This is a genomic window from Arthrobacter crystallopoietes, from assembly GCF_002849715.1.
Lineage (GTDB): Bacteria > Actinomycetota > Actinomycetes > Actinomycetales > Micrococcaceae > Crystallibacter > Crystallibacter crystallopoietes.
Map to the genome: position 1 here is coordinate 4380926 of NZ_CP018863.1, position 57671 is coordinate 4438596.

The window sequence follows — 57671 nt, forward strand, 5'->3', positions numbered from 1 at the left end:
CAGCGGCCTGCATGCCTCCATCGACCCGGACACCAGGGTGCCGGGAGCGTACATCCTGAGTATCGGCGGAGCCGAACAGTCACATGTCGATCTGAAGCACCCGGAGCATGTCTTCTACGAGTATCTGCGCCGGATTGCCAACGTTGTGGATCTTGCCGGCGAACCAGGGCAGCCTCTGCGCTCCTTGCATCTGGGCGCCGGCGCACTCACGCTGGCGCGCTACCTCCAGGCCACCAGGCCGGGCTCCGAGCAGCATGCCGTGGAATTGGAACGGGAGCTGCTGGACTACGTCATCGACCAACTGCCGCTGCCCGAGGGAACCGATCTGACAGTTTATATCGGGGATGCCCGCCAGGAACTGACCTTCGGCGATATCGACGGCGAGTTCGACGTCGTTGTTCTCGATGTCTTCGCCGGCGAAGATGCCCCGGAGCATTTGGCCACGGGCGGTTTCTACAGCGAGCTGCTCAAACTGCTGGCGCCCGGCGGAGTGCTGCTGGTCAACGTGGGTGACGACCCTCCGCTGACCTTTGCCAAGCGTCAGATCAAGGAGCTATCGGACTGTACGCCGGCGGTGGCAGTGCTGGGCGAAGCGGGCATGTTCACGAGCCGCTATGCCGGCAACCTGGTGCTCGCTGCGAGACTGGATCCGTGGCCGGAGGACTGGACGCAGTCCCTGCTGGCCGCCGGTCCACATCCTGCGCGGGTGCTCACAGGCGCCGAGCTGGAGTCATTCGTGCTGGCTTAGGACCGGTTCCGCGAACCACAACTGCGTCTCACCGTATTTGCGGCCGGAAAAACACTCCAGCCCGGCCGGCCAACATGGTTCCGGCGAACGTGAGGAGCGTTCGACGACGACCACCGACCCCTCGGCCAGGAACGGCTCCAGCAGGGCCAGGATCTCCGCCAGCTTGTCTTCGGCGAGCGGATACGGCGGATCGATCAGCACCAGGTTGTAATGCCGGCCCTCCTGCAGCCGGGCGAGGTACCCCTCGGCACCGGTGCGGTGGACCTGCACCACGGCGCGGCGCAGCACGGAATTGATCATCTCGGCGTTGCGCCGGCACACGGCCGCGGCCTTCTCCGCCAGCTCGACCAGCTCAACGCGGGCTGCTCCCCTGCTGGCGCATTCGGCCCCCAAGGCACCCGACCCCGCAAAGAGGTCCAGAACGACGGCGTCATGGATGACGTCGTACGACTCGAGCCGTGAGAACAAGGCTTCCTTGACCCGATCCGTCGTCGGCCTCGTGGCGGTGCCCGGCACATTGGCCAGCGTCATGCCGCCGGCGGCCCCGGCCACCACCCGGCTCACTGTTTACCCCCGCTCAAGGAATGCCTCTTTCTCCGGGTTGAGATACAGCTCGATGGCCTGGGCCAACTCCGGGTAGTCCCCCAGCTGCGCGTCGTGTTCGATAATCGCCGCGGCGTCGTTGCGGGCCTGTTCGATCACGGCTTCGTCCTTGATGACGCGCAGCAGCTTCAGCGTGGACTTGCCACCGGACTGGGAGGATCCCAGAATGTCGCCTTCGCGCCGCAGTTTCAGGTCGTCCTGGGCCAGCCGGAATCCGTCAGTGGTCGCTTCCACTGCTTGCAGCCGCTCCCGGCTGGGGTGGCCCGGCTCCAGGCTTGTGACCAGCAGGCATGTGCCCAGCAGCGAGCCGCGGCCCACCCGTCCCCGCAGCTGGTGAAGCTGGGAAATGCCGAACCGGTCTGCATCAAGGATCACCATCATCGTGGCATTCGGCACGTCCACACCGACTTCGATGACGGTGGTAGACACGAGGAGGTCCAGCTGCCCCTCGGTGAAAGCGGCCATGGTGGCATTCTTTTCCGTCGAGTCCAGCCTGCCGTGAAGCACACCTATGCGCACTCCGGACAAGACCGGCAGCTCCCCGAGGAACTCGGCAATCCGTTGGACGGAAGCCAGCGGACGGCTTTCCTCTCCGGCATCGGCAGTCGGCTCAAAACTCGCCGGATCCTCGCCTTCGTCGTCACCGATCTTGGGACAGACCACGTACACCTGCCTGCCGGCGTCGACCTCTTCGCGCGCCCTGGCCCAGATCCGTTCCGCCCACCCAGGGTTCTCCACCAGTCCCACGAGATGGGTACGGATCGGGGCGCGTCCGGCCGGCAGTTCCCGCAGTACCGATGTTTCCAAATCGCCGAAAACGGTCATGGCTACGGTGCGCGGGATCGGTGTGGCGGTCATGACCAGCAGGTGCGGCGGCTTGATGGCCTGTGCACGCAACTGGTCGCGCTGCTCGACGCCGAAGCGGTGCTGCTCATCCACGACGATCAGGCCCAGATCGTAATACTCAACCTCTTTCGAAAGCAGGGCGTGGGTGCCGATGACGATGCCAGCCTCGTTGCTGTTGATATCCCGCAGGACGCTGCGGCGGGCGGCTCCTACCACGGAACCAGTCAACAGCACGACCCTAGTGCCGTTTTCATCGCCGCCAAGCATGCCGCCCTCGGCCAGCGGCCCCAGCATCCGCCGGATCGATTCGTAGTGCTGGCCTGCCAGCACCTCCGTTGGCGCCATCAGGACGGCTTGGCCGCCGGCGTCGATGACCTGGAGCATGGCACGCAGGGCAACGAGTGTCTTGCCGGATCCCACTTCGCCCTGCAGCAGCCGGTTCATCGGGTGGTTCTCCGCGAGCTCCGCGGCAATGGTGGCTCCGACTTCCTGCTGGCCTCCGGTGAGAGTGAAGGGCAGCGAAGCGTCGAAACGCTCCAGCAAGCCAGCCCGGCGGTGCGGCCTGGCTGTTGCTTCCTCGGCGGCCGCTTGTGCCCTGCGCCGGGCAAGCGCGGTCTGCAGGATCAGCGCTTCCTGGTACCTGAACCTCTCGTGGGCTTTGGCCACCGATTCCATGTCCTGGGGGCGGTGGATCTGCTGGTAGGCGTCCTCCAGCGAATACAGCCGGTCGCGGATGGCGATATCGGCCGGCACCGGGTCCTCGATCCGGCTGAAGTCCACGATGTCGAGCAGAGCTTCGACGGCGGCCTTGATCCGCCAGCTGCTCAGCTTGGCCGTGGCGGGATACAGCGGGACGGGCCGCCGGGCTTCCTCTGCGTCAAAGCCGCTCTCGTCCTCAAGCAGCACGTAGTCCGGATTGGTCAGCGTCAGCTGGCTTTGGTACGTGGTGACCTTGCCGGCAAACATGGCCAGTGTGCCCGGCAGCAGTTCCTTGTCCGCACGGTAGGCGTTGAAGAAGGTCAGATGCACCTGGTTCAATCCGCGGACGGAATCATCGCTGACGACGACGTCGGTCAGGGTACCTTTGCGTGCACGCATCCGGCGCGTCGTGCAGCTGACAACGCGGGCCACCAACGTCACGTTTTCATCCCGCGGGAGCTCGGCAATACTGGTCAGCTCACCGCGCTTGAGGTAGCGGCGCGGGAAGTAATTCAGCAGTTCCCCGACCGTGGTCAGGCCCAGGTGCTTCTCCAGCGCCGAAGCGCTGCGCTGGCCCAGCCGCCGCTTCAGTTCGAATTCCACTTCTGCCGGCAGATTTTCAGTCATGGGCCTCGTACACCGGGGCGGAAAGATCGGTCACGGACAGATTGGACGGTTCAGCGAACGCCCGGATCGCGGCCAAGGCGGGCTCCGCTTCCGGGACATGGGCGTGGACCCGCCAGCGGTAGCCGACCTCCGACTCGGTCACCGCACTCAGGATCACGGAATCGCCCAGCTCGTCCAGCTGCAGGCGCAGGGTGGCGGCATCCAGTGGACTCAAGTTGATGGTGCACATGACTTCCACTCCTTCGTGTGCCTGGTCGAGATGGATATGCGGATCCTGCAGGTTGTAACCGTGCAACCCGTCCAGCAGTTCCGGCTGCAGTTCCACGCCAAGGGCACTGGAGCGCAACGTGTCCATGATCAACAGGAAGCCGACGGCTCCAGCGTCCACCACCTGCGCGGCAGCCAGCGCACCGAGTTGGTCTTCGGTCTGCACAACGGCGTCGACGGCGGCCTCAACCACTGCTTCCAGAGTGACTGCCAGACCGTGGTTCGAATCGTCGCCGTTGTGGGCGGCGCCCTGGGAATTAGCGGCCCGTGAGACTGCTTCCATGGCGGAGAGCATGGTCCCGGGCACCGGATCGCTCAACGCGGACCAGCAGCGGATCTCTGCCCGCTGGAGCGCCGCGGCCAACAACGGTCCGGTCATCCTGGTGGTGCCTTTCAGCGGTTCCGCCATCGCCGAGAGGAAGACCGCGAACAAGGTGCCGGAGTTTCCGCGAGCTTCCTCCATGGCGGCCTGACCGCTGGCCGCCAGCAGTTCGCCGACATCCGTGGTGTCCGTCTCGGCGGCAGCCAGGGAGGCTGACCTCACCGTCAGATACAGGTTGGTGCCCGTGTCCCCGTCCGCAACCGGGAAGATGTTGATGGCATTGAGCCGGTCGCTGTGGTTGCCAAGCACCTCTTCCGCTTTCGCCAGCCAGCGCTTGAGCGCCTGTGTATTCGCGGCTATCTTTGCGTGCAAGGTGTTCCAATCCCGCTGCCGCCGGCACAAAAAAGGCCAACGGACTCTTTCAGTTCTCCGGCGTTAACCGAGCCTACCGTAGCCGGAGCCTGACCGTGCGTAACGTTTTGGGCATGGCTGCAAATCAGGTGCAGTTCCCCGAGCCTCTAGCTGGCGGAAGCGAGATAATCGGCCATCGACCCATTGCTCATTGCCTCGGATATTTCGGCGATGGCCGCTTCGTCCTTGAGCACAATGGACTGGCCGTCGGCAGACATCCCGGTACCCAGTGACGGAAGCGTAAACATCTCGATGTCGTTACCGCGCACCTTCCACAGACTGGCGCCAAGGAAGGCGGCCGCCGGGCCGCTGAATTCCGAATCAACGCTGATATAAGGCGAGAATTCGGAGACGACTCCGCTCATCCGCAGCGGATTGGCCAGGGTGGTCGGTGAAAGGATTTCGGACACCAGTGCTTTGACGAACAACTGCTGGTTGGCCACTCGCTGGTAGTCGCCGTTGGTGAACGACTTGCGCTCCCGGACGAAATTCAGGGCGGACTCGCCGTCGAGGGTCTGCACACCTTCGGGGAAGGATTCGCCGTTTCCGCCGGTGATCTGGAAGGCGGCAGGATTATCGATCTCCACCCCGCCAAGGGCGTCAGTCAGCGACCGGAAGCCGGCAAAATCAACGGAGGCCACATGGTCGATGCGCGCGTTGAACAATGTCTCTATCGTTTCGACCACCAACGGGGTGCCGCCGAACGCCATGGCGGAGTTGATCTTGTGCTCTCCATAACCGGGGATCGTGGTCCAGGTGTCGCGCATGATCGACATGACGTAGACCTTGTCGCGGTTTTCCGGTACATGCACGAGCATCATCGTGTCCGTCCGGCCGCCGTTGGGAACTCCGGCCAGGTTTTCACCCTCGCCGCTTCCGCCGTCAGCGTCAGTTCCCATCAGCAAAATGTTCTTGGAGCCATCACCGGCTACCTTGCTGACACGGTTCTCCGGGAACGCATTCTCAATTTTCTGCGAATTGTTGTCGAAGACGTTTGCCAGGTAAAAGACATAGCTGCCGCCGATAACGATGGCCACGGCCAGCAAGGCCGCCAGCACGGCGAGCACCTTGCGCACGGGCCGGCGCTTGCGGCGGCGGGGAGGGGCGTAGTCATAGTCGTAGTCAGACGTCATTCATTCACTTTCTTGAAACGGGCCACGGACGAGCATAGTGGCCGAAACTGGACGATTCCTGCAAGGCCCTGCCGTTCAACGGCGAGCACGGGGTCTCAACGGCGTCCCCCGTTACGGTCCGTCCCAGCAAACGGATAGGCTGGATCTATGTCCCGGATGAACGCCCTGAGCCGAAACCTGCCTGCCTTGTTACTGGGGGCAGGCATAGTTTTCACAGCAACGGCCTGCTCTCCCATCGTGCAGGTTGATGGCGCCGAAGACGCCGCCAATCCCGCCTGTGCCCCGATGATGGTGATCCTGCCGGAGTTCGTTGCTGACGCTGAGCGCCGCGAGACCTCCAGCCAGGCCACCGCTGCCTGGGGCGACCCGTCCAAGGTCATCCTGCGCTGCGGCGTCCCGGTCCCCGGACCGACCACGGACCGGTGTGTCACGGTCAACGGCATCGATTGGGTCCTGCACGAGGGCGAAGAGACCTGGACTGCCACTACCTACGGCCGCGAGCCGGCAACGGAACTTATTTTCAATCCTGACGAGGTGGCCGAGTCCACCATTCTGGTGGATCTGGCCGACGCGGCCGCGGAGATTCCGCAGACGAACAAGTGCATCAACCCGACGGATACGCTCGACGCCTCGTAGCCACGGGACGCCGAGCGGGAGCCGCACCTGAGGGAAGTGCGTCCGTTCCAGCGGTTAGCGCAGTCCGGTCTTGCGGTTCAGGGCGAGATAGATCAGTTCGTCGATGAGTTCGGTGTAGGGCAGGCCTGACTTGGCCCACATTTGCGGGTACATGCTGATCGGGGTGAACCCAGGCATGGTGTTGATCTCGTTGATGATGAGATGGCCGTCCGGCGTGTAGAAGAAGTCCACCCGGGAAAGGCCCTCTCCCGCGACCGCGTCGAACGCCTTGCCTGCGAGTTCGCGGACCCGGTCGGTGGCTTCCGACGGCAGGTCCGCCGGGCAGCTGAGTGCCGCAGCCGCACCGTCTACGTACTTGGCCTCGAAATCGTAGAAGTCGTGGACACCCGGCTGCACCGCGATCTCGCCCGGGAGGCTGGTGCGCGGGTCATCGCAGCCGCGTCCCTGCAGGACGGCCACCTCGATTTCACGGCCGACAATTCCCGCTTCGACGACGATCTTCGGATCGTGCTCCCGTGCGGCTTCGATGGCGGAGCGCAGTTCGGCTGCGTCGGAAACCTTGCTGATGCCCATCGAGGAACCGGCGCGGGCCGGCTTCACGAAGACCGGGAAGCCCAGTCCCGCCACACGCGCCAGGGCCGAATCCGGATCCTGCTGCCACTGACGGTCCGTAATGACCTCGTAGGGTCCGACTTCGAGCCCGGCGGCTTCGAAGACCACCTTCATGTAGTGCTTGTCCATCCCGACGGCGGATGCCAGGACGCCGGCGCCCACATAGCGCACGTCGGCCATTTCCAGCAGGCCCTGCAGGGTGCCGTCTTCCCCGAAAGGCCCATGCAGCAGCGGCAGCACCACGTCGACCTGTCCGAGGCTCCGGATGGCTTCGGAGGCAGAACGGACCACCAGTTCGGTGCCGGAATTCCCCGCGGTCAACAGCAAAGATTCCGCCGCGGGGGCGACCTCGGGCCGGGTCTCCGCGGTCAGGGACCAGCGGGCGGGATCCTCGGAGACCAAGGTCCACTGGCCGTTGGGAGCAATGCCGATCGGAACGACGTCGTACTTTTCCTGGTCAATGGCCGCCAGCACGCCTGCAGCCGTCACACAGCTGACCGAGTGCTCGCTGGAACGGCCGCCGAAGAGGACGGCGACACGCGGTTTGCGCGCATTTGCCGCGGCATTCGGGCTGTTCGGTTCTTTGTTCACTGTTCCTGTTCGCCTTCGGATTTGAGCTCACGGGTGAGCAGTCGCGGGGCCAGGTCCTCGACGGAAATCTCTCCTTCGAGGACGGCGACCACGCTTTCGGTAATCGGCATTTCCACGCCTACCTGGGTGGCCAGGTCCAGCACCGCGCGCCCGGACTTGATGCCCTCCGCGGTCTGGGTCATGCGCTGGTTGACTTCGTCCAGCGTCAGGCCTTCGCCCAGCAGGCGGCCTGCCGTGTGGTTGCGCGAGAGCGGGGACGAGCATGTCGCCACCAGATCCCCCAGGCCGGCCAGCCCCGCCATCGTTTCCAGCTCGCCGCCCAGCGCCAGCGTGAGGCGCGTGGTTTCCGCCAGTCCGCGGGTGATTACGGAGGCCTTCGTGTTATCGCCCATGTGCTTGCCGTCGCAGATGCCCACGCACAAGGCGATCACATTCTTGACGATCCCGCCGATCTCCACGCCCACGACGTCCGTGTTGGTGTAGGGGCGGAAGTACCGGGCGGTGCAGGTGTTGGCGATCCACTGCGCCACATCGCGGTCGGTACAGGCCACCACCGAGGCGGTGGGTTCCTTGCGCGCAATCTCCATGGCCAGATTGGGGCCGGAAATCACCGCGATCCGCGAATCGGGCAGCGAAAGTTCTTCCTTGATGACTTCGCTCATCCGCGAGTCAGTGCCGCGCTCCAGGCCCTTCATGAGGGAAACAACGACGGCGGTGTCCCCCAGCAACGGCTTCAAGGCCGCCAGCTGCGGACGCAGCGTCTGCGCCGGAACGGCCAGAACCACCAGCTCCGCCCCGTCCATGACCTCGGCAACCTCACCGGAGGCGGTCAGGTTATCCGGCAGACGGATGTCGTTGAGGTACTGGCTGTTCAGGTGGCGGTTGTTGATTTCCTCCGCCACTTCAGGCCGCCGCGCCCACAGGCGCACCTGGATGCCCGGATGGGCGTCAGCCACGACTTTGGCAAACGTTGTGCCCCAGCTGCCGGCGCCCAGAACACCCACGACAGCGGGCAGTTCCTGGTGCGGGCTCACGGCTTTTCCTCCGGTGATGTGGGTGGCAGGTCGGCAGGCGGGGACACTTCGAAGTTCCGGCCGGTGGCGTTTTGGCCCCGTACGGCCGGGTCCCAGCGCTCGGACGGCGGCTGCTCGGCGCGGAGTCCAGCCAGCAGTTCCGTCACGGCGTCCAGGATCCTGCTCGTCGCCTCCTCGAGGACGGTTTTCGTCAGCGGCTGGCCGATGAATTCGCTCAGGTCCACTGGCGGTCCGGCAACCACTCTTGCCGTCTTGCGCGGAAAGATATGCAACTTCTTCGCGTAGCGCGGGAACAGCTCGTTAGCGCCCCAATGGGCAACCGGCACCACCGGCGCCCCGGTCTGGAGCGCCAGTCTGGCCGCGCCGGTCCGGCCGCGCATGGGCCACAAGTCCGGATCCCGGGTCAGCGTGCCTTCCGGGTAAATGATCACGGCACCGCCCTGATCCATCACCTCCCGGGCCACGCTGAGGGAACGGTTTGCTCCGGCGCTGCTGCGCTCCACGGGGATCTGCTTGGCAGCCGACAGGATGGCACCGACCACCGGGATCTTGAACAGGGAGGCCTTGGCCAGAAAATGCGGGAAGAAGCCCTGGTTGTAGACGAAGTGGCCGACCACCAGTGGATCAATTTCCGTGTTGTGGTTGGGGCAGACGATGATCCCGCAGCCTTGCGGCAGGTTCTCCGTCCCCTCCCACTTACGCCGGAGGACCAAGTTCAGCACCGGCCGCACCAAAGCGGCCAAGGTGCCGAGCGTGGCCCGTTCCTTCATGGACGGCTTCATCCTTCGTTCCGCCGCTTCAGGCAATGTCGAAGTCCGCGCCGAGGTTCTCCAGTTTGGACTGGAACCGCTCGTAACCCCGGTTGATCAGTTCAATACCGGTCACGCGGGACGTGCCGTTCGCCGCCAGGGCCGCAATCAGGTGGCTGAAGCCGCCGCGCAGATCAGGAATGTCGATGTCAGTGCCCTGCAGCTGGGTGGGACCCGAGATGACGGCCGAATGCAGGAAATTGCGCTGGCCGAAACGGCAGGGGATGCTGCCCAGGCACTCGCGGTGCACCTGGATGCTGGCTCCCATCCGGATCAGGGCCTGGGTGAACCCGAAGCGGTTTTCGTAGACCGTTTCGTGGACGATGGACACGCCGGCTGCCTGGGTCAGCGCGACCACCAGGGGCTGCTGCCAGTCCGTCATGAAGCCCGGATGCACGTCGGTTTCGAGGACGAGCGGCGAGAGCTTCCCGCCGGTGTGGTAGAACCGGATGCCTTCGTCGTCGATATCAAAGGCGCCGCCGATTCTGCGGTAGGTGTTCAGGAACGCGGTCAGATCCGGCTGCATCGCGCCCTCAACATAGATGTCACCCTGGGTGACCAGCGCGGCCGAAGCCCAGGACGCTGCCTCATTGCGGTCCGGCAGCGCGCGGTGGTTGAAGCCGCTGAGGTGCGGAACGCCCTCGATCCGGATGACCCGGTCCGTCTGCACCGAGATGATGGCGCCCATTTTCTGCAGGACCGCGATCAGGTCCATGATTTCCGGCTCGATCGCCGCCCCGCTGAGCTCGGTGATGCCCTCGGCGCGGGTGGCCGTGAGCAGCACCTGCTCGGTGGCGCCGACGCTGGGGTAGGGCAGCGAGAGCTTGGCGCCCTTCAAACCCTTGGGAGCGGAAATGGAGATACCGCCCTCGCGCTTCTCCACCACGGCGCCGAACTGGCGCAGCACATCCAGGTGGTAATCGATCGGGCGGTCGCCGATCTTGCAGCCGCCCAGGTCAGGGATGAACGCTTCCCCGATGGCATGGATCAACGGCCCGCAGAAGAGGATCGGGATGCGGGAGTCGCCGGCATGCGCGTCGATGTCCTTCATCTGGGCCGTCTTGACCTTGGTGGGGTCCAGGGACAGGTCACCGGTGACAGGATCCTTGGTGACCTCGACGCCGTGCAGGCGCAGCAGGCTCGTCACTACCTCGACGTCCTTGATCTCCGGAACGTTGCGCAGCAGCGAAGGATCGTTGCCCAGCAGGGAGGCAACCATGGCTTTTGGTACGAGGTTCTTGGCTCCCCGGACGGATACCTTTCCCCTAAGAGGGACTCCTCCGCGGATGGTCAGAACGCTTGCCATATACACCTGTTTCCTCGATCTGCAACGCCTCCAAACTTCGCGAAGGCCTCAGCTAAGCATAGAAGCTACCGTGACCATCCCGAAATAAAGTGCGATTAGCCACGCCGATGTTAGGACCGCGCCGGGAGAGTTTTCGGCTTCCAGGACGGACGGGTTGCCTCGTAGCTGGTGATGTCCTCTTCGTGCTGGAGCGTCAGCCCGATGTCGTCCAGCCCCTCGAGCAGGCGCCAGCGCGTGTAGTCATCGATCTCGAACGGCGCCGTGAGGGTTCCGCAGACCACCGTCTTCGAGTTCAGATCCACCGTGATTTCGGTGCCCGGATGGTTCTCCAGTTCCTTCCAGATCAACTCGATGTCGTCCTGGGCGACCTGTGCGGCCAGCAGGCCCTGCTTGCCCGAGTTGCCCCGGAAGATGTCCGCGAAGCGCGACGAGAGGACCACCCTGAAGCCGTAATCCTTCAGTGCCCATACCGCGTGCTCGCGGGAGGAGCCAGTGCCGAAATCGGAGCCGGCCACCAGCACCGAACCGCGGTTGAACGGCTCCTGGTTCAGGATGAAGTCTTCCTTCTTCCGCCAGGCCGAAAACAGCGCGTCCTCGAATCCGGTGCGGGTGATGCGCTTGAGGTACACCGCAGGAATAATCTGGTCCGTGTCGACATTGGACTGCCGCAACGGAACGCCGATACCGGTGTGGGTGGTGAATTTTTCCATGGTCATTGTTTCCCCTAATCCGCGTTAAGCTGCGCTGGTTTCGCTCAGGCGGCGAGCCTGGCCCTCGTCAACAGGATCCAAGTCCGACGGCGAACTCAAGGTGCCTCGTACTGCGGTCGCCGCTGCCACCACAGGCGACACGAGGTGCGTGCGGCCGCCCTTGCCCTGGCGTCCCTCGAAGTTGCGGTTGGACGTGGAGGCGCAGCGTTCGCCCGGAGCCAGCTGGTCCGGGTTCATGCCCAGGCACATCGAGCAGCCGGCAAAACGCCACTCGGCGCCGAAGTCCTTGAAGACCTGGTCCAGCCCCTCAGCCTCGGCTTCCAGCCGGACGCGGGCAGAGCCGGGCACCACCATCATGCGGATGTTCGGGTCCTTGCTGCGGCCGCGGATGATGTCTGCAGCGATGCGCAGGTCCTCGATGCGGCTGTTGGTGCAGGAGCCGAGGAAAACGGTATCCACCCGGATGTCCTTCATCGGCGTGCCGGCCTTGAGATCCATGTAGGTCAGAGCGCGTTCGGCCGAGGCCTTGGCATTTTCGTCCGCAAAGTCCTCCGGCGAAGGAACCGACTCGGAGAGGGAGACGCCTTGTCCGGGGTTGGTGCCCCACGTGACGAACGGCTCCAGCGTGTCCGCATCGAGGAAGACCTCGGCGTCGAACTCGGCGTCGTCCTCGGTGCGCAGCGTCTGCCAGTACTCGACGGCGGCGTCCCAGTCCGCACCCTCGGGGGCGTGCGGCCGGCCCTTCAGGTATTCGAAGGTGGTCTCGTCCGGCGCCACCATGCCGGCGCGGGCACCGGCTTCGATGGACATGTTGCAGATGGTCATCCGCGCTTCCATCGACAGGTCCCGGATGGCCGAACCGCGGTATTCCAGCACGTAGCCCTGTCCCCCGCCGGTGCCGATCTTGGCGATGACCGCGAGGATAATGTCCTTCGAGGTCACGCCCGGACGCAGGGTGCCCTCAACGTTGATCGCCATGGTCTTGAACGGCTTTAGCGACAAGGTCTGCGTGGCCATGACGTGCTCGACCTCGGAGGTGCCGATGCCGAACGCCAGCGCGCCGAAGGCGCCGTGCGTGGACGTGTGCGAGTCGCCGCAGACCACGGTGAGTCCCGGCTGGGTCAGACCCAACTGGGGGCCGACAACGTGCACAATGCCCTGCTCTGCGTCGCCCAGGGAGTGCAGCCGGACGCCGAACTCCTTGCAGTTGGCCCGCAGCGTCTCGATCTGGGTGCGGCTGGTCGGATCCGCGATCGGCTTGTCGATGTCCAGCGTGGGAGTGTTGTGGTCCTCCGTGGCGATGGTCAGATCCGGGCGGCGCAGCGGGCGGCCGGCCAGGCGGAGCCCTTCAAAAGCCTGCGGGGAGGTGACTTCGTGAACAAGATGGAGATCGATGTAGAGCAGGTCAGGCTGCTGCGCGGCTCCTTCGCCGTCGCCCTTGCGCACCACGTGTGCATTCCACACCTTTTCGGCGAGCGTCTTGCCCGCAGTTGTACCGGCCATAGCCAGCTCCCTCCATCAGTGACAGCGCGGGCCGTTTCAACCGGTATTCAGCTGCCATCGGCGCCCGCAGAAGTATGTACTTCAACTCTCCCAGCCCGCATCGCCGCCCGCTACTTTTTCGACTTGCATCTCAGATAATGAGACGGCAATATCATGTTATGGACAAATCAAGCGGCGTCGGAGTTATCGATAAGGCAGCCATGGTGCTGGATACGTTGGAGGCCGGGCCCACAACATTGGCTCAACTGGTGGCCGCCACCGGGCTCGCGCGGCCCACTGTCCACCGCCTGGCGCTGGCCCTGGTCCACCACCGGCTGGTCAGCCGCGACATCCAGGGCAGGTTCGTCCTGGGCAGCCGGCTGGTTGAACTGGCTTCGGCCGCCGGCGAAGACCGCCTCATCGCCTCCGCCGGCCCGGTGTTGCTTGCCCTGCGGGATGCCACCGGCGAGAGCGCGCAGGTATTCCGCCGGCAGGGCGAATGGCGGGTGTGCGTGGCCTCGGCGGAGCGGCCGATCGGCCTGCGCGACACCATTCCGGTGGGCACCCAGCTCTCCATGAAGGCCGGCTCGGCGGCCCAGGTCCTGCTGGCTTGGGAGGATCATGAGCGCCTGCTGGAGGGGCTGAAGAACGCCCGCTTCACGCCGACGGTACTTGCCGGCGTCCGCCGCCGCGGCTGGGGCCAGAGTCTGGGCGAGCGGGAACCCGGGGTCGCCTCCGTTTCCGCTCCCGTGCGCGGGCCTTCCGGCCGGGTGATCGCAGCCGTCTCCATATCCGGACCGATCGAGCGGCTCAGCCGCCAGCCGGGCCGCATCCACGCAGAAGTGGTGGTCCAGGCCGCACAGCAGCTGACCGACGCGCTGCGCAAGACCGCGGACTGAACGCCAGAAGTCAGCCCTTGAAGTGATCCCAGCCGAGCACGTCCGGCACCTCGCCGTCCACGGTCACCTCGGCGGGACAGGCCGCAGCTTCGGCAACGCTCCCAATGTGTACGAAGCCCTCGGGCAGCCCTGCCGCGGGCGGGAAAACCGCCAGCAGCCCGTGGTCCTCTCCCCCGCCCAGCACCCAGTGCCGCGGATCCGCGCCCAGCATGAGGGCCGCCTGCCGCAGCGGGGCCTCGAAATGGTCCAGCCGCCGGTAGTCAAGGGCCAGGGCGGCGCCGCTCGCACGGGCCAGCCGTCCGGCGTCGCGGATCAGTCCGTCGGAGATGTCCATCATGGCGTGCGCCCCGGCCTGCGCAGCCCGCGGTCCCAGCGCCAGCGGCGGCAGCGGCCGTGACTGCGCGGCGGCCAGAGCCTGCAGCTCGGGCGGCATCCCGCCGTACCCCGAAGTTCCCTCAAGCAACGCCAGCCCTGCGGCCGCCCTGCCCAACGATCCGCCGACAGCAACCACGTCTCCCGGACGCGCCCCGGACCGCAGGACCGGCGCCCGGCCTTGCAGATCCCCAGTAACCGCTGCCGTCACCACCAGGACGGCGCCGCGGCCTAGGTCGCCGCCCACCACGGCGCACCGCTCCGCCCCCAGTTCGTGCAGCGCCGTGCGCAGTCCGTCCGCCATGTCCTCCACCCAGCGCACCGGTGTGTTCCCGGGGAGAGTCAGGCTGATGACCAGCGAAGTGGGCACGGCACCCATCGCGTTGATGTCCGAAACGTTCTGCGCCGCGCATTTCCACCCGACGTCGAACCCTGAACTCCGGTAGCCGCTGGCCCATTCGAGCCGGAAGTCCTGGTCCTGGACCAGGGTGTCGATGGAGATCACGGTACGCCCGTCGGGAGCCTCGATCACCGCGGCATCGTCCCCGGGGCCCACCGGCACGTCGGCCGTACCCAGCCGCGGGAAGATCCGTTCCAGCAGGGCCCGCTCGTCCAGTTGAGCCACCGTGTGATGTTCCGCCACTTCTCCGCTTCCCCGTTCCGGCCCCGGAAAATCCTGCGCGGCCTTGTTTGCGTTTGGTCCTCACTAGATCATTCACTACCGCCGCGCCAACCGGTAATCTGCCCCCATGACCACCTATGCCATCTTCCTGCGCGGGATCAACGTCGGCGGTATCAACATCAAGATGGCAGAGCTGAAAGCAGCCCTGGCCGAGCTGCCCCTCCAAGACGTCAGGACGCTGCTGGCCAGCGGCAACATTGTGTGCGCCAGCGACGGCTCGGCCGACGAGGTGAAGCAACTGGTCGAGGCGAAACTGCGCGAGCGCTTCGGCTACGACGCCTGGGTCGTAGTCCTCAGTGCTGAACGGCTGAACGAACTGGTGGCGGTGTGCCCCTATCCTGCCGACAACGCCGGCGTCCACGCCTACGTCACCGTCACGTCGGATCCGGCCGAGCTGCAGGAACTGCACAAGGCAGCCGCCGCCGCAGACGGGGACGGCATTCTGCTGGGACCCGAAGCGATGGCCTGGACGGCGGCCAAGGGCGGGACGCTGGACAGCCCGGTGAACAAGCTGGTGGCACACAAGAGATTCAAAAGTACGACGACGACACGCAACCTCCGTACGATGCTGAAGGTTCTGGCTGCCGCCGGCTAGCCCGTGCCCCCGCGCGCGGCCGCCAGGGCGTCCCGGAAGCTGTTGTACCGGCGGATCTCTTCCTCTACCGGGGCCACCACTTTCCTCTCCGCAACCTGGGCCACGGCGGAGCGCAGCCGCCGTCGTGCTTTGGCTGCCCTTGATGCCGCTGCCACCCGGGCCACCAATCCCGATGCCAGCCCCAGCACAATGCCCAGCAGGACGCCGGCCACCAGCAGCAGCGTGGGCACCGGGAAGCCCTCGACCCGCGGCGCCGGAGGCACTTCGAACTGGAAGTAGCCCAGAACGGCCAGCCCCAGAAGCCAGAGGGCGCCGGCGGCCGCCGCGGCCAGGGCGATCCACTGGAGAATACCGATCACCGGCCACCACCACGACTTCCGGTTCGAGCCTAAATCAGTCCCGGCCATGGCCTGGTCGAGGGCGTCGGGCAGCTCGGGTGCGCTGGCGCGGGCCGCCCTGCGGATGGAGCCACGCCATACTTCCGGTGCCCGGCTGCCGGCCGCATCGGCGAAGGTCCTGACCGCGGAATCCGCTTGCGCCCGCTGGGCGGGGCCAGGTTCAGGCAGGGAAGACCGGTTCACCGCAGGATTGACGTCCCGGCGGTCGAGGTTGAGCCGCTTCAACGGATCGCGGCGCAGTTTGCCCAGCCACCGGGTGACCGGCCAACCGGTGTTGGCGTGCGAGTGCCTGCGGTAGGATTTGCGCACCGCTTCCGCCACCACGTCCACGCTCGCCGACTGGGCCAGGTGCTCGGACAGCGTCTGCTTGGCTTCCTTCGGCACAGCCGGAAGCGCCGGGCCGGACGAGCCGTCCGCCAGCGCAGCGGCAGAAGCGTCGATATCGGCCAGCAGGCGTTCCGTACTGGCGCGGCGCCGGTCGACCACGGTCCGGATGGCCGCGCGCAGTTCCTCGACTCCTGCCCCGGTCTTCGCAGAGGCTGGGAAGACCGCCACACCGTCGAGTCCGTCCTGCGCCAGGATCTGCTTCAGCGAGTCCAGCACCGGCCGCACCTCGCGCGTAGCCAGCCGGTCGATCTGGTTGAGCACCACCATGGACACGGCTCCGTACGAGGCAAGCGGGCGCAGGAAACCCTGGTGCAGGGCGGCATCGGCATATTTCTGCGGGTCCAGCACCCAGACGAGTACGTCCACCTGGCCCGCAAGGCGTTCCACAATCTCCCGGTGTTCGACGGCGGTGGAGTCGAAGTCAGGAAGATCGAGCAGGATCAGTCCGCCGTAGCCGTCCTGATCGGCACCACGATCCTGACGGCCGCTGGGCGGCGGACCGTCCATCAGATGCCGCTTTTTGACCTGGAGCCAATCGAGCAGCGGCTCGCTTCCGGCAGGATTCCAGACGCCTGCCAACGGCTCGGAAGTCGTCGGCCGGCGGGCGGCAGCGGTAGCTACTTCCTGTCCGGCAACCGCGTTGAACAGTGATGACTTGCCGCTGCCCGTGGCGCCGAAGAAACCGACAACGGTATGTTCTGCCGACAAGGAGCGCCGGGTGCTAGCACGGTTCAGTACCTCCGCGACGGGTGCCAGGGTCTCGTCCGGCAGGCGTTCTTCGGCAAGTTCGCGCGCAATGTTCAGGGCCTCCAGCCGGCTGCTCAGCGGCGAGCTTTCCTTCTCTCCCCGGTGCCGGCTCATGCCGCGCCCTCCGCTCCGGTCCGTCGGGCCAGTTCGGACAGCTGCGTTGATTGGCCGCGCAGTCCGGCGGCAAGCGCCGCGGCGTCCCGGTCGTCAATCAGGGACAGGAAACGTGTTGCTTCCTCCCGCATGAGGTTTTCCGTCCGGAGCTTCAGCTCTTCCCGCGCCTTGCGGGCGAGGCGGCGGACTGCGTCTTCGCCGAAAACGGCCTCCAGCAGTTTTTGGCCGACCACGGCTGTTCCGCCGGCCACCCCGATCTCGATGCCGGTGAGGCCACCGGTGGCGGCGAAGACCACCACCATTAGCGCCACGCCGAGCCCGTTCACCCCGAAGGAAAGCATCCTGGCGGTAAGCCTCTTGCTGGCGCCCTCCGTCTGGATCATTTCCAGCAGGTCCCCTTGCCAGGCCCGGATTTCGGCCGAGGCCTTGTCGCTGAAGCCGTCGCTGACGGTGGACAGATCCCTGCTGCCCAGCAGCTGCCGCCCGGCCGGATCGTTGCGCCACCGTGCGTCGGCGTCCTCGGCGCCCTTTGCTGCCTCGTCCACGATCACGGCCTGCAGCCCCGTTTCGATGGCGGCCTCGACGTTGACGGAGGGTGCGGGCTTACCGCTGAAGAAGGCGCCGATCCGGTCCCTCAGCCTGCCGATCCCGCTCTCGATCGAGCGGAAGAATTCGCCCGTTCCGACGAAGTCCTGCCAGCGGGCCAGCACCTCGCCGCGCAGCAGCGTGCCGTCCTGCGTGGAGTCGAGCGTCCGCCGGGCTGCACCGTTGTAGGCGTCCAGCACGTCGTCGCGCAGCCTGGCGGCAGCGACGGACTGGGCATCCAGGGCATCCGCCACGGACGCGGTTGTGGCAGCCAACGATGCCACGGCACCGCTCAGGGTCCGGCGCGCAATGGCGGCCCTTCCCGCCGCATCCGCGGAAATCTCCAGCAGCCAGCCGCGGATATCCGTCACTGCGGCAACCGGCAGCATGCCCAGTTCATCAAGGGGCGACTCCGGGACGACAAAGAGCCGCGCGTTGCCCAGCCCTTCGCGTTCCAGGAGCCCGGCGAGGTCCGCCCGGACCTCGTCCTCGACGCCGGCTGGAACGCGGTCCAGCACCACGGCTACGAGAATGTCCCGGCCGGCGGCTTCCAGGAGCAGCTTCCACGGCACGGCGTCCGCATAGCGGTTGGCCGTGGTCACGAACAGCCACAGGTCCGCCGCGGACAGCAACTGCCCGGCCAGCTTGCGGTTATCGTCCGATATGGAGTCCACATCGGGTGCATCCAGCAGGGCGATGCCGGGCGGGATCGTGGACTCCGAGACGAGGACCAGGGACGACATGGCGCGCGGATCCGGATCGGCACCGGCCCGCTCCGCCGGCAGTGCACGGGCAGGCTCCGCGGCCGAGGTGATGCGGTTCAGGGCGGGCAGAACGCGCTGGTCCGCAAACCAGGAACGGTCCCGCGGATTGTGCAGCAGGATAGGTTGGCGCGTAGTTGGCCTGATGGCACCCGTGCGGGTGACCGGGCGGCCTGCCAGCGCGTTGACCAGCGTTGATTTGCCGGCGCCGGTGGATCCGCCCACAACGGCCAGCAGCGGAGCGTCCAGACTCCGGTAGCGCGGCAGGACATAATCCTCCAGCTGGTCCAGCGCTGCATGGATGTCCTGGCGGGCCTGTGCGGCTCCGGGCAGATGAAGCGGAAGCGTCAGCTCGCCGAGCGCATCGCGGACCTCCTCCGCCAATGCCAGCCCATCGGAGGCCTGTGCCGCACGGCCATCTGTTGTACCTGTCACAGATTCCATCATGCCAGCACTCAAGGCATTCGCCGCTGACATGGGAAAACTGGCATAAAGCGTGGGCGGAACAGGACCTGGATTTGGGCACAAAAAAACCGGCCCCGGACAAAATGTCCGGGACCGGTTATCGGTGACCCCAGCGGGATTCGAACCCGCGTTACCGCCGTGAGAGGGCGGCGTACTAGGCCGCTATACGATGGGGCCTTGCACTTTTTACCGGCTTTCGCCGATCGAGCTTCATGAGTATTTCACACACTTTGCCCGGCTGCCAAATTCATTATTTGGCTGGAATTACACTCTAAACAGCGCAATTCCCAGCGCTGGGATACCAGGACTCGAACCTAGAATGACGGTACCAGAAACCGTTGTGTTGCCAATTACACCATATCCCAAAGGTACTTTCGGGCCTTGCCGGAAGCTTCTTGCTTGCTTCCTCAGCGCCTCAGCACGAGTAATTACTTTACCGGAGGTCTCCCGTTTACACAAAACGGTTAGCCGGTTACCCGCTGAGGCGTCCGTCACATGGCCCGAAAGCGCCTGTTCTACGCGTTCTGGAAAGCCTTGATACGGGCCAGCGAGGAGTTCTTGCCGAGGATGACCATGGACTCGAACAGCGGCGGAGAGATCCGGCGGCCGGAGACGGCGGTCCGGACCGGGCCGAAGGCCAGCCGCGGCTTAAGCCCGAGTTCTTCCACCAGGGCCGTACGCAGGGCAGTCTGGATGTTCTCCGCGGTCCACTCCTCGATCGGCTCCAAGGCAGCCAGCGCCGCGTCCAGGACTTCGGCCAGGTTTTCCGGCAGTCCCTTGCGGGCATCGTCCGCAATGTCGATCTCGTCGTCTTTCTTGAACAGGAAGGCGATCATGTCCGGGGCCTCCCCCAGCAAGGTGATGCGCTCCTGGATCAGCGGGGCCGCTTCGGCCAGAACCATGTGGTCCCGCTCGGTGAGGGTCTCCCCCACCAGGGAGGCATGCTGCAGGTACGGAACCAGGCGCAGCCTGAAGTCCCCCGGTTCCAGCAACCGCACGTGGGTTCCGTTGATGGCCTCGGCCTTCTTCAAGTCGAAGCGCGCAGGGTTGGAGAGCACATCGTGGATGTCGAAGTTCTCCACCAGTTGGTCCACCGTGAAGATGTCTTCGTCTGCGGACAGGCTCCAGCCCAGCAGCGACAGGTAGTTCAGCAGCCCCTCGCGGATGAAGCCGCGTTCGCGGTGCAGGAAGAGGTTGGACTCCGGGTCCCGCTTGGACAGCTTCTTGTTGCCCTGGCCCATGACATAGGGCAGGTGGCCGAACAGCGGCATGTAGCGCGCCACGCCGATGTCCACCAGCGCCCGGTACAGGGCGATCTGGCGGGGTGTGGAGGAGAGCAGATCCTCGCCGCGCAGGACATGGGTGATACCCATCAGCGCATCATCCACCGGGTTCACCAGCGTGTAGAGGGGCTTGCCGTTGGCGCGGACGACGACGAAGTCCGGTACGGTCCCGGCCTTGAACGTGATTTCGCCCCGGACCAGATCGTTGAAGGTCAGGTCCTCGTCCGGCATCCGCACGCGCAGCACGGGCTCGCGACCCTCTGCCTTGAACGCGGCGATTTGTTCCTCGGTCAGGTCCCGGTCGAAGTTGTCGTAGCCGAGTTTAGCGTCGCGGCCGGCTGCCTTGTGCCGGGCCTCGACCTCTTCCGGCGTCGAGTAGGACTCGTAGACGTGACCGGCTTCCTTCAGCTTGGTGATGACGTCCTGATAGATGTCAGCGCGCTGGGACTGGCGGTAAGGTTCGTGCGGACCGCCGACTTCGACGCCCTCGTCCCAGGTGATGCCGAGCCACTTCATCGCTTCCAGCAACTGCTGGTAGCTTTCCTCGCTGTCGCGGGCGGCGTCCGTGTCTTCGATGCGGAAGACCATGGTGCCGCCGGTGTGCCGGGCATAGGCCCAGTTGAACAGGGCGGTGCGGATGAGGCCGACGTGCGGGGTTCCCGTGGGCGACGGGCAGAACCGTACCCGGACGGGTGTTTCGGCATCGACAGTGGGCAGGTCAGCGGGAAGCGCAGATGCATTAGTCATGATGGACACCAGTTTAGCCCGTGCAGGAACTCCGTCTCCGGCACACCCGACGCTAGGGCACTGCCTGCTCAAGCAGAGCGTAGATACCGCCGCAGACCGCGGCTCCGGCCAGCGCCGATACCACGAAACGCCCGGCCCGCGCGGGCTGCAGAAGCGCCTGGGCCCAGACGCCGAGGGCGAGCAGTAGTGCACCGATCAGCCCGGGCAGTCCTGCCATCAGGATCAGGATGACGGCCGCCCCGCCATACGTAATGCAGGTCCAATCCGGGCCGAAACGGCGGAAGATCAGCAGCAGGGAAAAGCCGCCGTAAATGGCGAAGATTACGGCGGCAAGACCCAGCGGACCGTCCAGCCACTGGATGGCCCGCAAGGTCCCGTACATCAACACCCCGGTACAGATCATCAGCGGGCCAAGGCCGAGCCGTTTAATGCCGCGGCGCAGCTCCCCGCGCTTGTCCAGCCACGTGACGATTGCCCACGGCACAAAGCACAGCAGGAAAGCTGCCCCGGCGCCCCACCAGGCCATCCGGCCGAGACCGTATTCGAGCACAGGGCTCAAGATCAGGACCACGGCCCAGACGACGGCGGGCGGCAGCACGGCTGTGATGGTGCGGGCCGCGGCCGGACCGCTGGGCGGCGTCGTCATCTCTCAATAGCTACCTGAGGGCCGGAGCCATAGCAAGCGTCCCGCCCAACACTAGAAGTCAGCGTCCCGTGCAATCAGTGCGGCCTGCACCCGGTTTTCCAGCCCGAGCTTGGCTAGGACCTTGGACACGTGCGTCTTGACCGTGGCCTCGCTCAAGTAGAGCCGCTTCGAGATGGCCTGATTGCTGGCTCCCTCTGCGATGCATTTGAGGACTTCGCGTTCCCTGGCGGTCAATGCGGAGAACTCGTAGCGGGCAGCATTGGCCTTGGCCTTCAGGGCACGCTCCCTGGTCCGCTCAATCAGCCGGCGCGTCACCGTAGGCGCCAATGTTGCTTCTCCGGAGGCTACCGTTCGGATGGCGTGGAAGAGCCGGTCCGGTTCCGTGTCTTTCAGGAGGAAGCCTGAGGCTCCGGCCTCCAAGGCGGCCAGGACGTGCTCGTCCAGGTCGAAGGTTGTCAGGACGAGCACCTGCGGCGGGTCCGGCAACCGCCGGATGGCTGCGGTTGCCGCAATGCCGTCGCCGCCGGCCATCCGCACGTCCATCAGCACCACGTCTGTACGGTGGCGGCGGACTGCTGCTACCGCCTGCGGCCCGTTGGCGGCCTCGGCGACGACAGACATATCCGGCCGCGAATCCACCATCTTGGCCAGGGCTCCCCGGACGAGCTGTTCATCGTCTACGACCATCACGCGAATCATTCCAATGTCCCTCGGCATACCGTTCACGCTGCGTCCCCGGTGGCGCTGCCGAGCGGCAGATGGGCAACCAGACGGTAGCCGGCCGTCGTCGGGCCGTACGTCAATGTTCCGCCGAGCAAACGTACCCGCTCGTCCAGACCTATCAGTCCCAGTCCCGCGCCGGGTATCGGATCCGCCGCGGCTCCGCCAGTGCTTTCCACTTCGACTGTGAGCACATTGTCGGCCGCGTCCACGCGCACTTCCACCCGGGACTCCGGGGCATGCCGGGCTGCATTGGTCAGCCCTTCTTGGACCAGACGATAGACTGCACGCTCGACTGCATCCAGCACCACAGTGTGCGCAGGGACATTAACCACGACGGTGAGCTCCACTCCGGCGGCGCGCCAATCGTCCGCCAAGACCGGCAATGCGTCCAGCCCAGCGGCGGGCTCCCGGCCGGCGTCCGCGGTGCCGTTGCGCAGCACGCCCAGGACCTCACGTAGCTCAACCAGGGCGTCATGGGCGGTCCGGCGCATCAGCTGTGCCGCGTTTGCGGTTTCGGTATCGGGTGCATCCACTTGCAAAGCGCCGGCCTGCACCGCAACCAGGGACATCCGGTGCGCGAGCGTGTCATGCATTTCGCGGGCAATCCGGTGCCGCTCGTGGAGACGGCTCCGTTCAGCTTCCGCCGCACGCTCCGCCTCCGCCAGCTCGGCACGCTCCCGCAGGCTGACCAGCAGACGTCGCCGCTGGCCGCGGTAAGCACCCCAGACAGCTACTCCGCCGAGAAGCAGCACAGCGACCAGTGCAACGTCCCAGGTCATGGGTTCCGCCCCTAACAGCGCCTCCAGCCCGACGTAGGCCAAAATCAGTACGGGCACCCACAGGTCCAGCCGACGTCTGGCGAGCTGGAAGAGCGCGACCAGGTACGCGACGCCGCTCAGCGAGACTACGCTGAGTGCCGCCGCCGCGACCGTAGTTGTCCGGGGCCAGCGGCGGCGAAGCAGCAACAGCGGGCCACCGAAAGCCGCGAGCACCGGAGCGATGGCATAGCGGGCCCAGCCAAGCATCCCGCTTCCGTCTGCCGTTTCGTCTAAATACGGCACCGTCCCGTCTTCCAGACCAATTCCAATGACCATCAGGGACAGCAGGACGTCCAGGGAGCTGACCAGCAAAACCAGCACTACGTTCGGGATCCATGCGGGACGTTTTTTCATCATGTTTTTGACTTTAGAAGGCGGCCGGGTCGGCCACATCCAACTAAAGTTGTGGTTCTCGGACCCCTTGCCGCACGCCACCGAAGGCTAGCGGCGCGCGGTGTTGGACAGCCGTCCGATGCCCTCGATCTCGACCTCGTACCGCTGGCCGGCCTCGATCGTGCCGACGCCGGCCGGGGTGCCGGTCATGATGATATCGCCGGGCAGCAGGGTGAAGGCCTGGGAGACGTAGGAGACGAGCTCCTTGACACTCCAGATCATCTGGGCCGTGCTGCCGTCCTGCTTCAGTTCGCCGTCGAGCCAGCCCTTGACCGCAAGGTCTTCGGTGTCCAGCTCGGTTTCAATCCACGGTCCGATCGGTGCGGAACCGTCGAAGCCCTTGGCGCGGGCCCACTGGTTGTCCGTGCGCTGGGCATCGCGGGCGGTCAGATCGTTGCCGCAGGTGTAGCCGAAGATCACTTCGTGGACCCGCTCGGCCGGGACGTCCTTGCAGATGCGGCCGATCACTACGCACAGCTCCGCCTCGTAGGACACCTCTTCGGAGAACTCGGGCAGCACCATCGGTTCGTTCGGACCAATAACGGAGGTGTTGGGCTTCAAGAACATCAGCGGTGCGGCCGGGGTTTCGTTGCCCATTTCCTTGATGTGTTCGGCGTAGTTGCGGCCTATGCCGACCACCTTGCTGCGGGGAATAATCGGGGCCAGCAGCCGCACATCCTCGAGCTTGTGGCGGGCGCCGGTGAGCTGGAAACCGGAGAAGAACGGGTCACCGGCGATGACCGCGACCTCTTCATTTCCTTCGTCACCTTCGACGATGCCGAAAGCAGGGTCAGAGTCAAGTACAAATCGGGCGATACGCATGGGAACTACCCTATCGGCTCGGGCGCTGGTTTCCGGAGCGCAGGTAATCCAGCTGTGCCGCGACGGACGCCTCGGCGGCCCCGCGCACGGACGGATCGACGTCGTTGTAGACATGGTCGGTGACGGCGTCGACGCCGGCGTGCTCGCCGAGCTCCTCCAAAGCGGCACGGATCTGGTCCAGCCGCAGCTGGCGGTGCTCCGCATACTCGCGGCAGATGGCTGAAAGATCAGGCAGGAGGGGGCCGTGGGCCGGCAGGACTTTCGCCGGCCCGAGCTCGGCCAGTTTCTCCAACGACTCCAGATAGGGTCCCAGCCTCCCGTCCGGGTAGGCAATGATGGTTGTCCCTCGGCCCAAAATGGTGTCCCCGGTGAGCACGGAGCCGTCCGGGCCGTCGTCGGGAAGGTGGAAAGACACGGAGTCCGCCGTGTGCCCGGGAGTCGCCAGAACGGAGATATCCACGCCGGCGGCGTGGATGGTTTCGCCGTCGGTCAGCGGATCGCCGCCGTGGCACTGGGCCCGGTCCAAGGCACGCACGGGCGCTCCCGTCAGTTCATGGAACCGCGCACTGGCCTCGGTGTGGTCGATGTGGTGGTGCGTAATCAGCACCAGCTCAACATTGCCGGCGCCGGCCAGTTCCTGCAGGTGCGTCTCGTCCAGCGGCCCCGGATCCACGACGACGACGCCGGGCTCGCCTGGAGCGCTGATCAGGTAGGACTGGGTCCCCTCCAGGCTCATCGGACCCGGATTCGGCGCCAGCCGGTAGCGGGTAAGCGTGCTGCTGCGGACCAGGTTCGGATTCGATGCTGCGTTCACGTCCCTATCCTTGCATCCCGGGCAGCGGAACCGGGATTTCCGGCGGAATCCCGGGACGACGGAATGACGAACGACGACGGCGGTGGCCGGCTTTCCCAAGCCGGGCACCGCCGTCGGCAGGCGGCTACCAAAGCCTAGGGCCCCGTCCGCTTGTGCGAACGGGGCCCTTCGACCTGATAAGGGGTGCTTAGGCCAGGCGGGTCAGCCAGCCGTGGGTGTCCTCCACGGCGCCGGTCTGGATGCCCAGCAGCTGCTTGCGGATGGACATCGACACTTCGCCGGCGTTGCCGCCCGGAGAGCCGATGGAGCCGTCCTTGGTCTTCAGTTCCCCGATGGGCGTGATGACTGCCGCTGTGCCGCAGGCAAAGGCCTCCGTGATGTCGCCGGAAGCGACCCCGTCACGCCACTCGTCAATGGTGATCTTGCGTTCCTGGACCTCCAGGCCGCGGTCCTTGGCCAGCTGGATGATCGAGGAGCGCGTGACGCCGTGCAGGATGTTCCCGTTCAGCTCGGGCGTAACCAGCGTGCCGTCCTTGAACACGAAGAAGATGTTCATTCCGCCGAGTTCTTCCACGGCGTTATCGTTGAACGGATCGAGGAACAGTACCTGCTTGCAGCCGTGCGCCTCGGCTTCCATCTGCGGCGCCAGCGACGCCGCATAGTTGCCGCCGCATTTGGCTTCCCCGGTGCCGCCGCGGCCTGCCCGGGCATACTGTTCGGACAGCCAGATCGACACCGGCTTCAGCTCGCCGCCGAAGTAGTTGCCCACCGGCGAGGCGATGACGCGGAAGGAAACTTCCCGCGCCGGCCGCACGCCGAGGAACGCCTCCGTGGCGATCATGAACGGGCGCAGGTACAGCGCTTCGCCGTCGCCGTTTGGCACCCAGTCCTTGTCCACCTCCACCAGTTGCCGCAGGGACTCCAGGAACGTTTCCTCCGGAATCTCCGGCAGCGCCAGCCGGCGGGCGGAGCGGTTCATCCGTTTCGCGTTGGCCTCGGGGCGGAAGGTCCAGACCGAGCCGTCCGCGTGCTTGTAGGCCTTCATCCCCTCGAAGATCTCCTGGCCGTAGTGCAGCACGGCGGCGGAGGGATCCAGGGCGATGGGACCGTAAGGCTCGATCCGCGCGCCGGACCAGCCGCCGTTCCCTTCCGCGTCGACTTTGTAATCGACGACGGCAGTGTGGTCCGTGAAGTAGTTGCCGAAACCCGGGTCGGCCAGAATGGCAGCACGTTCTTCGGCGCTCTTCGGATGGTCCGAGAGCTGCTGGGTGAATTCCAGCGTTTGGGTCATGGTTCCTCCACGGTCTTAGGGCACGCCGTTGTGATTCGAGTTAAGGGCTGCTAACTAGCCTACTGCCAAAAGCGAGGCAATCGCATCGCCGATATCCGACGTCGTACGCGGTTCGGTCCCGCGGCCGGCAATGTCCTTCTCCACCGCATCCTGCACCCGGGCGGCGGCAGCGTCCAGGCCAAGGTGCTCCAGCAGCAGGGCCACGGACAGGATGGCGGCGGTGGGATCGGCCTTCTGCTGGCCGGCAATGTCCGGGGCGGAGCCGTGGACCGGTTCGAACATGGACGGCGCGGTGCGGTCCATGTTGATATTGCCCGAGGCGGCCAGGCCGATGCCGCCGGTGATGGCGGCGGCCAGATCGGTGATGATGTCGCCGAAGAGGTTGTCCGTGACGATGACGTCGAAGCGGGCCGGGTCGGTGACCATGAAGATGGTGGCCGCATCGACGTGCAGGTAGTCGACGGCGACCTCGGGGAACTCGCGCCCTACTGCCTCGACCTGGCGGCGCCACAGGTGGCCGGCATGGACGAGCACATTGTGCTTGTGGACCAGCGTCAGCTTCTTGCGGCGGGCCGACGCGCGGCGGAAGGCATCGCGGACCACGCGCTCGACGCCGTGGGCGGTGTTGACCGAGACTTCGGTAGCGATCTCGTGCCGCGTGCCGACGCGCAGCGCGCCGCCATTGCCGACATACGGGCCTTCGGTGCCTTCACGCACGACGACGAAATCCACCTCGCCGGGGTTGGCGAGCGGGCTGGGCACGCCGGGGAAGAGCTTGGACGGGCGCAGGTTGACGAAGTGGTCCAGGCTGAAGCGCAGCTTGAGCAGCATCTCGCGTTCGATAATGCCGGAAGGAATGCGGGTGTCGCCGGGAGCCGCACCGACGGCACCGAACAGAATGGCGTCGTGTCCCCGCAGCTTGTCCAGCGTGTCTTCGGGCAGGGTCTCCCCCGTGGCCAACCAGTGCTCGGCACCGAGCTTGTACTCCGTCAGCTCAAACGTGGCGTCTTCGTTGGCGGTCGCCGCCTTGAGCACCTTGACTCCTTCGGCCACCACCTCCGGACCGATTCCGTCTCCGGGGATGACTGCCAGTGAAAATGCCTGTGACTCTGCTGCGTTCATGCCTCCAGTCTAGGGAACGATCCCACATCTTGAGCAAGCCATCTCACTTTGTGAACACCTGGAAATCAGACCTGGGCATGAGGCGCCTGGCCCGGCCCCGGCATAGAGTTTTGAATCATGCGCGTGCACCACCGGATCTACAACTGGTTCCAGGAGAATCCCGGCAAAGTAGACCTCATCATTATGCTGTCGGCCTTTGCCGTCTCCGCCCTGCCTTACGTTGCCGCCGCGGACCTGCCGGCGTTTGTGCTCTCGGCCCTGCTGATCATCCCGCTGGCTTGGCGCCGCACGCATTCTTGGCAGGCCGGTGCGGCCATGGCGATAGCAGCGCTCCTCAATGTGGCGTTCCTGTCCGTGCCCGTCCCGGCGCATTCCCTGGTGCTGGTCATGGTGTTTTCGCTGGCGGCCTACGCACCGCGCTGGGCCAGCCTGGGCGGCCTGGTGCTGGCCCTGCTCGGCGGCGCCATGTTCGTTGTCCGCTTCTCGTTCATTGCCAACGGCTCTACCGGCAGCATCCCCACCTTTTTCATCACGTTCGTGGCGATCGACGCCGTGGTGCTGGTTGCCTGGACCCTGGGCGATCTGGTCCGCAACCGCCGGCTGACCGTGCAGGCGCTGCAGGACCGGGCACACCGGCTGGAGATCGAACGGCAGCAGGAGCGCGATCTGGCCGCGGCGGACGAGCGGAGCCACATCGCCCGCGAGATGCATGACATCGTGGCACACTCGCTCTCGGTCATCATCACCCAGGCCGACGGCGCACGGTATGCGAGCGCCCAGGATCCGGCGGTGGCGACCGAGACGCTGGGCACCATCGCCGAAACCGGACGTGCCTCGCTGCGGGACATGCGCCGGCTGCTCGGTGTGCTGCGCGGGGACGACGTCGCTTCCGTCCGGCCGCTCCCCACGCTGGCGGACGTGGAGACGCTGGTAGAGACGGTCCGCCGCTCCGGGCTGGAGGTCGCGCTGGAACGGACGGGCGAGCCGCGGCGTGCGATGCCCGCCGGCGCGGAGCTGACCGGCTACCGCGTGGTGCAGGAGGGCCTGACCAATGTCCTCAAGCATGCCGGGCCGAACGCTTCGGCACACGTGCTGCTGGCATGGACCGGCCGCGGCCTGCAGCTCCGGATTGACGACGACGGCCGGGGCGCCGGTGCGGATCCAGCCACCGCCGGCAGCGGGCAAGGCATCACGGGTATGGCCGAACGCCTGTCGCTCTACGATGGGACGGTGGAAGCCGCGCCGAAGCCCGGCGGCGGATTCCGCGTCCACGCATTCATCCCCTACACGGAGGCCTAAAGAGTGAGCATTCCAGCTGCCGATGCCGAAACCGCCCGTGCCGGCCAGGAACCCATCCGCGTGGCCCTGGTCGATGACCAGCAGCTGGTCCGCGGCGGCTTCAAAATGCTGATCAATTCCCAGCCCGACCTTGAGGTGGTGGCCGAAGCCGGCAACGGGCAGGAAGCGGTGAACGCACTCGCGGTGGTTCGCGCCGACGTCGTTCTTATGGACGTCCGGATGCCGGGCATGGACGGCATCGAAGCCACCGGCAAACTGCTGGCGCGGGCCGCCCGGAACGGCGGGCCGGAGGGGCCGGACCTGAAGGTCGTGGTGCTCACCACCTTCGATCTGGATGAGTACGCACTGTCGGCCATCCAGGCCGGGGCCAGCGGTTTCCTGCTCAAGGACGCGCCGCCGGAGGAGCTCCTCGAGGCCATCCGGACGGTGTACCGCGGCGACGCCGTGATCGCGCCGTCCACCACCCGCCGGCTGCTGGACCATGTAGCCCCGCTGCTGCGCGCGCCGAGTCCCGAGGTGAGCCGTCATGCCGCCGCGGTGGACACGCTTACGGCCCGCGAGCGCGAGGTATTCACGCTGATTGCCCAAGGACTGTCCAACCCGGAGATCGCCGCCACTCTGTTCCTCTCCGAGGCCACGGTGAAGACGCACGTGGGACACATCCTGGCCAAGCTCAACGCCCGGGACAGGGTCCAAGCCGTGGTCATCGCCTACGAAACCGGGATTGTCACTCCCTGACTTCTCAACCCTGGGTATGAGACGGCGCGGCAGAACACCAGACCGGGGGCCGATCCGCCCGGGCGTCCTTGGTTCGTAGCGTTGGAGTATGACAACCAGCACTGAGCAATCACTCGCGTCCGGTGCCTCGAACGGCTCCGGGAATTCTTCCGCCGCGGCAGCCACGCAGGCCCTCAACAAGACCTACGGCACAGGCGATACCCGCGTCCACGCCCTGAAAAATGTAGATGTGGCGTTCGAGAGCGGCAAGTTCACGGCCATCATGGGCCCCTCCGGCTCCGGCAAATCCACCCTGATGCACTGTCTGGCCGGCCTGGACACCGCCGATTCGGGTAAGATCTGGATCGGCGATACCGAGATCACCGCCCTGAACGACAACCAGTTGACCAAGCTGCGCCGCGAGCGCGTCGGCTTCGTCTTCCAGGCCTTCAACCTGGTTTCCACACTGACGGCCGAACAGAACATCACGCTGCCGATCGCGCTGGCCGGCGGCAGCGTGGACAAGGAATGGTTCCGGTACGTGACCTCCACTCTGGGTCTGGCGGAGCGGCTGACGCATCGTCCGCACGAGCTCTCCGGCGGCCAGCAGCAGCGCGTCGCCGTGGCCCGGGCGCTGCTCACCCGGCCGGATGTGATCTTCGGCGACGAGCCCACCGGCAACCTCGACTCCAAGGTCGGTGCGGAAGTGCTCTCGCTGCTGCGCCGCTCCGCCACCGAGATGGGCCAAAGCATCATCATGGTCACCCACGATCCCGTCGCCGCCTCCTATGCCGACCGCGTGGTCCTGATGAACGACGGCGCGCTGGTAGGCGAGCTCGAGCGCCCGGACACCGAGCAGATCCTGGCCGCCCTGGCGAAGCTGGGGGCCTGAAGCCATGCTGCAGGTAGCACTCGCACAGGTAAAGCAGCATGCGCGGCGGTTCATCGCCGTAGCACTGGCCGTGGTGATGGCGGTCGGCTTCCTCACGGCCACGCTCATGGTCAACGCCTCCACCGAAGCCTCGCTGGGCAACAGCGTCGGCGCCGGTTTCCGGAACGCGGACCTGGTGATTAGCGCCGGCCCGGAGAAGCCGCTGAATGAACAGGCGGCCCAGGCCGTGGCCGACGCAGACGGCGTGGCCGAGGTTTACGTCCAGCAGCAGAGCCACATCGCCTTCGGCACGGCAGGTGAGGCCGGCTACGGCGCGCTGCAGAACACCGCGCCGGCCGGTCTGGACAATCTGGAACTGATCGAAGGCACGCGGCCCGGCAGTGGCGAAGTGGCGGTGGATGATGCCACCGCCAAGCGCCTCGCCCTGACCCTCGGCAGCAAGCTCGAGCTCGCGCCCGGCGCCGGGAGGGCGGCCGGCGATGACGTAGCCGCCGGCGGCATCCCCGCCACCGTCTCAGCCACCGTGAAGGCGTCCAAGGATCCGCTCATGATGGGCCAGCCGCAGTTCTTCGGCACAAGCGGACTGCTCACCGCGCTCGCCGGCGAGCAAACTCCGGTCCAGGTGCGCAGCATCCAGCTGGACCTGGCCGCGGGCACCGACGCTGCCTCTGCCAAGGACGCCGTCGCCGCTGCGCTGGTCCAAGCAGGTTTCGCGGAGCCGACCGTGAACACCGCGGCCGAGCAGACCAAGGAAGTGGTCGCCAGCTTCACCGGCGGCACGGACCAGCTGACCATCGTGCTGCTGGCGTTCGCCCTGGTAGCGGTCCTGGTGTCAGCCCTGGTGGTGGCCAATACCTTCTCCGTGCTGATCGCGCAGCGCACCCGGGAGCTGGCGCTGCTGCGCTGCATCGGTGCCGACCGCGGGCAAATCCGCCGCTCGGTGCTGGTGGAGGCGCTGCTGGTCGGCGTTGTGGCATCCGTCATCGGCGTGCTCGGAGCCGTGGGTTTGATGGCCGGCATCATTGCTGTGCTGCAGGGCCGCCCGGACACCGAGTTCGCGGCCCTGGCCGTCCCGCGACTGGCCGTTGCGGTCGGCCTGGTCACCGGCGTGGTCATGACGGTCCTCGCCGCGCTTGCCCCGGCCCGCGCCGCCACCGCGGTTGCCCCGCTGGCGGCCCTGCGACCGGCCGAGGATGTCCGCGTGGGAAACCGGAAAGGCAAGGTCAGGCTCGGGTTCGGCATCGCGCTCGTGGTGGGTGGCGCCGTCGTACTTGGCTTGGGCGCGCTCAGTGCCAACCTGCTCATTGCCCTGCCCGGCGGCGCCATGTCCTTCATCGGGCTGCTGCTGTGCGCCACGCTCTTTGTGCCGCCGCTGGTCACCGCCGTCGGTGCCCTAGCGAAGCCGCTGGGCGTGCCCGGCAAGCTAGCCGCCGTCAACGCGGTGCGCAACCCCGGCCGCACTTCCGCCACTGCTACGGCGCTGCTGATCGGCGTGACGCTGGTGGTCATGATGATGACCGGTGCGCAGTCCGCCCGCACGGCGTTCGAATCCGAGCTCAGCGCGCAGTTCCCGGTGGACATCAGCATCGGTAACCTCACCGAAGACGGCGGGCCGCTCAATGAGGCAGCCGCGCAAACCGCCCTGACGTACGACGGCGTGGCTGCCGCCGGCTTGGTCACGACCGGCGGCTACGCCACGGTGAACGGCCAGCGGACGGGCGTCTACCAGCTGGAACCGGCACAGCGGGAACTGCTGCAGGACCAGTCCCTGACGCTGGACGCCGATACCGTGCTGCTCGCCGAAGGCTCGGGCCTGGACACGCTCACCGTCACCGGCAGCAGCGGTTCCCGGGAGCTGCAGGTGGTTGAGGTGAGCAGCTTTTCCTTCCCGCCGCTGATGTCCTCCGCCGTGGCCGAAGAGATCGGCGTGCCCGCGCCCGCTGCCGCCGACAGCGAGGAGTACTACTCTTCCCTGCCGCAGCTGTGGCTGTCCGTGGACCGGGACCTCGACGCCACGGCACTGATGGAACTGCGCAGCGAACTGGCCGCCGGGCTGAACGTGCAGGACTACCCAGGTCTCCGGGGCGGCGATTGAACGGGCCGCGTTCAACCAGGTGATCGATGTGCTGCTGCTGGTGGTCACCGGGCTGCTGGCCGTGGCGGTGCTGATCGCGCTGGTGGGCGTGGCGAACACGCTCTCGCTCTCGGTGCTGGAACGGACCCAGGAGTCCTCGCTGCTGCGGGCGCTGGGCCTGACCCGGAACCAGCTGCGCGGCATGCTGGCCCTGGAGGCCGTCCTGATCGCCGGCGTGGCCGCGCTGATCGGATCCGGACTGGGCATCCTGTACGGGTGGCTCGGCGCGCAGTCCGCGCTGGGCACGTTTACCGCCGTCGTGCCGGACGTGCCCTGGCTGCAGCTGGCCGCCGTACTGGCCGTCGCCGTGGTCGCCGGGCTGCTCGCCTCCGTCATGCCCGCCCGCCGCGCGGCACGGCTCTCCCCCGTCGAGGGGCTCGCGTCGGTCTAGCCGCCGCGAGCTCACTGCCTCCGAGCAGGACAGGATTGCGGCGGCGCTTCCTCAGCGGAGGCGCCGCCACAATCTTTGTCCGGCCGGTGCTCCGGAGAGAATGCCGGCTCCGGCTGACCGGTCACCGCTGCCCCCCGAGACACGGCAGTGGCCGCGTGCTACGTTGACTGTGAAGTCTCTGACCGTAGGCACCACGCTTGGACGGGAGTTCAACGATGAGCAGCACCACCGAAACCCATGAGCAACCGGAACTCAAACGGGCCATAGGTCCAAAGCTCCTACTGCTCTTCATCGTCGGGGATATCCTCGGCACCGGCGTTTATGCGCTGACCGGGCGGATTGCCGGCGAGGTGGGCGGTGCCGCCTGGGCGCCGATCCTGCTGGCCTTCGTCGTTGCCACCATCACGGCTTTTTCCTATCTGGAACTCGTCACCAAATACCCCCAGGCCGCCGGCGCCGCCCTGTACACGCACAAGGCCTTCGGTATCCACTTCCTGACCTTCCTGGTCACGTTCGCGGTGCTCAGTTCCGGCATCACGTCTGCTTCCACCGCGTCCAAATTCCTGGCCGAGAACTTCATCGTGGGGTTCAACCTTGACTGGGACCAGGGCGGAGTCACGTGGGTCGCGGTGATCTTCATGATCGTGCTGGCGCTGATCAACCTGCGCGGCGTCGCCGAGAGCATCAAGTTCAATGTGGTCCTGACCCTGGTTGAGTTCACCGGACTGATGATCGTGATCTTCATCGGGTTCTGGGCCATGTCCCAGGGCAACGTGGACTTCAGCAGGATTCTGATCTTCGAGACGTCCGCGGACAAGGGAGCCTTTCTCTCCATCACGGCGGCCACGTCGCTCGCCTTCTTCTCGATGGTGGGGTTCGAGGACTCGGTCAATATGGCGGAGGAAACCAAGGATCCGGTCAAAATTTTCCCCAAAGTCATGCTGACGGGCCTGGGCATCACCGTCCTGATCTACCTCCTGGTATCCATCGCCGCAGTGGCGATTGTCCCCATCGGTGTCCTCTCCGAAAGCACCACTCCGCTGCTCGAAGTGGTGCAGGCCGGGGCGCCGGGACTGCCGGTGGATGTCATCTATCCGTTCCTGTCCATGTTCGCGGTGGCCAACACCGCACTGATTAACATGCTGATGGCCAGCCGCCTGCTTTATGGCATGGCGAAACAGGACGTGCTGCCACGTTCGCTGGGCAAGGTGCTGCCGAACCGCCGCTCGCCGTGGGCCTCCATCATCTTCACCACGCTGATCGCCGTGGGGCTGATCGTCACGGTCACCAACTTCATGGGCACCGACACGGTCAGCGCGCTGGGCGGCACCACGGCACTGCTGCTGTTGTGCGTCTTCACGGTCGTGAACGTCGCCGTCCTCGTCCTGCGCCGACGGCCGATCGACCGGGAACACTTCCACGCACCGAAGATCCTCCCGTACCTGGGCGTTCTGACCTGCGGGTTCCTGGTGGGGCCGTGGGCACAGGATCCCATCGAATACCAGATCGCCGGCGTGATGATCGGCGTAGGCATCGTGCTATGGCTGCTGACGTGGCTGTGGAACCGGGGCGTGCGGGCGAAGAAGACCCGCATCAGGCACCCCGAGGACCTGGCCGGCTAACGCCTTCGCCCCGGGTCCACGACAACCCGATCAGGATCTGCAAAAATAGCAAGCATGCTGATGACCGACGACCGGGAGGATCCCAGAATGGACCAGGACCACAAACAGCCGGGCCGAATGGACGATGACGAATTTGCCGCCTATCTGGACGATCATCTGCTGGGCGCCAAGACCGGCATCAAGCTCTTCGGTTCGGCGCGGGAATCCTGGGCCGGAACCGAGTTCGAGGCGGACCTCCAGCGCCTGCGCAACGAGGTCATCGCCGAACGCCGCGAGGTCAAGGAGCTGATGGGACAGTTCGGCTACCGCCGGAGCACGTTCAAGAAAGTCGCGGCCGCCGGCGGCGCCGTGGTGGGCAAGATCAATCCGCTCAACCCGCTGCGCATCGGCGGCGGCGCCGGAGCGCAGCTGGAACTGGAAACGCTCCAGTCCGCGCTCCGCGGCAAGGAATGCCTCTGGCGGACCCTGATCGTGCTGGCCGAAGCGGAGCCACGCCTCGATGCCCAGCGTTTCCGGCAGCTGCTGGACCAGACCCACCGCCAGCTGGACACGATGGCCCGCATCATGGAGCAGACGGCCAAGGACCGCTTCCTGGCCAGGCCGGACGCTACCTAGGCAGCCGCTATGCGGCAGGCTCCTCGTACTTCGGGAAGATCGGCGTAGGCGCCGGCAGATCCGTGCCCGGCACCAAAGCCTTCGCAATGGCAGCGAAGTCGCGGGCGCCGTCGTCGTTCTGTCCCAACACATCCAGCAGCCTGGCGGCCGAACCGGGCATCACCGGCTGGACCAGGATGGAAACGATCCGCAGCACCTCCAGCGTGACGTAAAGCACGGTATTCATCCGCTCCACGTCCGTCTTGCGCAGCACCCACGGAGCCTGCTCGGCGAAGTACGCGTTGGTGTCGCCCAGCACCGTCCAGATCGCCTCCAGCGAAGCGTGGAAATCCTGCGCCTCGTAGGCCGCGCGGGACTTCTCCAGCAGCCGCTCGGCCTGCGCCAGCAGCTCGTGGTCCTCGGCGGCGAGCGTGCCGGGCTGCGGGACCTTGCCTTCGCAGTTCTTGGCCACCATGGACAGGGAGCGCTGGGCCAGGTTGCCCAGGTTGTTCGCCAGATCCGCGTTCATCCGGCCGACGATGGCCTCGTGGCTGTAGGAGCCGTCCGCGCCGAACGGCACTTCGCGCAGCAGGAAGAAGCGCATCTGGTCCAGGCCGTACTGCTCCACCCAGTCCGACGGCGCAATCACGTTGCCCAGCGACTTGGACATCTTCACGCCCTGGTTGTACAGGTGGCCGTGGATCATCACACGCTTGGGCAGTTCCAGCCCGGCGGACATCAGGAACGCCGGCCAGTAGATGGCGTGGAAACGGGAGATGTCCTTGCCGATCACGTGCACGTCGGCCGGCCACCACTTGCGGAACGCTTCCGCCTTGGTGTCCGGGAAGCCGACTCCGGTGAGGTAGTTGGTCAGCGCGTCCACCCACACGTACATCACGTGCTTGGGGTTGCCCGGCACCGGAATACCCCAGTCGAAGGTGGTGCGGGAGATGGACAGGTCCATCAGGCCGTGCTTGACGAAGCTGATGACCTCGTTGAAACGGGTGCGCGGGGCGGCGAATTCCGGCTGGTCTTCGTAGAGCTTGAGCAGCTTGTCCTGGTAGGCCGACAGGCGGAAGAAGTAGGACTCTTCTTCGGTCCAGGTGACTTCGGTGTCGGTCTGGATCGAGTAGCGCTTGCCGTCCTCGCGGACCTCGGTCTCGTCTTCGCCGTAGTAGGCCTCGTCGCGGACGGAATACCAGCCCTCGTACTTGTCGAGGTAAATGTCCCCGGCCTCTTCCATCCGCTTCCAGATGGCCTGCGCGGCGGCGTAGTGGTCTTCGTCCGTGGTGCGGATAAAGCGGTCGTAGCTGATGCCCAGGCCGTCCTGGGTAGCCTGGAAGACGTCCGAGTTGCGCTTGGCCAGGGCCAGCGGGGTGATGCCTTCCTTCTCCGCGGTGTGCAGCATCTTCTGCCCGTGCTCGTCGGTTCCGGTCAGGAAGCAGACGTCGTAGCCGTCCAGCCGCTTGAACCGTGCCATGGCATCAGTGGCGATGAACTCGTAGGCATGGCCGATGTGGGGCACGCCGTTGGGGTACGAAATAGCCGTGGTGATGTAGTACGGGGGCTTATCAGCAGAAGAGGTCACCTATAGAAATTACCGCGTGTGCTCGGCGCTTGTCGAAAGCGGCCGGCCGCCGCCGTCTTCGTGACAACGACGGCGGCACCCGGCTCCTGGCGGTTACAGCGCCTTCGGCGGTGGCTGGCCGCCTCAGTACATGTGGGTGCGGCTGTCCGCCACCTTGATCAGTTCCTCATCGTGGGACGCCACCAGGACCGCAATCCCGTCCTTGGTGGTGTCCTTGAGGATGCCGATGATCTGGTTGGCATGCTCGCGGTCCAGGCTGGCCGTCGGCTCATCCACCACGAGCACCCGCGTGCCCAGGATCAGCGCGCGCGCAATCGCCACCCGCTGCCGTTCGCCGCCGGACAGCTGCGCCGGATAGTGCCGCATCCGGCGTCCCAGCCCCACCAGGTCCAGCAGGTCCTTGGCCATCTCGGTCTTCGCTTCGACCTGCTTGTCCGGCACCGCGGGCAGCAGCACGTTTTCCAGCGCGCTCATCCCGTCGATCAGAGCGCCGCCCTGGTCCACATACCCGATGAGGGCACGGCGGCGGTCGGAAATTTCGTCGTCGTCCATCTCATCGAGCGAATCGCCCTGCCAGTACACCTCTCCCGAGGTCGGCAGCGTCAGGCCGGCCGCCACCGTCAGGATGCTGGTCTTGCCCGAGCCGCTTCGTCCGGCCAGGCAGTGCATGCTCCCCGCCTCGAGGCCAAGGTCGAAGTCCTCCGCGACCACCAGCGGCTCGCCGCCGCCGCCGTCGTAGCGGATGGTGATGCCACGCAGCTCCAGCGGCATGGCGTGGTCCGCGGTACGCCCGATTTTCTCGGCTCGCGTCTGCGGTTGTTCAATCATTTCCGTGTCCTTGTCATCAGGATGAACCAGAGAATCACTGCCAGCACGCCGGCGGCCACCGCACGCAGCGCGGCATGCGGCGCCACGGCGAGGGAAACGCCGACGGCGCCGAGGACGGCCAGCGGCAGGGCCATCACCGCCAGCAGCCCGGCTTCACTGCGCCGCAGCGAGAGCAGCAGCGTGGGAGTCCAGCCCATCGCCTCGAGAATGTCCCACTGCTCACGTTTGCGGGCCAGGTCGAAACGGCCGGTCATCAGCGTCAGCACCAGTGCCGTCACCACGCCGAGCACCGCCAGCGCGATGTTCACGCCGCCGGTCTGGCTGAGCGCCAGCGAGCCGAGCGCCGTGCTGCCCGCCGCCCGCGGGAGGTCGAGGATGACCGCCGCCAGCGCGCCGGCCGCCGCACCGAGCACACCCACGCCCACAACAACCGCTCCGGCATTGAATCGGTTGGTGTTCACCTGCCGCAGCGCGAATTTCAGCGGCGTGTCGATCATGGAGACGGTGCTTGACGACGACGGCGCGTCCCCGGCCGGCGGAACCGGCTTCAGCAAGGCGGCGGAGATGAAGGACGCCGCGACATAGACGATGAGTACGACGCCGGAAACCACCAGGGTGGTCAGCGTGCGGCTGAAGGCGTTGACCACTACCGCCACGGCCAGCAGCGCCGCGGCGCCGACGAGCAGTTCGGCCAGGAACCACGAACGGATCCTCGGCCGTGTCCAGCCCATGGCGCGCAGCGTCACCGCTTCGGTACGGCGCGAGCGGGTGAACGCAACTGTGCTCGCCGCGGTCAGCAGCGCGGCCCCGCCCAGAGTCAGGAAGAGCAGCGCCGAGCTGGCCTGGCCCAGCGAGCTCTGGACCGCCGAGGCAGCGCCCTGGCGGACCCAGGACTGACTGACGGTGCCCAGGTCGGTCACCGTACCATCAGCTTCCTGGTGGTACTCGGGTACATAGATGGAAACCTCCTCGCGGGCGGAGCCGGCAACAACCTGGACATCCAGGCCCAGGTCGCCGATGGCGGCGGCGACGGCATCGATGTTCGGCGCGGCATCGGCCCAGCTGCCGGCGGCATCCACCCGGACGCGGACGGCGTCAATAACCGGATCCGTGTCGGAGGTCCCGCGCACGGCCGCCAGCCCGTTGAAGTCCGTGATGGCACCGGCGGACTGCACCGCCAGACCGGCACCGCTGAGGCCCGGCTTGAGCGCCGTGTCTTCGACGTCGTTGCCTTCGGCATCCTCGGTCAGCGTCACCGGTGCCGGGTCGTAGCCGCCCAGCGGCAGATAGTTCACGTCGCCGGCTGCCTCGCGCACGGCATTGGCGTCGAAGGTGCCGTAGACAAACGGCAGGGGTGCGGCGGCGTCGGCCGGATCATCGAGGCTGGTCCGGTAGGACTGCTCGTTGACCGGCTCGCGCTGGCTTTGGTCCGGCTCCAGCTGCCACTGCAGCGTCTTTTCCGGCAGCTCGTTCACGGTGACCCAGCCCTGCGGGGTGACCGTCTGGTCCACGCTGCCGTCCGGGTTGGCTTCGCCGGCCACATACTCCGGGGTGGAGAGGAAATCGGTCGTCCATTCGGCCGGCTGGTGCAGCCCCGCGACAACCTGGACCCCGCCGGAGCCCAGCAGGTAGTTGTAGTCCTCGCCCCCGGGCCAGCGCAGCTGGAAGGGTTTGGAGGAGGCAAACGGGAGGTAGCCCTCCCCCAGCTCCTTGCTGACAGTACCGACCTCCGCAACGGTATTGCCGGCGTCGTCAATCTCTTCGATGTCAACGGAGTAGGTCAGATCCAGGTCTGTGCCGGAGCGGACCACCAGCGGGATGACCTTCGAATCCTCGGTCAGTGTTCCCGCTTCCATCGCGGACCGGTACTGGGTCAGGAACGGGCTCCAGAACCTGAACGGGTGCCCGTCGATTTCGGCAGAGTCGGCGCCCTCGGCGAAGAGACCGGGCGTCATCTGCTGCGAAAACTTATCCCCCAGTTCCATGGCACTGCGGCCGGACGGCGCTGGGGCCTTCGCAAGGGGCGCGAGGAAGCCGCCGGCCTCGCCCAGCAGCGCCTGCTCGGCGGCGGGGTCAACGGCAACAACGGTCTCGGTGATCTGGGGCAGCATCGGCAAGGCAATGGTGAGGTCGAAATCGCCGTGGACACTGCCGCCGGCGGGGTCCGGGAACTTGATGCCCGTCTCCCCCTCCGGGGCCACAGTGCGCAGGCTGCTGCCGCCGGGAACCTTCAGTTCCTCCAGCTTGGCCTGGCCGAGCGAGCCCTCCGCGCCGGTTTCGAACAGGACGGTGTCGCTGACGCCATTGGAGGTGACGGCCTTGGCCGTAATCCGGTAGTTCTTCGGTTCCTCGCTGAGCACGGAATCCGGCTCCGGCCATTCGCTGGCCGGCACCGCGTCGGTGATGTTCTGCTGTTCGAGGTAGCCTTCGATGTTTTCGTTGTAGCCCACGTAGTCCGTGGCCTTCAGCTGGGGAAACTCGATGTCCTGGACAACCTTGGAGACCAGGCTGATCGGGGCGGCGACACCGACATCGGCGAGACCGCGGATCTGCCCGAGCTGCTCCTGGGTGATGCCGCCGGTACCGGAAACGTAATCCGGCTGCTTCAGCGTGTCCGCGTCCGGGCCCTTGCCTTCCGGGAGGACCAGGATGTCGTAGAGTCCCCGGGAATTGGTATCCACTACTTGTCCCAGGGAGGACTGGGCGCGGTCCTGGATGAACACCGATAGCAGCATGGCTGCGACCAGGACCACTACCGTAACTACGAGCGAGCGGCTACGCAAGAATCGTGCTGCTGCGTTCAACTGTATTCCCCCACATAAGGACTTGACGGTACGAAAAAGAGAGGAGACAAGCGCAAAGGCCCGTTGAGCCGACGCGGAAGCCAACTGCTCAACGGGCCTGCACTACAGCTGGTCAGTCCTGCAGGTCGACTTCCCGGGCCAGCGTGGCGCCGATGGTCCGGCGCAGTTCCTCCAGGAGATCCTGCGGCACCGAACTGTCCACAGTCAGCAGTGCCAGGGCCTGCTTGCTGTCTTCGTTGCGGGATACCTGCATGCCGGCGATGTTGATGTTGTGAGTGCCCAACAGGTGGCCGAGGGTGCCGATGACACCCGGGCGGTCTTCGTACGTGAAGACCACCAGGTGCTCGCTGATCGGGATTTCAACTTCGTAGCCGTTGACGCTCACGAGCTTCTGGATCTGCTTCGGGCCGGTCAGCGTGCCGGCGACCGAGATCCGGCTGCCGTCGGAGAGCGCCCCGCGGACGGTCAGGACGTTCCGGTATTCCTCGGACTCGGTGGTGGTGATCAGCCGGGTGCTGATCCCGCGCTGTTCGGCCAGCACCGGCGCGTTGACATAGGAAACCTGTTCCGAGACAACGTCCTTGAAGACACCCTTCAACGCGGCCAACTCCAGGGCCTTCACATCCAGTTCGGCGATTTCACCGGCAACCTCGACGTCGATCTGGGTGACGGAGTCATGCGTCAGTGCAGTGAAGATGCGGCCGATCTTCTCGATCAGCGGGATGCCCGGGCGGACCTCGGGAGCGATGACGCCGCCGGCAACGTTGACCGCGTCGGGAACGAGCTCACCGGCGAGAGCCAGGCGCACGGACTTGGCTACCGAGACACCGGCCTTCTCCTGTGCCTCCTCCGTGGAGGCACCCAGGTGCGGGGTGACCACGACGTTGTCGAGGGCGAAGAACGGCAGGTCGGTGCTGGGCTCCTTGACGAAGACGTCAATGGCCGCGCCGGCGATCTTGCCTTCCTTGAGCGCGGTGTACAGCTCGTCCTCGTCGATCAGACCGCCGCGGGCGACGTTGACGATGTAGGCCGAAGCCTTCATCGTCTCGAACGCCTCGGCGCCGATCATGCCGATGGTTTCGGGCGTCTTGGGCATGTGGATGGAGATGAAGTCGGACTGCTCGAGCAGCTCATCCAGGCTCACCAGCTGGACGCCGAGCTGCGCGGCACGTGCGCTCGTGACGTACGGGTCGTAAGCGAGAATCTGGGTTTCGAAGGCCTGCAGGCGCGCAGCGATCAGGGCACCGATGCGGCCCAGACCGATGATGCCGACCTTCTTTTCGTAGAGCTCGGTACCGGTGTACTTCGAACGCTTCCACTCGCCGTTCTTGAGGGCAGCGTTGGCGGCCGGAATGTGGCGTGCCAGCGAGAGGATATGCCCGACGGTCAGTTCCGCCGCGGAAACAATGTTCGACGTCGGCGCGTTGACCACCATGACGCCGGCCTGTGTGGCCGCCTTGATGTCCACGTTGTCCAGACCGACACCGGCACGGGCGATGACCTTCAGGTTCTTGGCCGCGGCGATGGCTTCCGCATCCACCTTGGTGGCGGAACGGACCAGGATGGCGTCAACATCTGCAATGGCGGAGAGCAGCTGGGAGCGGTCCGCCCCGTCTGTCTGGCGGATCTCGAAGTCGGGACCCAGTGCCTCGACGGTGGCTGGCGACAGTTCTTCGGCAAGGAGAACTACAGGTTTTTCCACAGGGGTGTTCCTTCGCTGCGTTGCATGGTGGGGTGAGTACAGTCTAAGACCGACAAGGGGGCCGGACGCGCATTGTTAAGAATACCAATGTGCGTCCGGCCCCCGTGCCGTTTAATTCAGGTGTGCGTGCGGCGCGGAATGCCGCGTGCGTTCCTTAGCGGGCTACAGAGCCCTCGGTGTAGTCATCGTTGGTCTTGATCCACGAGAACAGCTTGCGCAGTTCGCGGCCGGTGGCCTCGATCGGGTGGTCCTCGCCCTTCTTGCGCAGTGCGGCGAATTCCGGTGCACCGGCATCCTGGTCGTCGATGAAGCGCTTGGCGAAGGCACCGGACTGGATGTCGGCCAGCACGGCCTTCATGTTTTCCTTCACGTGCTCGTCGATGACGCGCGGCCCGGAAACGTAGTCGCCGTACTCGGCGGTGTCCGAAACGGACCAGCGCTGCTTGGCGATGCCGCCTTCAACCATCAGGTCAACGATGAGCTTGAGCTCGTGCAGCACCTCGAAGTAGGCAACCTCCGGCTTGTAGCCGGCCTCGGTCAGGGTTTCGAAGCCGTACTGGATGAGCTGCGAAGCACCGCCGCAGAGCACAGCCTGCTCGCCGAACAGGTCGGTTTCGGTCTCTTCGGTGAAGGTGGTTTCGATGACGCCCGCGCGGGTGCCGCCGATGGCCTTCGCGTAGGACAGTGCCAGTTCCTTGGCCTTGCCGGAGGCGTTCTGCTCCACGGCGATCAGGTCCGGCACGCCGCGGCCTGCTTCGAATTCGCGGCGGACAATGTGGCCCGGTCCCTTGGGGGCGACGAGGGCAACGTCCACGTCGGCCGGCGGCTTGATGTAGCCGTAGCGGATGTTGAAGCCGTGGCCGAAGAACAGGGCATCGCCGGACTGCAGGTTCGGAGCGATGTCCTCGGCGTAGACGTGGCGCTGGACCTGGTCCGGCGTCAGCACCATGATCAGGTCAGCTTCGGCAACGGCCTCGGCAACGCCGAGCACGCGCAGGCCCTCGGCCTCTGCCTTCTCGCGGGACTTGGAACCTTCCTTGAGTCCAACGCGGACGTCCACGCCCGAGTCGCGCAGGCTCAGCGCGTGGGCGTGGCCCTGGCTGCCGTAACCGATGACGGCAACGGTGCGCCCCTGGATGATCGAGAGGTCGGCGTCGTCGTCGTAGTAGAGCTCAGTCACTTGTATTTCTCCTGTTTGAGGTTTCTTGATAAGGGTCTAGGCGGAACGCAGGGCGCGGTCGCTCATGGACCGGGAGCCGCGGCCGATGGCCAGCGTTCCTGATTGAACAATTTCGCGGATGCCAAACGGCTCAAGCACCGACAGCAGTGCGTTGAGCTTTTCGGCGGTGCCAGTAGCTTCCAGGACCAACGAGTCGGTAGACACGTCGACCACGGAAGCGCGGAATAGATCTGCTGCCTGGGTTACTTGCAGCCGAGTCGCGGCATCCGCACGAACCTTGACCAAGATGTGGTCGCGTTGCACGGAGGATTCGGGAACCAGCTCGACAATCTTGATGACATTGATGAGCTTGTTCAGTTGCTTGGTGACCTGCTCCAGCAGATCACCTTCAGCTTCGACCACCACGGTGATGCGGGAGAACCCGGAGGTTTCCGTGGGGCCTACGGCCAAAGAATGGATGTTGAACGCCCGGCGGGCAAAGAGGCTGGCGACACGGGTCAGGACACCCGGAACGTCTTCAACCAGCACTGAAAGGGTATGGCGTGCCATTGACTAGTCCTCTTCTTCCCATTCCGGGGTCATGTCGCGGGCGATCTGGATCAGGTCGTTGCTGACGCCCGAGGGCACCATCGGCCAGACCATTGAGTTGGGGCTGACGACGAAGTCGATCACCACCGGACGGTCGTTAATCTCCAGCGCCTGCTTGATCGTCGCGTCGATGTCCTCGGCGCGTTCGCAGCGCAGTCCGACACAGCCGTAGGCGTCGGCCATCTTCACGAAGTCCGGGATCCGGACCGTCTCGTGGCCGGTGTGCAGGTCAGTATTGGAGTAGCGGCCGTCGTAGAACAGCGTCTGCCACTGCCGGACCATACCGAGCGAGGAGTTGTTGATGACAGCAACCTTGATCGGGATGTTGTTCAGTGCACAGGTGGCCAACTCCTGGTTGGTCATCTGGAAGCAGCCATCGCCGTCGATCGACCAGACCACCCGGTCCGGGTTGCCGACCTTGGCGCCCATGGCGGCAGGCACGGAGTAGCCCATGGTGCCCAGGCCGCCGGAGTTCAGCCAGGCCTGCGGCCGCTCGTACTTGATGAACTGGGCGCTCCACATCTGGTGCTGGCCCACGCCGGCAACGTACACGCCCTCCGGACCGGTGAGTTCGCCGATCCGCTCGATGACCTGCTGGGGCGCCATCAGGCCGTCGTCGGGCTCGGTGAAGCCCAACGGGTAGGTGTTCTTGAGCCGGTTCAGCTGCGTCCACCACTCGGTCAGATCCGGGGCTCCGTCGGCGGCAAACCGTTCCCGGCAGGCCTGGGCGAGTTCCGGAATGATCTCCTTGACCGAACCGACGATCGGCACATCGGCGGTGCGGTTCTTCGAGATTTCGGCCGGGTCGATGTCGGCGTGGATAACCTTGGCTTCGGGGGCAAAAGTGCTCAGGACACCGGTCACCCGGTCATCGAACCGGGCACCCAGGGTGATGAGCAGGTCCGCCTGCTGCAGCGCCGTGACGGCCGAGACCGCTCCGTGCATGCCCGGCATGCCGACGTGCTGCGGGTGGGAATCGGGGAACACGCCGCGGGCCATCAGCGTGGTGGCCACCGGCGCGCCGACCAGTTCCGCCAGTTCGAGCAGTTCCGGGGACGCATTGCCCTTGAGCACGCCGCCGCCCACGTAGAAGACGGGACGTTCCGCGGCGGCAATCAGCTTGGCTGCCTCGCGGACCTGCTTGGAGTGTCCGCGCACCACGGTGCGGTAGCCGGGAATATCGATCTTCGGCGGCCAGGAGAAAGTCATCTTGGCCTGCTGGGCATCCTTGGGGATGTCCACCAGGACGGGGCCGGGTCGGCCGGTGGTGGCGATGTGGAAGGCCTCGGCCAGCACCCGCGGGATGTCTTCCGGGTTCGTGACCAGGTAGGAGTGCTTGGTGATCGGCATGGTGATGCCGACAATGTCCGCTTCCTGGAAGGCATCCGAGCCGATAACGCTGGTGGCTACCTGGCCGGTAATTGCCACCATCGGGACGGAGTCCATGTGGGCGTCCGCGATGGCGGTCACCAGGTTGGTGGCGCCGGGCCCGGAGGTGGCGATGCAGACGCCCGCCTTGCCGGTGACCATGGCATAGCCCTGGGCGGCATGGCCTGCTCCCTGTTCATGGCGGACCAGGATGTGGTTAATCTTGGTCGAGTCCATGAGCGGGTCGTAGGTGGGGAGGATGGCCCCGCCCGGCAACCCGAAGACGTCATCGACGCCCAGTTCTTCCAGTGAACGGACAACGGCTTGTGAGCCGGTCATTTCTGTGGGCGGCACGATGTTGTTGGGCCCCTGAACGGGGTTGACCGCATCCACGATGGAAGAGACAGAAGCAGCATCTTTGTTCTTGACAGCGTCGCCGGCCGCGGCCGGCGCTTTTTGGGCCATCAGCGAGGGGCTGATTGGCGATCCCTTACTCATCGGATTTCCTTTGCGGATCTTCTGTAATTTCGGATGTGCTTGCCGGTTCCCTGGTACGGGAGGGCCGGCTCTGTTCTCTTCTGCAAATAAAAAAACCCCGTCGAGCCGGTTGGCTCCGATGGGGTTTCGCGCGTGACGTGGTCTTACCAGCCGGGGCTTACGCCACGCGCTTGATAAGGACGACCACGGATACGTTCTGCATGACTTCAGTGTTCTACCACACAGATATCAGTGTCAACCGGAGACAACGTTGTCTCATTATACGGACATTGCTGTCCAGTTAGTGGACTCTAACCGGGTCCACTGGAAGGCGGACGACGGCGGGTGGTAACCCGCCGCCGTCCGCCTTCGATTAGCCGCAGTAAGCGCCGGTGGAGGCCGAGTGTACGAGCTTGGCGTACTTGGCCAGCACGCCGGTGGTGAACTTGGCCGGCAGCGGCTCCCAGCCGATCTTGCGGCCTTCGAGCTCGGCCTCGTCGACCAGCAGGTCGAAGCTGCGGGCGGCAATGTCCACGCGGATCCGGTCGCCGTCCTTGACGAACGCGATCGGACCGCCGTCCACTGCTTCCGGCGCCACGTGGCCGATGCACAGGCCGGTGGTGCCGCCGGAGAAGCGGCCATCGGTGAGCAGGAGGACATCCTTGCCCAGGCCGGCACCCTTGATGGCGCCGGTGATGGCCAGCATTTCGCGCATGCCCGGACCGCCCTTGGGACCCTCGTAGCGGATAACGACGACGTCGCCCGCCTTGATTTCGCCGCGGTCCAGCGCTTCGAGCGCACCCTGCTCGCGTTCGAAGACGCGGGCGTTGCCTTCGAAGACGTCGGCATCGAAGCCGGCGCTCTTGACGACGGCGCCTTCCGGAGCCAGCGAGCCGTGCAGCACGGTGATGCCGCCGGTCTTGTGGATCGGGTTGTCCAGCGCGCGCAGGATCTTGCCGTCCAGGTCCGGCGGATTGATCTCCGCGAGGTTCTCCGCAACGGTCTTGCCCGTCACGGTCAGGCAGTCGCCGTGCAGCAGGCCGGCGTCCAGCAGGGCCTTCATGATGACCGGTACGCCGCCCATCTTGTCCACGTCGAACATCACGTAACGGCCGAACGGCTTCAGGTCGCCCAGGTGCGGGATCTTGTCGCCGATGCGGTTGAAGTCCTCGAGCGTCAGGTCCACCTGCGCTTCGCGGGCGATCGCCAGCAGGTGCAGCACGGCGTTGGTGGAGCCGCCGAAGGCCATGGTGACTGCGATGGCGTTCTCGAAAGCCTTCTTGGTCATGATGTCGCGCGCGGTGATGCCCAGGCGCAGCAGGTTGACCACGGCTTCCCCGGACTGCCGGGCGAACATGTCGCGGCGGCGGTCGGCCGAGGGCGGTGCGGCGGAGCCCGGCAGGGACATGCCGAGGGCTTCGCCGATGCAGGCCATGGTGTTGGCGGTGTACATGCCGCCGCAGGCGCCTTCGCCCGGGCAGATCGCCCGCTCGATGGCGTCCAGGTCCTTCAGGCTCATCTTGCCGGCTGCGCAGGCGCCGACGGCCTCGAAGGCGTCGATCAGGGTGACTTCCTTCTCCGAGCCATCCTCCAGCTTGGCGAAGCCGGGCATGATCGAGCCCGCGTAGAGGAAGACGCTGGCCAGGTCCAGGCGCGCGGCAGCCATCAGCATGCCGGGCAGGGACTTGTCGCAGCCGGCCAGCAGCACCGAACCGTCGATCCGTTCGGCCTGCATCACCGTCTCCACCGAGTCGGCGATGACCTCGCGGGAAACCAGCGAGAAGTGCATTCCCTCGTGCCCCATCGAGATGCCGTCCGAGACGGAGATGGTGCCGAACTGCATCGGGAATCCGCCGCCGGAGTGGACGCCTTCCTTGGCGCCCTGGGCCAGCCGGTTCAGCGACAGGTTGCAGGGTGTGATTTCGTTCCAGGAACTGGCGACGCCGATTTGCGGCTTGGCAAAATCGTCATCCCCCATTCCCACTGCTCGGAACATTCCACGTGCCGGGGCTGCGTGAATGCCGTCGGTGACTACCCGGCTACGGGGCTTGATATCAGGAGTTACGTCCGCGCTCATGACTTCGATTCTATGGCCAGCCCCGCTGCGCTCATGACCATGTGACACGGGGGCGCAACACAATGGAGCGGTTCCCTAGGATGGAAACATGCACCCTACTACGCCTACCAGCGACGAACTCAAGGACACCCTGCGCGGCATTTTCGACGCGCAGATTCCCAACCACGGCGACTACAACCTGGTTTTCGGCAGTGCAGGGGCGGACCGGGCGGCACAGTCGCCGACGGGTTCGAGGAAGGAACGGTATTACGTCATCGGTTATCGCTGGCGTCCGCAGGAGCTGATCATCGCGCCGTTCAACGGGCCCACCCTGACTGCGGGAAGCACCCCGGTGGCGATCAACATGACCAATCTCTCCCACGCCATCCAACTGGCGGAGGGTGACTACGAAGTCGGCACGAGCACGGGAAAAACCTTCCGGTTCACCGTCCGAACCCGCGGTCTCCTGCCGATTCCCGGACACGTTATCGAGCAGGACGACGACGAAGCGGATTTCCGCAGCTTCATGGCCGGCCTGCTCGAAGTCGCCTGAGTACTCGAGTTCGCCTGAGTGCTTAGGCGAAGGGCCCGGGCTGAACCAGGTTTTCCGGCAGCTCCCCCTCGGACAGCCGCTGCAGCTGGCCCTGCAGGAGCTTGACGATCCGGGGCCAGAACGCCGTAGTGTTGCCGCCCACGTGCGGGGCGATGATGATGTTTTCGGACTGCCAGAGCGGGTGGTCGCGCGGGATCGGTTCCGGGTCGAAGACGTCGACGGCGGCTTTGAGCCTGCCGCTGAGAACTTCCGCGGTCAGTGCCTCCGAATCGACCACGGCTCCCCGCGCAACGTTAACCAGCAGGGCGCCGTCGGGCATGGCGGCGAGGACTTCGGCGTCGATCAGCTGATGGGTGGAAGCATTGAGCGGGGTGATGACGATCATCACGTCGCACTTTGCGGCCAGCGCGGTAAGTTCGTCTGCGGCGTGCACCTGGCCCTCAGCATCCATCCGGGCGGTGTTCCCGACGCGCGTGAGCTCAACCTCGAAAGGCTGGAGCCGCCTGGCAATTTCCCGGCCGATACCACCGACCCCGACGAGCAGGACCCGGCTGTCGGCCAGCGACTGGCGCCGCACCGAGTTCCACACTGCCTTGGGCTGGTCCCGGACCATCTGGTCCACACCGCGCAGCGAAGCCAGCGTCAGCCCCACCGCCAGTTCCGCCGTGGCGGCTGCATGGACACCGGCGGCGCTGACCACGGCGACATCCGGTCCCACCAGCTCCGGCAGTCCGTCATAGCCCGTTGACTGTGTGTGGACCAGCTTCAGCCGAGGCAGGTCTTTCAACGCCTCCCAGTCGGTGCCCGCGGCATACGGCAGGATCACGGCTTCGATGTCGGCGGTGGCAATCCCCTGCGGCGGGTCCTGCAGGTCCCACACTCCCGCCTGCAGTCCGGAAGGCAGTGGGCCTACCGCCTCCAAGAGGGATGAATCCGGAAAGGTGACGGTGTTGATCAAAGTCTGCTGAGCCATGTTCGGAACTTTAGCCCGGCTGCCGCGGCGGGCCCAAAGCAGCCGGGCCCGCTGGGCCAGCACCTGGCTACCGGTTGCTATGGACATGCTCTGGGGCGGGAACTAACGTACGCATCAGACGATCCACGCCGCCAACCGAAGAAGGTCCCGTCATGGAATGGTTCATCTGGGTACTGATTGTCGTCATCGTCGCTGCGCTGTTGTGGTGGCTTTTCACCCGGGGCTCCTCTGCTGGACAGGTGCCGGCATCGAGCGGACCGCTGGGCCACGCACCGACCAACATGGCGCACGGGCCCTCCGATGCGGCCGCCCAGGCCCCTACGGTCGGCAGGATGGGCGTGACGGAGGATGACCCGAAGCCGCGGCAAGGCAATGTAGCGCATCGCTCCGAACCGGCGGCCGGCGGCGTCGCGGCCGGCGCGGCCACAGGCGGACTCATTGCCGGACATACCAATCAGACGGGCTCGAACGACAAGGGCCCTGAACCCATCGACGGCTGGATCGAGAGCGCAGCGGAAACAGCACACTCCGAACCGGCCGTCGAAGACAAGTACATCGAAGACTCCGACGCCCCGCCGCCTACACACGGCAAGCATGCCGCACCGGTAGAGCCGGATGCGCCCGCCGGTTCCTTCACCGGGAGCGCCGGAGACCAGGCACAGGATCCGGCTCCCTCCCAGGCAAGCCCCGGCGCTCCGGAAACCGGGGCCGAGCCGAAGCCACAGGAACGCGCCAGCACCGCCGAAAGCCAGGACCCGCTTTACGATGAAACACAGTGGCCCGCGCACGACGGCGAAACCGTCATCGAGCCGCGGGTGGACAAGGTTCAGGACAACGACGGCGACCGCGGCACGAATGCGACCTAAGCCGCCGTCTCATGCTGGCCCTTCGGTCCCGGGCGACCGGCTCCGCAAAGACACTTTTCGGCGCGGCCAGCTCGTAGCCACGGCTGCGGTCTTGGCGCTCGGCCTGGCGGCTTGCACCGGTCCGTCCGAAAGCACCGCCCCGGACACCGGCAGCGCCTCGACATCGCAGGGCCGGGTCACAACGGCCGCCACGGACCTGGAGACGCCGTGGTCCATCGCCGTTCTGCCGGATGGGAGTGCGCTCATGTCGGAAAACGACACCGGGCTGATCAAGCACGTCAGGGACGGACGCACCGTGGCTTCAGTGCCGATTGGCTCCCCGCTTGAAACAACGGGAGAGGGCGGTCTGATGGGTCTCGCCGTCGGCCCCGACTTCGCCGAAAACCAACGCCTGTTTGTCTATCTGACGTCGCCACAGGACAACCGGGTCATCAGCTACCGCTGGAACGACGGCACCCTGTCGGACGTACAGGAAGTTGTCACCGGGATCCCCAAATCGCGGATCCACAACGGCGGCCGGCTGGAGTTCGGCCCGGACGGCCACCTCTATATCTCTACCGGCGATGCGAGCAATTCCGAAGCGGCCCAGGACCTGGATTCCCTGGGTGGCAAGATTCTCCGGGTCACTACTGACGGGAAGCCCGCGCCGGGCAACCCCTTCCCGGACAGTCCCGTGTACAGCTATGGGCACAGAAACGTCCAAGGCATGGACTGGGATTCACAGGGCCGCATGTGGGCAACCGAATTCGGCCCCACCGAGGACGACGAACTCAACCTCATCGAGCCGGGGCAGAACTACGGGTGGCCCGCCGTCACCGGCGCCCCCGGCGACGAAAGGTATGTGGACGCCGTCGTTGTTTGGCCGTCGACGGCGGAAGCCTCCCCCAGCGGCATGGCCATTGTGGAGGAAGTGGCCTGGATAGCGGCCCTGCGGGGCGAGCGCCTGTGGCGCGTAGAACTGACCGAGGAGGGTGCGGGAGAACCTACGGCGCTCCTGGCGGACAAGTACGGCCGGCTCCGCGACGTGGCGCTCTCCCCCGAAGGCGACCTGTGGGTGCTGACAAATGGGGGCAATCCGGACCGCATGCTGGCCGTTTCTGTGAAGTAGCCAACAATCGCCCGCTGGATTTCGCATTCCTCAAAAAGTCCTGCTAGAGTTACATGTCGTTGCGAGGGAGAAAACGGAAACGAAAAAGTCCGAAACTCTTCCAAACACACTGCACCTCTAGCTCAACTGGCAGAGCAATTGACTCTTAATCAATGGGTTCCGGGTTCGAGTCCCGGGGGGTGCACAGAAAAACCCCGTCTGACTAGGCAAAACACCTGTACAGGCGGGGTTTTATTTTGCCCGAAATCTGGAAAAGGGCTATTTACGGGATATTTATTTTCCGTCGGCGCTCAGCTGCCGCCCTACCGACAAACGTCCGCCTCGGTCAAGCCGCTGAGCCGCTCCATGTATTTATACCCTTATCGGGGGTCCGCGAAGTGCTGCGCCGGCGTGGCCAGCCACTCAAGAGACAGTCGACCAACAATGCCGACTCGTGTTGAAACCGAGAGACGGCACTAGGCCTTCACCAGGAACATGTGGGAAGAATTCGTCGCCATTCCAAGGTGAAAGACTGACGCGTAGTCTCCGAGACTATCTCTCGGGCTTCGTCAACAGTCCATATGCGCTCACGATCCATTCTTCAGTTCGGTAATGCTCGTTATGGGGGTGGTTTCCCGCCAGGTGAGGATGCCATCTTCACGCACGTCCAGCCAAAAGCGCGCGCTCTCCCCCACCCGTAAAGTATCCAGAAACACAAGCCGCAGGGGCTCGCCGTCGCGACGAAGGGCTTTCGCTGGGTCCAAATCAAATGCAGGATGTTGATCGTGTTCGAATGGAAGCCGGGTCAGCGTACGACTGGGAGGCGTCAGATCCAGAAAATAAGCAGTACCCGCAGCGGAAGTCACTCGATATGTAGCCATGTCAAGGTCAGTAACTTCGTATACCTGGAACATTCATGTCCAATCTGAGCTGAGTCTGGTACTAAGCAGGCGTTAGAGATGTGCATCCCTCGGCCCGTTCGTCGTGTTCGGCAATTCTGACGGGCGCCAATCGGAGAAGTGCGATGCCCCACTCGAAGGCCATCACTGTTCACGTGGCGGCATGCTGCGCCTCCTCGCCGCATACTTAGATCCGTCCTTGCCTGGGCGCACCGGGGCATCTTCTTCCATGGGCTCATTCCCATAAGTTTTCAAGTACCGGTACATCGTTGACTTAGACCATCCGACGGTCTTGGCCGCCAAGTTGGCGGGCTTACCAGCAGCCATCATCCGCCTTGCAGTGGCGACACGTTCTTTAGCGATCGCTTCGTCCAAGGGGGACGGCCCGAATCGAACCCCACGCTTCTGTGCGGCGATCACGCCAGCGCGCACCCGCTCGTTAATCAGTTCCCGCTCATATTCGGCGAGGGTAGCCATCATCGCCAGCTGCATTCTGCCCTGCGGCGAAGTAGGATCGACGCTGTCCATGATCGAGTGCAGTCGGACACCCCGCTCGACCAACTCATTGACAGTGTTCAGGACATCGACCACCGATCGGCCAATCCGGTCCAGACGCCAAAAGTAGACGTCGTCATCACTTCGGACATACCGCAACAGCTCCTGCATTCCAGGCCGATCCTTTGCCTCCTTCGCACCGGAGAGTTCGTCGATAAAGATCTTGTCTGCTGCGACGCCGGCCTGGATGAGGGCATCTACCTGCATACTGGCGTCCTGGTCGGTCCTACTAGTTCGCGCGTAACCGAGTCTCACTACGATCTCCTCTAATCGGTATCGTCTCCGGCATCTTCAAGGGAACCTGCTACAGGCATAGTGAACCATCTTGCTAAGACACTTTTGGCCTTGGAACTCCCCGGTCGGACAATCGCGTAGAACCTCTCTGACCTAAAGTTCACGAAACTGGCAGGCGAAGCCGCGGCTATCCCCGGCTTCATCCAAGGTCGCCGCCATACCTCCAGCCTGTCGATATTGACGAAGGCCAGTATTTTCTGCCCCTTGACGGCCAGGGTCAGTGCCCACCTGTGGTCCGTTTTACTGCCCGACGGCGGCCGGCCGACTCGCTTATGTCATGGCTCCGCGGACTGGAGGTTGGCCCTTAGCCGCTGCAAGGCAACTGCCGTCAAGACGTGAGGGATCGCCATGTCTGCCCCGGCGACACCCTGAATCCAGTCGACCACCCTTGACCGACGGCATACCGCCGGCCAAGGGCCGCATCTATCGTATTTGCCAGCTCCAACGGTGTACCTGCAGGGACCCGTTGCACCCGGGCCACCCATGCGACCTGAAACCGCAGGACAGAACTATAGATAGTAACCGTATGTAAACCGGTGATTGGAGCCCATTTACGCTTCTGCGTTCACTTGCAGCAAGTGTACAAACAGGTGGCCCGGGTGGCACTAGATACCTATATCTCTTTCTTAACGTCTAGATATAGAGAGATATAAGGGGGAAGACGGTTGCATTACGGGTCGGCTCATTCCTCGGCTCGGGGTGGTCCGAGGTTGCCCAGCCAGTAGGCGACCTGCTGGACCATGCCAGGGCGTCCCGAATCCTCGTAGTGCCAAGGGAATCCAGCCCTACCCGCCGCAAAAGCACTCAGATGCTGCACGCGCTGCCGCTTCCATGAGCATTTCGCCTTGCCGCTTCAAGAAACAGTCCGACCGGTCCGATGGCTGGTCTTCCCGACAACGGGCTGAGCAGTCGTCAGCTCACCGAATTTGGTAGTTGGAACAGCAGTCGGGGCAATGCAATAGGGAATAGGCGAAGCATCAGGACGATTACGCTTCAAGCCTCGCTATCAGCGGCAATGTCCACTTCGTGTCGTTGACGGAAAAATCCGCGGCGTCCCGTCGCATGCCTGCATAGGCACTGGGCGACGCAACTGCTCGCGGTTCGTTCCACGGACGGAGGACGATGTTTCCAAATCAAGATGATCGGTTGTCAGTAGCTGGCCGGTTTCTGGCCGACTTCCAACGGAAGGGTCGAACTGCGGCGGCAGAATCCTATCTTCGGATGAGTGATACCACACGCCTCGCATTAGTCGACGGGCTCGTTACCCTGGTCCTGAATCAGCAGAAAGGAAGTCCCGAGATCATGCCCAGCGACGGACAGGATTCATGCGGGCCTCGCCAGGTGGGATCAGTTAGGGCAGCCAGTGAAGACGCCATTTTCTGGGGCATGGTTTCAAGGGAATTTCCAAGAGAAGCGAGTTCCTGATCCTGGTATGACGAAATTCGTCGGCCGCAGGTGAACGCTCAAACCGACCTCGGGGCAGCCGAAGTCAGAAGAGCTTGCCCTCCGTACTGCGGTTCAGCCCCGTGCGATAGGGCTTTGCCGCCTCCGCAAATGCACGTTTTCTGGCCAGCACAGACTTTTTGTCACCGATACCGGCCCCTTCATGCATAGGGCGGATCAGAGACCAGAGATGAAGGGAATCGTCGTGGAACCAAATGACCAACTCATTACACCCGCTGAACTCGCCAACAGACTCGGCGTCAGTGAAAGGAGCGTGCGGGAAAAGTGCTATCGGCGACTTTGGAGGCACACGCGGCTCGATGCGCGAACGATCCGGTTCGCGCCGAGCGACGTTGCCGAAATCCTCGCCCAAGCCCGCACACCTGCATCTTCAGAACCTATCGAAGCATAAGCACCCACTGGCGGCTCATACAGTTGCCACTGACACAAGAAAGGACCAAAGAATGAATGTGGCAAATCATTCTGCGCCGCGAACAGGGCCTGCATTTCCTGGTTCCATTCTCGAAGCTGCGCAGAACGCTTTCTTTCCCACGGAAGTACCGCGATGGACTCCGGATGACTATCGGGAGTCCCTCCACGGCCCCGCTGCCAGATGGCTTTCGGAGTCAAGCATCGCTCCCCTCGTTGAGCATGCGCGGGGATATGCAGTCTTGGATGCAGCCACGACAGCCGATCGGCTGAAAGAAGCCGAAGTCAAACTTTCAACGACACTAGGCAAGGCCTGGAAGAAGCAGTTCCAAAAGCGTGACGGACTCTTCATTCCGTGGCATTCGCTGGCCAGCCTCAGGGACTGCCTCCATAAAGGGAATCATCCTAGCCATGCTGAAAGTTTCGTCATCTGCGCGCCCGAACACCTCGGCGAACCGGAACGCCACAACTTCACGATGAAGGTGGGCGGTTCATTGGGCGTACACCCCTCAACACCCAGCTCCTGGATCGAAAAAGCGAATGTCGCCGTCTGCGTCCCTTCTCCTATGGCCGCAGACGCCTGGCTGACGCAATCCCTTTTCAATTCAGGCATCAGCCGTGACGAACTGGCCCGATCCGGCGGCCAGAACCCCGCGCGGAGACTCACCGCCATCATGGAAATGGTTCCCTTTGAAGATCGGGTGCTGGTCCTGTCCACGGATGCCTTGGCGTTACACCGGCCCTCACTGCCGGATGACCTGGCCGGTGCAGAGCTTCCGTCTGAGGTCCTGCTCGTCTTCGACCCCCAGCACGCTTCCCTCACCAAGGCACACCAAGAGGCATCCAGTGTCTGGGAGGCCCTCGAGCACAACCCGTCGGTGTCGTCCCCGAGGGCGCTTTTTCTGCCGCCGCTTGTAAGCCGGTCACTCTTTCCAGACGGAAACCTCCGGCATCTCCTGGGATCGGGGGCCCGCCTGGACGAACTGTTTTCCGCTTCCGTACTCGAGATGCCGACAGCACCGAGCAGCAATGAAGAGACCAAGCCAGGAGCATGGCGTATCAGCGAGGACGGGTTGAGGACTGAACAATGCGTACAGTCAGCCAGGAACGATGAAGCACCTACCCTGCGCTGGGAAGAACGAATCCCGCTCGGCGGCCGCATCACCAAGCTCCTCACGCGGCGGCGGCCCACGACACGTGAGCTGAAGACTGGCCGCATGGATGCCCCCGCCAACGGCAAGGTATTCATTAATGTGGAAGTGAGCTGGGAGTACCGCGGATCACCGGAGGAAACCTGTCAGGTGACCGGCCCCAAGGAAATCCTGCACTACCAGCCGGTTGATTGGATCCGCCATGGAGCGCAGATACCGACTGAGCTGCTGATGCATCCTAATTGGCCCCCCAGGCATCAACATGCAGAAGGTTTTCTTCAGGCAGTTAAAGTACATCGTCGGGACGAACGTAGAGAGTCGATGGTTTGGCAGCAAATGGGATGGGTGCCTACCGCCCACGGTCTGCCCGCGTTCATAGCTGGCGAACAGGTAATCCCGGCCCATGAGGACGTTACGGTCGAAATCAAGACGCCAAGCCCAGAGACTTCACTCCTTTATGGTTTCGGAGAGATCAGCGAGCTCAACTGGAAAGACGCAGCTGATGTGGAGCAGGTCAGAAAGGACTTCCGCACGATTCTGGATACCTACGTCCGTTCGGAAGCGTGGAGCGACCCGGCAGCGGCAGCGGTCATACTGGCCGGTGCACTGCGCCCTTGCCTGCCCCTCCGGCCAAAGACCTCCATCTACGTCTGGGGCCCTAAAGGACGCGGCAAGACCTTCAGTGCGGAAACGGCTATGTACTTCTGGGCAAGCGACAAGTCGGCTTGGATTGGTAAGCCTCCCGGCTCCGCCGGTGACACTCTCGCATACACCGAAAAGGTCCTCTCTAGCGTTCCCATCTGGGTCATTGATGATCTTGCTCCTTCCACGTCTAGGGACGCTGCACAAAACAAGAGTGCACACCTCGAAGACACGATCCGAAATGTTTTCAACAATGCTGCAAAGGGTCGCTCTGACCGAGATGCACAGGCGCAAGAGCGGAACTTTCCAATCGCTCAGCTCATCATCACAGGCGAGAATCAACTGACGACACCTAGTGCACGTGAGAGAACTATTCCTGTCCACATTGGTACTGGAAGTCTGCACCCCGATCACAAGAGGACGGCTGCTATCACCGAGCTCGCTGCGTCCGATGGAACCCAGGCCAGATTCACTTCCCACGTAATTTCCTACATCCGCCATCTCGCATCGACGGAGGGACTGTAAGAAGAACGGTGTGTGATGGCCCGGCCTAATCCGAAAGGAGACGGGCGTGTCAGAGTTCACGACCGAGATGACAGAGGCGATGATCGATCCCGTGACGGGAGAGATCATCGATCAGAAGGAGCTCGCCGAGCAGTTGCTCGCGCAGGCCAAGGAACAGGGCGTGAGCCTGGTGGGCCCCGGCGGTCTGCTGAACCAGCTCACGAAAAACGTGCTCGAGACTGCGCTGGAAGCGGAACTGACCGAGCACCTCGGCCACGAGCACGGCGAGACTCCGATCGCGGCCAACATGCGCAATGGCACCCGATCCAAGACCGTATTGACCGAGATCGGGCCGGTGGAGATCGAGGTGCCGCGGGACCGTGAGGGATCCTTCGAGCCGGTGATCGTGCCCAAGCGGAAACGGCGCTTGGACGGAATCGATCAGATCGTGCTCTCCCTGAGCGCCCGGGGTTTGACGACCGGGGAGATCGCTGCGCACTTCGAGGAGGTTTACGGGGCCAAGGTCTCCAAGGAC

General features: G+C 64.9%; 49 protein-coding genes and 3 tRNA genes (2 of these 52 running past the window's edge). 17 read left to right on the forward strand and 35 right to left on the reverse strand.

The window, feature by feature from the left end:
* Nucleotides 1-748, forward strand: partial view of a spermidine synthase gene (locus AC20117_RS20150; protein WP_074702010.1) — the 3' portion only. The gene continues 23 nt to the left of window position 1, outside the view; only the last 748 of its 771 coding nucleotides appear in the window; the start codon falls outside the window, past its left edge; its stop codon occupies nt 746-748.
* On the opposite strand, the gene rsmD is transcribed toward AC20117_RS20150, so the two are convergent.
* The 4 genes from rsmD to AC20117_RS20170 form a co-directional block, all read right to left on the reverse strand.
* Nucleotides 731-1312, reverse strand: a complete 582-nt coding sequence (rsmD, locus tag AC20117_RS20155) for a 16S rRNA (guanine(966)-N(2))-methyltransferase RsmD (protein ID WP_074702009.1) — start codon at nt 1310-1312, stop codon at nt 731-733. The two genes, AC20117_RS20150 and rsmD, sit on opposite strands and share 18 nt — an antisense overlap.
* Before the next feature lie 3 nt (nt 1313-1315).
* Complete coding sequence (locus AC20117_RS20160) at nt 1316-3523, reverse strand: ATP-dependent DNA helicase RecG (protein ID WP_236777381.1); 2208 nt, start codon at nt 3521-3523, stop codon at nt 1316-1318.
* A complete protein-coding gene (locus AC20117_RS20165) occupies nt 3516-4484 on the reverse strand; it encodes a DAK2 domain-containing protein (protein ID WP_101632655.1) in 969 nt (322 codons plus the stop codon). The genes AC20117_RS20160 and AC20117_RS20165 overlap by 8 nt, the downstream gene beginning before the upstream one ends.
* A gap of 146 nt (nt 4485-4630) precedes the next feature.
* Nucleotides 4631-5656 (reverse strand): LCP family protein, encoded by a 1026-nt coding sequence (locus AC20117_RS20170; protein WP_074702007.1) that lies wholly within the window; start codon nt 5654-5656, stop codon nt 4631-4633.
* A 147-nt stretch (nt 5657-5803) separates the two neighbouring features.
* Here AC20117_RS20170 and AC20117_RS20175 point away from each other — a divergent pair, with 147 nt between their 5' ends.
* Complete coding sequence (locus tag AC20117_RS20175) at nt 5804-6292, forward strand: DUF3515 domain-containing protein (protein WP_074702006.1); 489 nt, start codon at nt 5804-5806, stop codon at nt 6290-6292.
* Between the two features lie 54 nt (nt 6293-6346).
* Here the strand turns inward: AC20117_RS20175 and AC20117_RS20180 are convergent, their stop codons facing one another.
* The 6 genes from AC20117_RS20180 to leuC all read right to left on the reverse strand — a co-directional run bounded on the left by AC20117_RS20180 (nt 6347) and on the right by leuC (nt 12857).
* Nucleotides 6347-7495, reverse strand: a complete 1149-nt coding sequence (locus AC20117_RS20180) for a D-alanine--D-alanine ligase family protein (RefSeq protein WP_074702004.1) — start codon at nt 7493-7495, stop codon at nt 6347-6349.
* Nucleotides 7492-8529, reverse strand: coding sequence for an NAD(P)H-dependent glycerol-3-phosphate dehydrogenase (locus tag AC20117_RS20185; RefSeq protein WP_074702002.1), 1038 nt, complete (start codon nt 8527-8529; stop codon nt 7492-7494). Before AC20117_RS20185 ends, AC20117_RS20180 begins: the two co-directional genes overlap by 4 nt.
* The gene (locus AC20117_RS20190; RefSeq protein ID WP_074702001.1) at nt 8526-9311 is read right to left on the reverse strand and encodes a lysophospholipid acyltransferase family protein; all 786 of its coding nucleotides are present in this window, start codon (nt 9309-9311) and stop codon (nt 8526-8528) included. Before AC20117_RS20190 ends, AC20117_RS20185 begins: the two co-directional genes overlap by 4 nt.
* A 16-nt stretch (nt 9312-9327) precedes the next feature.
* Nucleotides 9328-10644, reverse strand: coding sequence for a UDP-N-acetylglucosamine 1-carboxyvinyltransferase (murA, locus tag AC20117_RS20195; RefSeq protein WP_074701999.1), 1317 nt, complete (start codon nt 10642-10644; stop codon nt 9328-9330).
* A 110-nt stretch (nt 10645-10754) separates the two neighbouring features.
* On the reverse strand, nt 10755-11354 hold the full coding sequence (gene leuD, locus AC20117_RS20200) for a 3-isopropylmalate dehydratase small subunit (RefSeq protein WP_074703369.1): 600 nt from the start codon (nt 11352-11354) through the stop codon (nt 10755-10757).
* Between the two features lie 24 nt (nt 11355-11378).
* Nucleotides 11379-12857, reverse strand: coding sequence for a 3-isopropylmalate dehydratase large subunit (gene leuC, locus AC20117_RS20205; protein WP_074701998.1), 1479 nt, complete (start codon nt 12855-12857; stop codon nt 11379-11381).
* 158 nt (nt 12858-13015) lie between these two features.
* On the opposite strand from leuC, the gene AC20117_RS20210 reads away from it, so the two are divergent.
* Nucleotides 13016-13735, forward strand: a complete 720-nt coding sequence (locus tag AC20117_RS20210; protein ID WP_074701997.1) for an IclR family transcriptional regulator — start codon at nt 13016-13018, stop codon at nt 13733-13735.
* Between the two features lie 10 nt (nt 13736-13745).
* Here AC20117_RS20210 and AC20117_RS20215 read toward each other — a convergent pair whose 3' ends face one another.
* Nucleotides 13746-14750 (reverse strand): thiamine-phosphate kinase, encoded by a 1005-nt coding sequence (locus tag AC20117_RS20215; RefSeq protein ID WP_074701996.1) that lies wholly within the window; start codon nt 14748-14750, stop codon nt 13746-13748.
* A gap of 106 nt (nt 14751-14856) precedes the next feature.
* Between AC20117_RS20215 and AC20117_RS20220 the strand changes: the two genes are divergently transcribed.
* Entirely contained in the window at nt 14857-15384 is a 528-nt protein-coding gene (locus AC20117_RS20220; RefSeq protein WP_074701995.1) for a DUF1697 domain-containing protein, read from the forward strand.
* Here the strand turns inward: AC20117_RS20220 and AC20117_RS20225 are convergent.
* From AC20117_RS20225 to AC20117_RS20280, 12 genes are all read right to left on the reverse strand, one after another.
* A complete protein-coding gene (locus tag AC20117_RS20225; protein ID WP_074701994.1) occupies nt 15381-17030 on the reverse strand; it encodes a GTPase in 1650 nt (549 codons plus the stop codon). The genes AC20117_RS20220 and AC20117_RS20225 overlap by 4 nt on opposite strands.
* Nucleotides 17027-18820 (reverse strand): dynamin family protein, encoded by a 1794-nt coding sequence (locus AC20117_RS20230; RefSeq protein ID WP_074703368.1) that lies wholly within the window; start codon nt 18818-18820, stop codon nt 17027-17029. The genes AC20117_RS20225 and AC20117_RS20230 overlap by 4 nt, the downstream gene beginning before the upstream one ends.
* Nucleotides 18821-18945: 125 nt before the next feature.
* Nucleotides 18946-19018 (reverse strand) — tRNA-Glu (locus tag AC20117_RS20235).
* Nucleotides 19019-19134: 116 nt separating this feature from the next.
* A tRNA-Gln gene (locus AC20117_RS20240) sits at nt 19135-19206 on the reverse strand.
* Nucleotides 19207-19356: 150 nt separating this feature from the next.
* On the reverse strand, nt 19357-20871 hold the full coding sequence (gene gltX, locus AC20117_RS20245) for a glutamate--tRNA ligase (RefSeq protein WP_074703367.1): 1515 nt from the start codon (nt 20869-20871) through the stop codon (nt 19357-19359).
* 52 nt (nt 20872-20923) lie between these two features.
* Entirely contained in the window at nt 20924-21517 is a 594-nt protein-coding gene (locus AC20117_RS20250; protein ID WP_074701993.1) for a hypothetical protein, read from the reverse strand.
* Between the two features lie 51 nt (nt 21518-21568).
* Nucleotides 21569-22204 (reverse strand): response regulator, encoded by a 636-nt coding sequence (locus AC20117_RS20255; protein ID WP_236777382.1) that lies wholly within the window; start codon nt 22202-22204, stop codon nt 21569-21571.
* 35 nt (nt 22205-22239) lie between these two features.
* A complete protein-coding gene (locus AC20117_RS20260) occupies nt 22240-23415 on the reverse strand; it encodes a sensor histidine kinase (RefSeq protein ID WP_158300489.1) in 1176 nt (391 codons plus the stop codon).
* A gap of 84 nt (nt 23416-23499) precedes the next feature.
* Nucleotides 23500-24273: a fumarylacetoacetate hydrolase family protein gene (locus tag AC20117_RS20265; RefSeq protein ID WP_074701985.1), complete on the reverse strand. Its 774-nt coding sequence runs from the start codon at nt 24271-24273 to the stop codon at nt 23500-23502.
* A gap of 10 nt (nt 24274-24283) precedes the next feature.
* Nucleotides 24284-25087: an MBL fold metallo-hydrolase gene (locus AC20117_RS20270; protein WP_074701984.1), complete on the reverse strand. Its 804-nt coding sequence runs from the start codon at nt 25085-25087 to the stop codon at nt 24284-24286.
* A 187-nt stretch (nt 25088-25274) separates the two neighbouring features.
* Complete coding sequence (locus AC20117_RS20275; RefSeq protein ID WP_074701983.1) at nt 25275-26378, reverse strand: branched-chain amino acid aminotransferase; 1104 nt, start codon at nt 26376-26378, stop codon at nt 25275-25277.
* A 54-nt stretch (nt 26379-26432) separates the two neighbouring features.
* Nucleotides 26433-27500 (reverse strand): 3-isopropylmalate dehydrogenase, encoded by a 1068-nt coding sequence (locus tag AC20117_RS20280; RefSeq protein ID WP_074701982.1) that lies wholly within the window; start codon nt 27498-27500, stop codon nt 26433-26435.
* Between the two features lie 117 nt (nt 27501-27617).
* On the opposite strand from AC20117_RS20280, the gene AC20117_RS20285 reads away from it, so the two are divergent.
* From AC20117_RS20285 to AC20117_RS20310, 7 genes are all read left to right on the forward strand, one after another.
* Complete coding sequence (locus AC20117_RS20285) at nt 27618-28799, forward strand: sensor histidine kinase (protein ID WP_074701981.1); 1182 nt, start codon at nt 27618-27620, stop codon at nt 28797-28799.
* A 105-nt stretch (nt 28800-28904) separates the two neighbouring features.
* The gene (locus tag AC20117_RS20290; RefSeq protein WP_418202263.1) at nt 28905-29537 is read left to right on the forward strand and encodes a LuxR C-terminal-related transcriptional regulator; all 633 of its coding nucleotides are present in this window, start codon (nt 28905-28907) and stop codon (nt 29535-29537) included.
* 88 nt (nt 29538-29625) lie between these two features.
* Nucleotides 29626-30408 (forward strand): ABC transporter ATP-binding protein, encoded by a 783-nt coding sequence (locus tag AC20117_RS20295; RefSeq protein WP_074701980.1) that lies wholly within the window; start codon nt 29626-29628, stop codon nt 30406-30408.
* 4 nt (nt 30409-30412) lie between these two features.
* Entirely contained in the window at nt 30413-32503 is a 2091-nt protein-coding gene (locus AC20117_RS20300) for an FtsX-like permease family protein (RefSeq protein WP_335644525.1), read from the forward strand.
* 19 nt (nt 32504-32522) lie between these two features.
* Complete coding sequence (locus AC20117_RS24255) at nt 32523-32933, forward strand: ABC transporter permease (protein ID WP_335644527.1); 411 nt, start codon at nt 32523-32525, stop codon at nt 32931-32933.
* Between the two features lie 215 nt (nt 32934-33148).
* Nucleotides 33149-34555, forward strand: coding sequence for an APC family permease (locus AC20117_RS20305; protein ID WP_074701979.1), 1407 nt, complete (start codon nt 33149-33151; stop codon nt 34553-34555).
* A gap of 54 nt (nt 34556-34609) precedes the next feature.
* Nucleotides 34610-35170, forward strand: a complete 561-nt coding sequence (locus tag AC20117_RS20310) for a hypothetical protein (protein ID WP_074701978.1) — start codon at nt 34610-34612, stop codon at nt 35168-35170.
* A 7-nt stretch (nt 35171-35177) separates the two neighbouring features.
* Here AC20117_RS20310 and metG read toward each other — a convergent pair whose 3' ends face one another.
* The 8 genes from metG to ilvD form a co-directional block, all read right to left on the reverse strand.
* A complete protein-coding gene (metG, locus tag AC20117_RS20315; RefSeq protein WP_074701977.1) occupies nt 35178-36737 on the reverse strand; it encodes a methionine--tRNA ligase in 1560 nt (519 codons plus the stop codon).
* A 123-nt stretch (nt 36738-36860) separates the two neighbouring features.
* Nucleotides 36861-37565 carry an ABC transporter ATP-binding protein gene (locus AC20117_RS20320; RefSeq protein ID WP_074701976.1) on the reverse strand — a complete coding sequence of 235 codons (705 nt, stop codon included), beginning with the start codon at nt 37563-37565 and terminating at the stop codon, nt 36861-36863.
* Complete coding sequence (locus tag AC20117_RS20325) at nt 37562-40369, reverse strand: cell division protein FtsX (protein WP_074701975.1); 2808 nt, start codon at nt 40367-40369, stop codon at nt 37562-37564. The genes AC20117_RS20320 and AC20117_RS20325 overlap by 4 nt, the downstream gene beginning before the upstream one ends.
* Nucleotides 40370-40481: 112 nt before the next feature.
* Nucleotides 40482-42071 (reverse strand): phosphoglycerate dehydrogenase, encoded by a 1590-nt coding sequence (gene serA, locus AC20117_RS20330; protein WP_074701974.1) that lies wholly within the window; start codon nt 42069-42071, stop codon nt 40482-40484.
* A gap of 154 nt (nt 42072-42225) precedes the next feature.
* The gene (ilvC, locus tag AC20117_RS20335; protein WP_074701972.1) at nt 42226-43251 is read right to left on the reverse strand and encodes a ketol-acid reductoisomerase; all 1026 of its coding nucleotides are present in this window, start codon (nt 43249-43251) and stop codon (nt 42226-42228) included.
* 36 nt (nt 43252-43287) lie between these two features.
* Complete coding sequence (gene ilvN / locus AC20117_RS20340; RefSeq protein ID WP_074701971.1) at nt 43288-43800, reverse strand: acetolactate synthase small subunit; 513 nt, start codon at nt 43798-43800, stop codon at nt 43288-43290.
* A gap of 3 nt (nt 43801-43803) precedes the next feature.
* Nucleotides 43804-45705, reverse strand: a complete 1902-nt coding sequence (locus tag AC20117_RS20345; RefSeq protein ID WP_074701969.1) for an acetolactate synthase large subunit — start codon at nt 45703-45705, stop codon at nt 43804-43806.
* 352 nt (nt 45706-46057) lie between these two features.
* Nucleotides 46058-47761 (reverse strand): dihydroxy-acid dehydratase, encoded by a 1704-nt coding sequence (ilvD, locus tag AC20117_RS20350; RefSeq protein ID WP_074701968.1) that lies wholly within the window; start codon nt 47759-47761, stop codon nt 46058-46060.
* Nucleotides 47762-47849: 88 nt separating this feature from the next.
* Between ilvD and AC20117_RS20355 the strand changes: the two genes are divergently transcribed.
* Nucleotides 47850-48293, forward strand: coding sequence for a hypothetical protein (locus AC20117_RS20355; RefSeq protein WP_074701966.1), 444 nt, complete (start codon nt 47850-47852; stop codon nt 48291-48293).
* Nucleotides 48294-48315: 22 nt separating this feature from the next.
* On the opposite strand, the gene AC20117_RS20360 is transcribed toward AC20117_RS20355, so the two are convergent.
* Entirely contained in the window at nt 48316-49266 is a 951-nt protein-coding gene (locus tag AC20117_RS20360; RefSeq protein ID WP_074703365.1) for a 2-hydroxyacid dehydrogenase, read from the reverse strand.
* A 152-nt stretch (nt 49267-49418) separates the two neighbouring features.
* Between AC20117_RS20360 and AC20117_RS20365 the strand changes: the two genes are divergently transcribed.
* From AC20117_RS20365 to AC20117_RS20375, 3 genes are all read left to right on the forward strand, one after another.
* A complete protein-coding gene (locus AC20117_RS20365; protein WP_074701965.1) occupies nt 49419-50132 on the forward strand; it encodes a hypothetical protein in 714 nt (237 codons plus the stop codon).
* A 91-nt stretch (nt 50133-50223) separates the two neighbouring features.
* Complete coding sequence (locus tag AC20117_RS20370) at nt 50224-51240, forward strand: PQQ-dependent sugar dehydrogenase (protein ID WP_074701963.1); 1017 nt, start codon at nt 50224-50226, stop codon at nt 51238-51240.
* A gap of 111 nt (nt 51241-51351) precedes the next feature.
* Nucleotides 51352-51424: transfer RNA gene (locus tag AC20117_RS20375), tRNA-Lys, on the forward strand.
* Between the two features lie 382 nt (nt 51425-51806).
* Here AC20117_RS20375 and AC20117_RS20380 read toward each other — a convergent pair.
* The 3 genes from AC20117_RS20380 to AC20117_RS20390 all read right to left on the reverse strand — a co-directional run bounded on the left by AC20117_RS20380 (nt 51807) and on the right by AC20117_RS20390 (nt 54783).
* Complete coding sequence (locus AC20117_RS20380) at nt 51807-52133, reverse strand: hypothetical protein (RefSeq protein WP_101632656.1); 327 nt, start codon at nt 52131-52133, stop codon at nt 51807-51809.
* A 129-nt stretch (nt 52134-52262) separates the two neighbouring features.
* Nucleotides 52263-52880, reverse strand: coding sequence for a recombinase family protein (locus tag AC20117_RS20385; protein WP_101632759.1), 618 nt, complete (start codon nt 52878-52880; stop codon nt 52263-52265).
* 1576 nt (nt 52881-54456) lie between these two features.
* A complete protein-coding gene (locus tag AC20117_RS20390) occupies nt 54457-54783 on the reverse strand; it encodes a hypothetical protein (RefSeq protein ID WP_074701961.1) in 327 nt (108 codons plus the stop codon).
* A gap of 298 nt (nt 54784-55081) precedes the next feature.
* Between AC20117_RS20390 and AC20117_RS20395 the strand changes: the two genes are divergently transcribed.
* Both AC20117_RS20395 and AC20117_RS20400 read left to right on the forward strand, forming a co-directional pair.
* Nucleotides 55082-57157, forward strand: a complete 2076-nt coding sequence (locus tag AC20117_RS20395; protein WP_158300490.1) for a hypothetical protein — start codon at nt 55082-55084, stop codon at nt 57155-57157.
* A gap of 79 nt (nt 57158-57236) precedes the next feature.
* A protein-coding gene (locus AC20117_RS20400) for an IS256 family transposase (RefSeq protein WP_418202253.1) crosses the window boundary here: on the forward strand, nt 57237-57671 show its 5' portion. 816 nt of this gene lie beyond the right edge of the window; the window shows 435 of its 1251 coding nt (coding positions 1-435); its start codon is at nt 57237-57239; the stop codon falls past the right edge of the window.

Excerpts from the sequence above, each read along its gene's own strand:
- AC20117_RS20290 (WP_418202263.1), top strand. The coding sequence starts at position 28,905 with ATGCTGATCAATTCCCAGCCCGACCTTGAGGTGGTGGCCGAAGCCGGC.
- AC20117_RS20210 (WP_074701997.1), top strand. The coding sequence starts at position 13,016 with ATGGACAAATCAAGCGGCGTCGGAGTTATCGATAAGGCAGCCATGGTG.
- AC20117_RS20285 (WP_074701981.1), top strand. The coding sequence starts at position 27,618 with ATGCGCGTGCACCACCGGATCTACAACTGGTTCCAGGAGAATCCCGGC.
- AC20117_RS20265 (WP_074701985.1), bottom strand. The coding sequence starts at position 24,273 with ATGCGTATCGCCCGATTTGTACTTGACTCTGACCCTGCTTTCGGCATC.
- AC20117_RS20380 (WP_101632656.1), bottom strand. The coding sequence starts at position 52,133 with ATGTTCCAGGTATACGAAGTTACTGACCTTGACATGGCTACATATCGA.
- AC20117_RS20175 (WP_074702006.1), top strand. The coding sequence starts at position 5,804 with ATGTCCCGGATGAACGCCCTGAGCCGAAACCTGCCTGCCTTGTTACTG.
- AC20117_RS20310 (WP_074701978.1), top strand. The coding sequence starts at position 34,610 with ATGCTGATGACCGACGACCGGGAGGATCCCAGAATGGACCAGGACCAC.
- leuC (WP_074701998.1), bottom strand. The coding sequence starts at position 12,857 with ATGGCCGGTACAACTGCGGGCAAGACGCTCGCCGAAAAGGTGTGGAAT.
- AC20117_RS20190 (WP_074702001.1), bottom strand. The coding sequence starts at position 9,311 with ATGAAGCCGTCCATGAAGGAACGGGCCACGCTCGGCACCTTGGCCGCT.
- AC20117_RS20170 (WP_074702007.1), bottom strand. The coding sequence starts at position 5,656 with ATGACGTCTGACTACGACTATGACTACGCCCCTCCCCGCCGCCGCAAG.
- gltX (WP_074703367.1), bottom strand. The coding sequence starts at position 20,871 with ATGACTAATGCATCTGCGCTTCCCGCTGACCTGCCCACTGTCGATGCC.
- ilvD (WP_074701968.1), bottom strand. The coding sequence starts at position 47,761 with ATGAGCGCGGACGTAACTCCTGATATCAAGCCCCGTAGCCGGGTAGTC.
- AC20117_RS20355 (WP_074701966.1), top strand. The coding sequence starts at position 47,850 with ATGCACCCTACTACGCCTACCAGCGACGAACTCAAGGACACCCTGCGC.
- AC20117_RS20360 (WP_074703365.1), bottom strand. The coding sequence starts at position 49,266 with ATGGCTCAGCAGACTTTGATCAACACCGTCACCTTTCCGGATTCATCC.
- AC20117_RS20230 (WP_074703368.1), bottom strand. The coding sequence starts at position 18,820 with ATGGAATCTGTGACAGGTACAACAGATGGCCGTGCGGCACAGGCCTCC.
- AC20117_RS20385 (WP_101632759.1), bottom strand. The coding sequence starts at position 52,880 with ATGCAGGTAGATGCCCTCATCCAGGCCGGCGTCGCAGCAGACAAGATC.
- AC20117_RS20300 (WP_335644525.1), top strand. The coding sequence starts at position 30,413 with ATGCTGCAGGTAGCACTCGCACAGGTAAAGCAGCATGCGCGGCGGTTC.
- murA (WP_074701999.1), bottom strand. The coding sequence starts at position 10,644 with ATGGCAAGCGTTCTGACCATCCGCGGAGGAGTCCCTCTTAGGGGAAAG.
- AC20117_RS20250 (WP_074701993.1), bottom strand. The coding sequence starts at position 21,517 with ATGACGACGCCGCCCAGCGGTCCGGCCGCGGCCCGCACCATCACAGCC.
- AC20117_RS20365 (WP_074701965.1), top strand. The coding sequence starts at position 49,419 with ATGGAATGGTTCATCTGGGTACTGATTGTCGTCATCGTCGCTGCGCTG.
- ilvN (WP_074701971.1), bottom strand. The coding sequence starts at position 43,800 with ATGGCACGCCATACCCTTTCAGTGCTGGTTGAAGACGTTCCGGGTGTC.
- AC20117_RS20275 (WP_074701983.1), bottom strand. The coding sequence starts at position 26,378 with ATGACCCAAACGCTGGAATTCACCCAGCAGCTCTCGGACCATCCGAAG.
- AC20117_RS20280 (WP_074701982.1), bottom strand. The coding sequence starts at position 27,500 with ATGAACGCAGCAGAGTCACAGGCATTTTCACTGGCAGTCATCCCCGGA.
- AC20117_RS20220 (WP_074701995.1), top strand. The coding sequence starts at position 14,857 with ATGACCACCTATGCCATCTTCCTGCGCGGGATCAACGTCGGCGGTATC.
- AC20117_RS20295 (WP_074701980.1), top strand. The coding sequence starts at position 29,626 with ATGACAACCAGCACTGAGCAATCACTCGCGTCCGGTGCCTCGAACGGC.
- leuD (WP_074703369.1), bottom strand. The coding sequence starts at position 11,354 with ATGGAAAAATTCACCACCCACACCGGTATCGGCGTTCCGTTGCGGCAG.
- AC20117_RS20225 (WP_074701994.1), bottom strand. The coding sequence starts at position 17,030 with ATGAGCCGGCACCGGGGAGAGAAGGAAAGCTCGCCGCTGAGCAGCCGG.
- AC20117_RS20345 (WP_074701969.1), bottom strand. The coding sequence starts at position 45,705 with ATGAGTAAGGGATCGCCAATCAGCCCCTCGCTGATGGCCCAAAAAGCG.
- AC20117_RS20160 (WP_236777381.1), bottom strand. The coding sequence starts at position 3,523 with ATGACTGAAAATCTGCCGGCAGAAGTGGAATTCGAACTGAAGCGGCGG.
- AC20117_RS20255 (WP_236777382.1), bottom strand. The coding sequence starts at position 22,204 with ATGGTCGTAGACGATGAACAGCTCGTCCGGGGAGCCCTGGCCAAGATG.
- AC20117_RS20320 (WP_074701976.1), bottom strand. The coding sequence starts at position 37,565 with ATGATTGAACAACCGCAGACGCGAGCCGAGAAAATCGGGCGTACCGCG.
- AC20117_RS20305 (WP_074701979.1), top strand. The coding sequence starts at position 33,149 with ATGAGCAGCACCACCGAAACCCATGAGCAACCGGAACTCAAACGGGCC.
- AC20117_RS20260 (WP_158300489.1), bottom strand. The coding sequence starts at position 23,415 with ATGATGAAAAAACGTCCCGCATGGATCCCGAACGTAGTGCTGGTTTTG.